Origin of the sequence: Planosporangium thailandense (assembly GCF_011947195.1) — a bacterium.
GTDB classification, from domain to species: Bacteria; Actinomycetota; Actinomycetes; order Mycobacteriales; family Micromonosporaceae; genus Planosporangium; species Planosporangium thailandense.
The window spans coordinates 56,557-114,227 of the sequence record NZ_JAATVY010000002.1; the positions used below are offsets into that span (position 1 = coordinate 56,557).

Below are 57,671 nucleotides of genomic sequence, written 5' to 3' on the forward strand. Positions count from 1 at the left end.
GGCGCCGAGCACCGAGGCCGCGTACGGCGTTCCCGACGCTCCGGACACCCCCACGATCCATGGCCGACGCATGCCGTCCACGCTACTCCCGCGATCTTGGACACCTGTGCCACCTATAGCTCGCACAAGTGTCCAAGATCGTCAAACCCTCAGGCCGCTGCGGATCACCAGGTCGGCCAGGGCGAACACGAACAGCGCGATACCCACGAATCCGTTGGCGTCGAAGAACGCCCGGTTGACCCGGCTCAGGTCGGTGGGTGACACGATCGCGTGCTCGTAGATGAAGACCACGGCGGTGACCAGCAGGCCGATCCACCACAGCCAGCCGAGGCCGACGAGCGCACCGAACCAGACGAAGAGCACAAAAGTCGCCACATGCGCAACCGACGAAGCGTTCAGCGCGAAGCGGATCCCGTACCGGGCCGGCACGCTGTGCACGCCGATCTGCCGGTCGACCTCGACGTCCTGGCAGGCGTAGATCAGGTCGAAGCCGCCGATCCACAGTCCGACGGCCACGCCGAGCACCCAGGCGGGGCCGGAGCCGTGGAACGTGCCGGTCACCGCGAGCCACGCGCCGACCGGCGCGACCATCTGGGCGAGGCCGAGGATCGCGTGCGGCCAGTTGGTGAAGCGTTTCCCGTACGGATAAATGATCAGTGGGATCGCGGCGAGCGGCGACAGCGCCAGGCACAGCGGGTTCAGCAGCGCCGCGGCGGCCACCAGGACGATCAGCGCGACCACCGCGCCGGTCCAGGCGGTCCGCACGCTCACCGCGCCGGTGACCAGTTCACGCATTGCCGTACGCGGGTTGCGGGCGTCGATGTGCCGGTCGAGGATCCGGTTGGCCGCCATCGCGAACGTCCGCGCACCGACCATCGCGATGGTGACCAGCAGCAGGTCCAGCCAGCGCACCCGGCGACCGTGCAGCGTCATGGCCGTCAACGTGGCCAGGTACGCGAATGGCAGCGCGAAGATCGAATGCTCGACCTTGACCAGCCGCAGGAACGATCCCACCCGTCCCGGGCGCGGCTCTACGGCGACCGTCACTTGAACCCGTACTCCTTCCAGCGCTTGTCCACGCGCGCGACGATCTCCGGTGACATCGTCATCTCTTCCGGCCATCCCCGCAGGTAGCCCTCCCCGGGCAGCTTGCGGGTGGCGTCGATCCCGACCTTGCCACCCCAGAACTGCTGGTACGACGCATGGTCGAGGTGGTCGACGGGACCTTGGGTGAGCAGCAGGTCGTGGGCGTAGTCGACGTTGCCGAACGCCCGGAACGCCACCTCGTGGTAATCGTGCACGTCGCAGTCATCATCGACCACGACGATCAGCTTGGTCAGCGAGAGCAGGTGCGCGCCCCAGATGGCGTTCATCACCTTCTGGGCGTGCTTGGGGTACCGCTTGCGGATCGACACGATGACGCAGTTGTGGAAGACACCCGGCTCGGGCATGTCGTAGTCGACGATGTCCGGGATCAGCAGCTTGAGCAGCGGCAGGAAGATACGCTCGGTGGCCTTGCCGATCGGGCCGTCCTCCTGCGGCGGCTTCGAGGTGATGATCGAGTGGTAGATCGGGTTCTTCTGCATGGTCATGCACTCGATGTGCAGCACCGGGAACGGCTCGACCGGCGTGTAGAAGCCGGTGTGGTCGCCGAACGGGCCCTCCGGTAGCCGCTCACCCGGCTCGAGGTAGCCCTCCAGGACGATCTGCGCGTTGGCCGGGACCTGGAGCGGCACGGTCAGGCAGTCGACCATCTCGACCCGCTCGCCGCGTAGAAACCCGGCGAACAGGTACTCGTCGATGTCGCTGGGCAGCGGGGCGGTCGCCGCGTAGCTGACGACCGGGTCGCAGCCGATCGCGATGGCCACCGGCAGCCGCTGGCCGAGCCGCTCGGCGACCGCGTGGTGGGCGGTGGAGTCCTTGTGGATCTGCCAGTGCATCGCGAGCGTGTTGCGGGAGTGCTGCTGCAGCCGGTACAGGCCGAGGTTGCGCTTGCCGCTCTCCGGGTCCTTGGTGTGGGTGAGCCCGAAGTTGTGGTAGATCCCGCCGTCGCCGGGCCAGATCTGCAGACCCGGCAGCCGGTCGAGGTCGACGTCGTCGCCGCGGTAGACGATCTCCTGGCAGGGCGCGTCCTTGACCCGCTTCGGGGGCACCGACTTGAGCTGCATGAGCTTGCCCAGGCCCTCGCGGATACCCGACCAGCCGACCGGTAACTCCGGCTTGACCAGCTCACCGATGCGCTGGCCGACCTCGTCGAGGTGGTCGACGCCGAGGGCCATCGCCATGCGTTTCTGCGTACCGAAGAGGTTGATGGCCACCGGCATCTCGCCGCGTACCGGGTTGTCGAACAGCAGCGCCGGCCCGCCCGCGCGTACGGTCCGGGTGACGATCTCGCTGATCTCCAGCGTCGGGTCGACCGGTGCGCTGACCCGGTGCAGCTCACCGGCGCGATCGAGCGCCTTCAGGAAGTCCTTGAGATCCGGGTACGGGAAGCCACGCGCCATGGCGTCAAGTGTCCCAACCCGCAGGTACGTGCTCACCAGCGCCCTGACGATAACCGATCGTAATCGGACGACGACGACAGCGATCTATGAGCAATGGCAAGTACTTCGATATGCTGCGCCGGCCCAACCCCCCTCCCCTTTGGACAAGGGACGTCAATGAACCGCACTCCTCGTACCTGGGCGGCTCGGATCGGTGTCAGCGCGGCCGCTGCCGTCGCGCTCGGCGCCGCCGCGCTCCCGGCGCACGCCGACGTCACTGAGCCCCCGTCGGCCAGCGCATCACTCGACACGAACCTCACGATCGGTGGCCCCGGTTCGCACGGCAAGGCGGTACCCGTCTATGTGGACGCCACCCGGGCCACCGGCTTGAAGGTCACCTTCGACGTCAGCGGCCTCGCCGGCGTCGCCACCGTCACGTTCCCGGACAACTGCAAGGCCGCCGGCCCGGTGGAGACCTGCACCTTCGCCAACGCGGCGGAGCTGCACGAGATCATGCCGCTGGTCCTGCGCCCCGCGGCGGGCGCCAAGGCCGGTGACAGCGGGAAGATCTCGCTCACCACATCCGCCGACGGCCTCACCGCATACACGTCCACCTCGACCGTCACCCTGGCCGACGGGGTGGACATGGTGATGCTCTCGGGTCGCGTCAAGACCGGAACCGCCAAGCCGCACGACAAGGTCGGTGTACCGGTCTCGTTCATGAACGCCGGCAACCAGCCCGCTGACGGCTACCAGATCACGCTGTTCTTCGACCACGGTCTGGTTCCGGACACCTACACCAACTGCAAGTACGGCGAGGACCACACCACCCACGTCGTGGTCTGCACCTTCACCGACCCCGCCGACGCGATGGCGCCCGGCGACGCCGTGCAGATGGACGACTTCGGCGCGACGGTGTCCGGCGACGCGTTCGGCGCGGAGGCCACCGACTTCCGGGTCGACGGCCTCACCACCGCCAACGCGGCCCGCGCCGGGCTCACGCTGAGCGCGCGGGCGGGTGGGCGGACGCTGCACGTCAAGCGGATCGCCAGCCCCCGGGCCACGGTGAAGGCGGCTGAGATCTACGACAACGACAACTGGGGCTTCGCCGACTGGGATGTGGCCAACACGAACGACGTCGGCGCGATCGGCGCCACGGCGTCCGGACAGGTCGGCGACGTCGTCTCGGTCACCGTCGGGTTGAAGAACAACGGTCCGGGCTCTCTGGACAGCACCCGCGCCGCCGAGCCGGCCCTGGCCTTCGTCTTCGAGGTCCCGCCGGGCACGCAGGTGACCAGCGCGCCGCAGACCTGCGCATCCGTGACCGACGACGCCGGTACTCCGCGGGAGCAGCCCGGCCAGCCCGGCGGGGCGTACTACCGGTGCCGCAGCGGAAACTTCATGGCGGCGGGCGCCACTCTCTCCGCGACGTTCAAGCTGAAGATCACCAAGGTCAGCCCGGACGCGTCCGGCACGGTGGGCCTCGCCAACCCGTACGTCTCGTCGGTGCCCGGCTGGATCCACGATGCCAACCCGGCCAACGACCAGGCCCGCGTGGTCATCAACCCGACCAGCGGTGGCTCGGGTGGCGGCAGCGGCAGCGGCACTCTGCCGATCACCGGCGCCCAGACCGGCCTGCTCGTCGCCGGCGGCGTGGTGCTGCTCGGCGGCGGCGGCGCGATGTACCTGTTCGCCCGGCGGCGCCGGATCGTCCTCGTCGCGGACGGGGACGGCCGCGCCTCCTGATCCCTGCCCGGCACAGCAGCGGCCCCCGGGGAAACCCCGGGGGCCGCTGTCGGTTCAGGACCGGGCGGTCACTTGACGCCGGCGTACGAGTGCATGCCCGTCACCACCAGGTTGATGACGAACAGGTTGACCATCATCGTGCCCCAGCCGACCACGGCGATGCAGGTCGCCACCCACCGCTTGACGCTGGGCGTGGCCCGCGCGTGCAGATAGCCGGCGTAGATCACCCATGAGATGAACGACCAGGTCTCCTTGGGGTCCCAGGTCCAGTACGAGGTCCACGCCTGACGGGCCCAGATCGCGCCGCAGATGATGGCGAACGTCCAGATCGGGAACGCGAACGCGTGTACCCGGAAGGTCAGCCGCTCCAGCGTCTCGGCCGCCGGCAGCCGGTACCCCAGCGAGCACGGGAACGAGCGCTTGCCCTGGTCGTACCCGAGGCGGATCAGCGTCAGCGCGGCGGCGACGAAGCCGACGAGGAGCACCCCGGACGCGGTCACCGCGGCGGTCACGTGAATCTTCAGCCAGTACGAGTTGAGCGCTGGCATCAGCGGACCGGCCGAGGTGTACAGCCGGACCGCGTCGATGAACAGCATGATGATCAGCGCGAGCGTCACGAACACGCCCAGCGGGCGGACGGCGGGGCGGCGGTTCAGCAGCACCAGCCACGCGGTCGCGCCGACGAAGCAGACCGCCAGCACGAACTCGTACATGTTGCCCCAGGGCACGCGGTGGGCGGCCAGTCCCCGGGCGACGATCGTCGCCAGATGCGCGGCGTACCCGACGACCGTCAACGCGACCGCGAACCGGCCGATCAGCGCGGTCCGGCCGGTGGGGCCCTCGGGAGTCGCCGGGGCGGCGGGCGGCGCGGGAGTCGCCGGGTCGCCGCCATCGCCGCCGGCGCCCACGGTCACCAGTACCCGTTCGGGCGTCGGCGCCGCGGTTCGCGTCGCGGCGCGGGCCACCGCTCCCCGGCCGCCGAAGGACAGCTCAGCGGCGTACGCGATCATCGCCACCAGGTATGCCAGGACCGTGACGACAAGGAGATGGTTGGAAAGGGCGCCCATCAGAAAGTCCCTTCTTTTCGTGCCGCCTGCACGATCTCGTCGAACTCGTCGGCGAAACCGGGGTAGTCGGTGCGCGGCAGACCGGCCGCCTCGATGCGGTCGCCGTCGACCCGCAGCCAGATCCGCCGCCGCTTGCCCCACAGCGACAGCAGCAGCCCACCCAGCAGGCACACCGCCGCGACGAGGACGTACATCTCACCTGGGTCGTGGCGGACCGTCATGGTCGCGAACGGCTGGGTGCCGAGAAACTCGACCTTCGACCCGTCCGGTAGGGGCCACGACTGGCCGGGCTTGAGCGCCCTCGTCGTGTCGAACTGCCTGAGCTGGCCGGAGGCGATGCGCGCCTGGTCGAGCGTGTACACCGACTTCGCCAACCCGGCGTCCATGCCCAGGTTGCCCTTGTAGGCGACCAGCATGAGCCGCGGGTTGCGCTCCTGCGGGTGCAGGGACTCCGCGCTGTGCGTGTCCGTCGACGACATGGTCGGCAGGTAGATCCCCTGGAACCCGATCTGGTCGTTCGGGTCCTGCTTGCCGGTCTTCGGGTCGACGTTGGCGTCGGGGAACGCAGCGACGCCCTCGCTGGTCAGCGTGGCCTCGTTGCTCGGGATGAACGGCAGGACCGAGGTCTGCGACCGCCCGAACCGGTCGGTGTACTTGATGATCGGCGCGTACCCGTGTCCCAGCAGGTAGACGCCTGCGCCGTCGACCCGCAGCGGGTGGTTGACCTGGATCTTGGCCGGGTGCTGCACCCCATCGGCGCCCGAGTAGTGCACGTACGCCGTGTACGAGGTCGGCTGGTCCTTGGCGGAGTAGGTCGCGTCGAAGCGGTCGAGCTGCACACAGAACGGCGGCAGGTCGCCGGGGTGCACCCGGGCGCCCAGGCCGTAGTCGTCGTACTGCTGGAGCGTGTTGCAGAAAGCGTTGTCCGGCCCAGCGACGATGTTGCGGCTGCCGTGCCAGCCGTACCACGAGCTGACCGCCACACCGATCAGGATCGCCAGCAGAGCGAAGTGGAAGAGCAGGTTGCCGCTCTCCTTCAGGTAGCCCTTCTCGGCGCTGACCGTCGTGCCGCGCACGGCGACCCGGAAGCGGCGCTTGCGCAACAGCGCGGCGAGCTTCTCAACGTCCCCGCCCTTCCCTGTCGCGTACGCGGGCATCCGTGACAGGCGCGCCGGCGCGTCCGGGGGCTGCCGCAGCAGCGCCGTGATGTGGCTGCGCAGACGGGGCACCAGGCAGCCCACGAGCGAGATGAACAGCAGCAGGTAGATCGCCGAGAACCAGGGCGAGGAGAAGACGTCGAACAGGTAGAACCGGTCGAGCGTGCGGCCCAGGGAGCCGTGCGTGCGCAGGTACGTGTTGACGTCTTCGATCTTGATGCTGCGCTGCGGCAGCAGCGAACCGGGGATCGCCGCGACGGCGAGCAGGAACAGCAGCACCAGCGCGGTACGCATGCTGGTGAGCTGCCGCCAACCCCGGCGGGCGAGCGCGACCACCCAGGGCCCGAAGCCGTTGCCGCGCGGCAGCGGCGCACCGGAGTCGACGCGGTCGGCCGCTGGGGCCTCCACGGTTGCCATCTAGACGCTCACCTCCCCCGCGCCGACCGTAGCGCGCAACCAGTTGACGAAGTCGAGCCAGCCGCCCGTGACGAGGGCCAACCCGACGACGATGAGCAGCACGCCGCCCAGCCGGGTGATCCACATGCTGTTGCGCCGGATCGCCCGGAACACCCCCAACAGCCGGCGGAAGCCGAGCCCGAACGCGATGAACGGCAGCCCGAGCCCGGCGCAGTACGCGGCGGCGAGGACCACCGCCCGGCCCATCGAGCCGCCGACGGCCGACAGCCCGAGCACCACACCGAGCGTCGGCCCGAGGCACGGGCTCCACGACAGCGCGAAGACCGCGCCGAACACCGGGGCGCCGATCAGCCCGGCGTTCGGCAGCCGGTGGATACGCCACTCCCGCTGGAGTCCGGGGATCAGGCCGGCGAACGCCGCCCCGAGCAAGATGATCAACGCACCGATGACGACCTCGACGACGCGCTGATGGCGCAGCAGCGACCGGCCGGCGCTGGCCAGGAGCACGTTGACGACCACGAACACGCTGGCGAACCCGGCGACGAACAGCGACGTGCCGGCCAGTACCCGGCCCCGGCGGGCACCGGAGTCCAGGTCCGCGCCGGCGAGACCGGTCACGTACGACAGGTAGCCGGGCACGAGCGGCAGCACGCACGGCGACAGGAAGCTGACCAGTCCGGCGATGGCCGAGACCACCACCGCCGACAACAGCGGCCCGGACTGTGCGATTCCCGCGAACGTGTTGCCCATCAGGCCCGCTCCGCCGCGACCTTGCTGACCGCCGGTTCCAGCTCCTCGCGTACGAGCGCCTTGGTGTACAGCGCCGCGATCCGGCCCTGGCGGTCGACGATGATCGTGCTGGGAATCGCGGTCGGCGGGACCTTCGCGAAGTCGAGCGCGGTACGTCCGGCCGGGTCGAACAGGCTCGGGTAGGTGATGCCGTGGCTGTCGACGAACGCCTTGGCCTTGTCCCGGTCGTCGCGCACGTCGATGCCGACGAACGAGACCCGCTGGGACTTCGTCGCGTCGGCGACGGCGGCCAGCTCAGCCGCCTCCGCCCGGCACGGCCCGCACCACGACGCCCAGAAGTTGACCACGACGACCTCGCCGCGGTGCTGGGCGAGGTCGAAGGTGCCGCCGTCGAGCAGGTCCCCGGTGAGCTTCGGCGCGGGCTGCCGCTTGCCGGTGTCGAAGAAGGTGCTCTGCCCGCCGCCCGACGCCGAGGCGGTCGACGAGGCGTGCGAGGAGCAGCCGGCGAGCGCCGCGAGCACAGCCAGCACGGAGACGAGCAGCTTCAGGCGGCGCACGATCACGCCCCCTTTGCCGTCCGGGCGCCCGGGGACATGGCGATCAGGTGGGCCGCGGGCTCGGAGTACCCGATGCCGACGATCCGGGTGTCCTCGAAGTGGAAGCTGGTCAGGCTGGCGAGCGCGCACTGGCGGCGGCGCGGGTCGTGCCAGAGCCGCTTGTGCTCGACGAACCGGCGCAGCGTCCAGACCGGCAACTGGTGCGACACGCACACCGCCTCGTGCCCCTCGGCGGCCGCGCGGGCGTCCAGCAGCGCCGCGTACATCCGCTGCGCGATCTTGGTGTACGGCTCGCCCCAGGAGGGGGTGAACGGGTCGCGCATCAGGTACCAGTTGCGCGGCTGGCGCAGCGCGCCGTCGCCGACGGACACCCGCTTGCCCTCGAACAGGTTCTCGCTCTCGATCAGCCGCTCGTCGATCTCGATCGGCAGGCCGAACTGGGCCGCGAACGGCTCGGCGGTCTGCTGCGCGCGCTCGAGCGGGCTGGCGATGACGTGGGTCACGTCGTGGCCGGCCAGCGACTCCGCGGCTGCCTTGGCCATCTGTACGCCCAGCTCGGACAGCCGGTAGCCGGGCAGTCGCCCGTACAGGATCTTCTCGGGGTTGTACACCTCACCGTGGCGGAGCACGTGGACGATCGTCTTCGTGCTCATCCAATAACCTCCGCGGCGGCGCGGGCGGCGTACGGCAGGGCCGACTCGATGATCTCCAACGCCGCGTCGTCGATCGCCGCGGACACGAACCACACCTCGTACGCGCTCGGCGGCAGGTAGACGCCGCGGGCCAGCATCTCCTGGAAGAAGGCGCGGAACGCGTCGACGTTCTGGGTCTGCGCGTCGGCGTAGCTGGCGACGTCGCGGTCGGTGAAGAAGACCGAGAACATGTTTCCCGCGTACGAGACGTGGTGCGGAACGCCGGCCGCGGAGAGCGCGTCGGAGGCGAGCTTGCTCACGACCTCGGCCGTGGTGTTCAGCCGGTCGTAGACCTCGTCGGTGCAGTTGCGCAGGGTGGCGATGCCGGCCGCGCAGGCGAGCGGGTTACCCGACAGCGTGCCGGCCTGGTAGACCGGGCCGGCCGGCGCGAGCCTGTCCATGACCTCGGCGCGGCCGCCGAAGGCCGCGGCCGGCAGGCCGCCGCCCATGACCTTGCCGAAGGTGTACAGGTCGGCGTCGACCGGGTCGAGCCCGGCCCAGCCGGAGCGCGACACCCGGAAACCGGTCATGACCTCGTCGAGGATGAGCAGGGCTCCGTTGCGGTGGGCGAGGTCGGCCAGCTTGGCGTTGAACCCGTCGCGGGGCGCGACGACGCCCATGTTGCCGGCGGCAGCCTCGGTGATGATCGCGGCGATCTGGCCCGGCGCGCTCTCGAAGGCCCGCTCGACCGCGGCGATGTCGTTGTACGGCAGCACGATCGTGTCGGCCGCGGCGGCACCGGTCACCCCGGGGGTGTCGGGCAGGCCGAGCGTCGCCACCCCGGACCCGGCGGACGCGAGCAGCGCGTCGACGTGCCCGTGGTAGCAGCCGGCGAACTTGATGACCTTGGTGCGTCCGGTGTACCCGCGGGCCAGCCGGATGGCGCTCATCGTCGCCTCGGTGCCCGAGTTGACCAGCCGTACGCTCTCGACCGGGGTACGCGCCACGATCTCCTCAGCGAGGTCGACCTCGCCGGGGGTCGGCGTGCCGAAGCTCGTGCCGCGCGCGGCGGCGGCGGTCACGGCCTCGACCACCGCCGGATGCGCGTGGCCGAGGACCAGCGGACCCCAGGAGCAGACGAGGTCGACGTAACGACGGTCGTCGGCGTCGTAGAGCCAGCAGCCGGTACCCCGGACCATGAACCGGGGCGTGCCACCGACCGCGCGGAAGGCACGCACGGGGGAGTTGACCCCACCCGGCACGATGGCGCGGGCGCGGTCGAAAAGGGCCTGGGAAGCCGGCGCGTCGGCCGGGTATGTCTCTGTCACGGCTCCATCATTGTGGCAGCCTGAGGGGGGTTGGATGCCAGTGCCCCCTGTGCGCGACCTGCGAGGTCACGGCCAGCGATCGGTACGCGTCACCGCGCACCGGCCATCACGACGTGATGCCGGCGCCGGACGCGCACGTTAGGCTGGCGGAGTGGAACGTCCTGATCTATCCATCTCGGTCCAGCAGAGCCCGAACGAGGCGCTCGTCACGCTGGCCGGAGAGATCGACATGTCCACCGCCGGCCGACTGTCGGCCGCCGTCAGCGAACTTCTCAACCCCGCACCGCCGCGGGTGGTGCTCGATCTCGGTGGCGTCACGTTCTGCGACTCGCAGGGGCTCGGCACGCTGGTCGTCCTCAGCCGCAAGGCGTCGCTCGCCCAGAGCGTCCTGGTGCTGGTCAACGTGGGCGACTTCCTACTGCGGGTCCTCGACATCACCGGCCTGCGGGACGCGCTCATGATCCAGGAGACGACCTCCTGAGGGCGGCACCGCCCCGAGATCAGTACATCCGCCGCCGCGCCCGCGACAGCACGCTGGCCGCCTTCTCGGCCTGCTCACGGGCGGTCCGATCATCGGGCGCGGCCGTTGCCACGGTCAGCAGTTCCAAGGCCTCGTCGATCGCCGTTCCGGCCCCCCGCAGCGCCGCCTCGCGGCTGCGCGTCACCTCCGCCTGCGCCTGCAACTGCTGCGTCTTCGTCCATAGCTCGACGAAGACGGACACCTTCGCCCGCAGGACCCACGGGTCGAACGGCTTGGACAGGTAGTCCACCGCGCCCACCGCGTACCCACGCAGCGCGAGCTGAGAGTCCCGGTCCGCGGCGGTCAGGAAGATGATCGGAATGTGCCGGGTGCGCTCGCGCCGCTTGATGTGGCGTGCGGTTTCGAAGCCGTCCATCTCCGGCATCTGAGCATCGAGCAGGATGAGCGCGAAATCGTTGACGAGGAGGTGCTTGAGCGCTTCCTCCCCGCTGTTGGCGCTGACCGCCTGCACCGGCAGCCCCTGCAGGATCGCCTCCAGCGCCAGCAGGTTGTCATGCCGGTCATCGACCAGCAGCACCTTCGCCGTCTGGCGCTCGGTGGAGATGGACACTCAACGACTCCTTCGCACGCGGGCGGTCTGAAGCAGTTATACCGCCCGGCCCTCGCCGTGGACCCAGGCCGCCATGACCTCGAGCAGCTCGTCGAGGTCGACCGGCTTGGTGATGTAGTCGCTGGCGCCGGCGGCGAGGCTGGACTCGCGGTCCCCGGGCATCGCCTTCGCCGTCAGGAAGACCACCGGCAGGTCGGCGAAGTGCGGGTTGCGCCGGATCAGCCGGGTCGTCTCGTTGCCGTCCATGTTCGGCATCATCGCGTCCATCAGGACGATGTCCACCCGGCCGTGCTCGCCGAGGATACGCACGCCGTCCGCGCCGTTGTCGGCGTACAGCACGGTCATCCCCTGCAGCTCCAGGGCGCTGGTCAGGGCGAACACGTTGCGTACGTCGTCGTCGATGATCAGCACGGTGGAGCCGTCGAGCTGCCGGGCCGCCGGGCTGGGCCGCCGTTCGGGGGTGCTGAGCGTACGGATCATCGGCGTACCGGAGCGTACGGACGTCGCCGCCACCGCCAAGGCATCGCTGGCGACCACGGGCGTCACCACATTTTCGACCGGCATCGTCTCCGGCAGGTAGAGCGTGAACGTGGAGCCGGTGCCGACCCGCGACGTCACCTCGATCATGCCGCCGAGCAGGCGCGCCAGCTCCCGGCTGATCGACAGGCCCAGACCGGTGCCACCGTACTTGCGGCTGGTCGTGCCGTCGGCCTGCTGGAACGCCTCGAAGATCAGGGTGAGCTTGTCGTCCGAGATGCCGATACCCGTGTCCGCGACGGTGAACGAGATCACACGCGGCGCGTTGTCGAGCGTCGGCACCCGGTACATCTTGCTTTCGGGGGCGAACGCCATCCGGAGCGTGACCGAACCGGTGTCGGTGAACTTCACCGCGTTCGACACCAGGTTGCGCAGGATCTGCTGCAGCCGCTGCGCGTCGGTGACCAGCATCTCCGGCAGGCCGGGCTCGGTCGTCACGACGAAGTCCAGCCCCTTCTCCTCCGCCTGCGGGGCGAAGGCGCTCTCGACGTACGAGCGGATCTCGCTGAACGACACCTCGCCCGGCTCGACGTCCATCCGGCCGGCCTCGATCTTGGACAGGTCGAGGATGTCGTCGATGAGCGCCAGCAGGTCGGAGCCGGCACTGTGGATCGTCCGGGCGAACTCGACCTGCTTGGTCGACAGGTTCTGCTCCGGGTTGTCGGCGAGCAGGCGGGACAGCAGCAGCATCGAGTTGAGCGGGGTCCGCAGCTCGTGGCTCATGTTGGCCAGGAACTCCGACTTGTACTGCGACGCCTGTGCGAGCTGCTGCGCCTTCTCCTCCAGACCGAGCCGGGCCATCTCGATCTCGCGGTTCTGCATCTCGATGTTGCCCTTCTGCTCGGAGAGCAGAGCGGCCTTCTCCTCCAGCTCGGCGTTGGTGCGCTGCAGCTCGGCCGACTGTTCCTGCAGCTCAAGGGCCAGCCGCTGGGACTGCTCCAGCAGCTCCTCGGTGCGGCGGTTGGCGAGGATCGTGTTGAGCGCCAGCCCGATGGTCACCACGAGCCGGTCGAGGAAGGCCAGGTGCAGCTCGGAGAAGCCGGACACGGTGGCGAACTCGATGACGCCGAGCGGCTCGCCCTCGTAGAGCACCGGTAGCACGACCAGGTCGGCCGGCGGCGTGCTGGCGATACCGGAGCGCACCGTGATGCCCCCGGGCTGCGGGGTGGTCACCCGTACCGTGCGGCGGGACAGCGCCGCCTCGCCGACCAGCCCCTCGCCGGGGGCGAAGCTGATGTCGAAGTCGGGGGCGTACCCGTACGACGCCGTCAGCCGCAGCCGCGGCTGCCCGTCCTCCTCCCGGGCCAGGAAGAACGCGCCGAGCTGGGCGTCGACCAGCGGTGTCACTTCGGCCATGATCATGCGGCAGACCTCGTCGAGGTCGCGCTGGCCCTGGAGCAGACCGCCGACCCGGGCCACGTTGGAGTCCAGCCAGCCCTGCTCCGCGTTCTTCTTGGTGGTCTCGCGGAGCGTGACGATCATCTGGTTGATGTTGTCCTTGAGCTCCTCGACCTCGCCCTCGGCGTTGACCGTGATCTGCTGACTGAGGTCACCGAGGGTCACCGCCGTGGACACCTCGGCGATCGCGCGCAGCTGCGTGGTCAGCGTGCCGGCGAGCTGGTTGACGTTCTCAGTCAGGTCCCGCCAGGTACCCGACACGCCCTTGACCTGCGCCTGACCGCCCAGCTTGCCCTCGGTACCCACCTCGCGCGCCACCCGCGTGACCTCGTCGGCGAACGACGACAGCTGGTCGACCATCGTGTTCACGGTGCTCTTCAACTCGAGGATCTCGCCCTCGGCGTCGACAGTGATCTTCTGGGTCAGGTCACCCTTCGCCACCGCCGTCGTGACCTGCGCGATGTTACGTACCTGGCTGGTCAGGTTGGACGCCATGAAGTTCACGTTGTCGGTCAGGTCCCGCCAGGTACCCGACACGCCCCGCACCTGCGCCTGACCGCCCAGCTTGCCCTCGGTACCCACCTCGCGCGCCACCCGGGTCACCTCGTCGGCGAACGACGACAGCTGGTCGACCATCGTGTTCACGGTGCTCTTCAGCTCGAGGATCTCGCCCTCGGCGTCGACAGTGATCTTCTGGGTCAGGTCGCCGCGCGCGACCGCGGCCGAAACCTGCGCGATGTTACGCACCTGGCCGGTCAGGTTGGACGCCATGAAGTTCACGTTGTCGGTCAGGTCCCGCCAGGTACCCGACACGCCCTTGACCTGCGCCTGACCGCCCAGCTTGCCCTCGGTACCCACCTCGCGCGCCACCCGCGTGACCTCGTCGGCGAACGACGACAGCTGGTCGACCATCGTGTTCACGGTGCTCTTCAGCTCGAGGATCTCGCCCCGGGCGTCGACGGTGATCTTCTGGGTCAGGTCACCCTTCGCCACCGCGGTCGTGACCTGCGCGATGTTACGCACCTGACTGGTCAGGTTGCCGGCGAGCTGGTTGACATTCTCGGTCAGGTCCCGCCAGGTACCCGACACGCCCCGCACCTGCGCCTGGCCGCCCAGCTTGCCCTCGGTACCCACCTCGCGCGCCACCCGCGTGACCTCGTCGGCGAACGACGACAACTGGTCGACCATCGTGTTCACGGTGTTCTTCAGGGCCAGGATCTCGCCCCGGGCGTCGACAGTGATCTTCTGGGTCAGGTCACCCTTCGCCACCGCCGTCGTGACCTGCGCGATGTTACGCACCTGACTGGTCAGGTTGCCGGCGAGCTGGTTGACGTTCTCGGTCAGGTCCCGCCAGGTGCCGGACACGCCGGACACCTGCGCCTGGCCGCCCAGCTTGCCCTCGGTACCCACCTCGCGCGCCACCCGCGTGACCTCGTCGGCGAACGACGACAGCTGGTCGACCATCGTGTTCACGGCTTCCTTGAGCTCGAGGATCTCGCCCTGCGCGCTCACGGTGATCTTCTGGGAGAGGTCGCCGCGGGCCACCGCGGTCGTGACCTGGGCGATGTTACGCACCTGGCTGGTCAGGTTGGACGCCATGAAGTTCACGGCGTCGGTGAGGTCCTTCCAGGTACCGGCGACGCCGGGCACCTCGGCCTGGCCGCCGAGCTTGCCCTCGGTACCCACCTCGCGGGCCACCGTGATCACCTGCTGCGCGAAGATCCGCAGCGTGTCGGTAAGGGAGTTGATGGTGTCGGCCAGCTCGGCGACCTCACCCTTCGCCGACACGGTGATCTTCTGCGACAGGTCGCCGTGCGCGATCGCGGTGGTCACCTCGGAGATCGACCGCACCTGGCTGGTCAGGTTGGACGCCATGGTGTTGACCGAGTCCGTCAGGTCACGCCAGGTGCCGGCGACGCCGCGCACGTCCGCCTGACCGCCCAGCTTGCCCTCGGTACCCACCTCACGCGCCACCCGCGTGACCTCGTCGGCGAACGACGACAGCTGGTCGACCATCGTGTTCACGGTGCGGCCGATCCGGAGGAACTCACCCTTGAGGGAGTGACCCTCGATCTCGAGGGCCATCTTCTGCGACAGGTCGCCCTCGGCCACGGCCACGATCACGCGGGCGATCTCGGTGGTCGGGCTCGCCAGATCGTCGATGAGCGAGTTGACCGCGTGTACGCCCTCGGCCCACTCGCCCGCGAACTGCTCCTCGTCGATGCGCTCGGTCAGCTTGCCGTCCCGGCCGACCACGCGCCGGATGCGCAGCAGTTCCCGGTTGCGGTGTTCCTGGATGTCGATCACCCGGTTGAGCTGGTCGCACACCTCGCCAGCCAGGCCGGTCCGCCGGCGCAGCCGGGGCTTGAAGTCACCATCGCCCACCCGCGTCAGGACCTGTGCCAGCTCCTCCAACAGGCCGTTGTCATCCGGGTCGGTGGCGACGTTGGTCACCTCGTCGACGGTGGTCATGACGGTCCTCCCGCGGCGGGTCGATGAGCTGGCCGCACTCTAATGCTCGGATCAACGACACATATGAACGAGTGCCCCGGCTTGGATTGTTACCACCCTTCCGGGGAGACTGCGAGATGTGACTGCTCAAGTGGTACGGCGGATGCGGCTTCCCGCCGACCATAGCTCCCCCGGCGCCGCCCGCGCCGCTGTCCGGTCCGTGCTCGCCGAGGCGGGCCTCACCGATGTTCTCGACGAGGCCCTGCTGCTCACCACGGAGCTGGCGACCAACGCGGTGGTGCATGCGCGTACCTCCTTCGACGTCGAGGTCACCGCCGACGCCGACACGGTCACCGTCACCGTCATGGATTTCCACGCCGGGCCGATCACCCACAACTACTCGAAAAAGAAGCCGAACAGTTCCACCCGTCCGATTGAACAGCTTGAGGAGCGCGGTCGGGGTCTGCTGCTCGTGGATCAGCTCGCCACGTACTGGGGCACCCTGCACTACCCGGACCGCAAGGGGGTGTGGTTCCGGCTGGACCGCGCAGGCGCGGCCGCCGTCACCGCTCCGCCCGCGACGCCGGCGTCACCGCCTGCCGAAACGGCGCCCCCCGTGGCGTCGCCGTCCGCCGTGCTCGGCGACACGGACACCGTCAGCATCGACGCCATGAGGTCGATCATCGAGGGCAGCCGCTCCGGCCAGAGCGGGGACATCGCCGACTTCGGCGAGAAGCTGCTCGGCTGGCTCTGCGCCGTGCTCGGCGCAGAGGGCGGGGCGATCCTCGTGGACCGCGCCGACGGCCGGGGCATGACCACGCTCGCCGACCACGGGGCGCCGGTCCCGGGGCGCGGCGGCCTCCGGGTGCCAATAAATGTCGGCCGCCCCTGGCGCGGCGAGCTGGTGTTCACCCAGCCGGTCGGCAGTTTCGCCGTCGCGCTGCCCGAGATGGCCGCCGACCGCCTCTCGCTCATGCTCGAAAACGACCGGCTCCGGTACACGGACAACCGGCGACGGACCTGGCTGACCTACCTGGCCGAAGTGAGCGAGCTGCTGGCACAGTCCCTCGACACGGAGCTGACGCTCGCCCTGATTCCCCGGCTCGTCGTCCCACGGCTGGGCCGGTGGTGCGCCGTGCACGTCGCCGACGGCGGCGGGCTGCGGCTGGCAGCGACCGCACACACCGACGAGTCGGCGACGCCCGAGCTGCAGGAGCTGCTCGCCGAGGCGTTGCCGCAGCTCGACGACGCGAGGCAGGTGAGCGCGGCCATCCCGTTGCCCACCCCGATCAACGGGCACGCGGTGGCGATGTCCGCGCGCGGCCAGGCGCTGGGGGTACTGTCGGTCGGCCACGACAGCGCGCACCGGTTGGACGCCGAAGAGCTGGCGATCATCGAAGACGTGGCCCGGCGGGCGGCGCTGGCCATCGACAACGCCCGCATCCACGCCGAGCGCCGTCGGGTGGCCGAGGCGCTCCAACGCTCGCTGCTTCCACCGAAGCTGCCGCAGGTCGAGGGCATCGACTTCGGCGCGGAGTACGTGCCGACCGGTGAAGGCGTGGAGGTCGGCGGCGACTTCTACGACGTGATGGGGCTCGACGACGGACGCTGGCTGGTCGTCGTCGGGGACGTCTCCGGCAAGGGGGTGCACGCGGCGACCGTCACGGGCCTGGTCCGTGAGGTCACCCGGACCCTGGTATGCGATGGCCGGCCGCTTCCGGAGGCCCTCGGCCGGCTGAACGAGACCCTGGTCGAGCGGGGCAACGGCCGTTTCTGCACGCTCGCCCTCGCCGCCGTGACTCCCCGTACGGGAGGCCGCCTCGACGTGTCGCTCTACCTGGCCGGGCACGACCGGCCGGTGCTGCTGCACACCGACGGCCGGACCTCGTTGGTCGGCGAGTCGGGCACGGCGCTCGGACTGCTCAAGAAGGTGTCGTTGCCGCAGGCGAAGCTGTCGCTGGCCCGCGGGGAGACGCTCATCTTCTACACCGACGGGGTGACCGAACGCCGGCGCGGGGCCGAGCTGTACGGCGTGGAGCGGCTGCGCCTGGAGGCGTCCTCGCTCGCCGGCTTCCCCGCCGACGTGGTCGCGGCCCGGCTACGGGCGGCCACGCTCAGCTTCTCGCTGGAAACACCGCGCGACGACATCGCGATCTTCGCGGTCCGCAACGACGAGGCGAGCTAGGCAGGGCGGGTGGCCTGCGACCGTAGCCCCTGCAGCACCACGGCGACGTCCTCACAGGGTGCGCTCAGCTCGTACCCGCTGAACAGGTGCAGCGAGTCGCCCGCGTCGATCTCCAGGAGCTGGCTGCGGACGCCGAGGCGGTGCCGCTCGTCCACCCGGATCCGCTCGATGCTCGCCCAGGGCAGGTGGCGGTGGCCGGCGAAGCCGGTGACGACGGTCACACCACCGGCGTCGGCGGCGAGCCGGACGGGCGCCATCAGGTCACGCAGGGCGAAGGCAGCGAGGGCGGCCGCCGCGACCAGTGCGACCACCAGGCCGGCCAGGTCGGCTCCGAACAGCGCGGCCAGCCCGAGGAACACCACCGCAACCGCGATCTTCAGCCCGGTCAGCCGCCCGTTGACCCGCCAGCGCAGCTCTCCCGCCGGTCCGGGCCGGTCGGACCGCCCGCCCGAGTCACCCTCGTCGGGCATCCACGGCGTACGTAACTCCACCGCCCAAGGATGGCACGGGTATGGACCCACGAGGGCCTGGCGGAGGTACGATCGGAAGACCCTACTGAGGAGTAACAAATGCGGGACGCGGTGATCGTCGGGGCCATTCGGACCCCGGTGGGCCGACGCAAGGGCGGCCTGTCACACATCCACCCGGTGGACCTGTCCGGTCATGTCCTGTCCGCCCTCGCCGAGCGCACCGGCTTCGATCCGGCAGACGTCGACGACGTGGTGTGGGGCTGCGTGTCGCAGGTGGGTGAGCAGTCCTGGAACGTGGGCCGCAGCGCCGTGCTCGCCGCCGGGTGGCCCGAGTCGGTGCCCGGCACCACGATCGACCGCCAGTGCGGGTCCAGCCAGCAGGCCGTCCACTTCGCCGCGGGCGCGGTGATCGCCGGCCACGCCGACCTCGTGATCGCCGGTGGTGTCGAGTCGATGACCCGGGTACCGATGGGCTCGTCGGCGGTGGGCGGACAGTCAGGGCCGCCCGGCGAAGCTGCGAGGGCCGGACTGTCCGTAGGTATGCCCTTCGGCGACCGGGTCCGGGCGCGCTACGCCGGCAAGGAGGGGTACGCCGACGGCGAGATCGCCCCATTCAACCAGGGTGTCGGGGCCGAGATGATCGCCGCCCGCTGGGGCTTCTCGCGACAGCAGCTCGACGAGTACGCCCTCGAAAGCCACGCCCGCGCGGCGAAGGCCTCCGATGCCGGCGACTTCGTTCCGGAGATCGCCCCGATCGACGACGTCACCGCCGACGAGGGCATCCGGCGCGACACCTCGCTGGCGGCGCTGGGCTCCCTGAAGACCCCGTTCAAGGCGGACGGCGTCGTCACCGCGGGCTCGGCGTCGCAGATCTCCGACGGCGCCGCCGCGCTCGCGATCACCACCAGCGAATGGGCCGCAGCCCACGGCCTGACCCCGCTCGCGCGCGTCCACACCGCCGTCGTGGCCGGCGACGACCCGGTCATCATGCTGACCGGACCGATCCCGGCCACCGCGAAGGCGCTCAAGCGCGCCGGTCTGTCCATCAACGACATCGGCGCGTACGAGGTGAACGAGGCGTTCGCCCCGGTGCCGCTGGCGTGGCTGGCCGAGACCGGCGCCGACCCGGCCCGGCTCAACCCGCGCGGCGGCGCGATCGCCCTCGGCCACCCGCTCGGCGGTTCGGGCGCCCGGCTGATGACCACGCTGGTGCACCACATGCGCGACAACGGCATCCGGTACGGCCTGCAGACCATGTGCGAGGGCGGCGGGATGGCCAACGCGACCATCCTCGAACTCCTCTAGGGCAGCTCGACCCGGGTGGTCGGCCAGTACACCCGATACCGGCCAACCACCCGGAGCGGCGCGTCCGACCCTTCCTGCGCGCGCAGGTAGGCGCGAAACCGGGTGTCCGGCACCGTACCCGCGACGAACACGTACGCCGGGCGGCTGTCGACGGCCACCGCCACCCGGTAGGGCAGGTACCGGTCGAACCCCGGCCGGAGCGTGTCGTCGAGCACCGCGCAGGTGATCGACTCCCCGGTGTCGAAGCTGACCCGGTTGCAGGTCCAGTAGCCGGCGTAGAGGTGCCGCACGCCGGCGGCCCGCAGCGCCTCGACCAGGTGTCGCTGGTCGCGCCCGTCAGCGCGGGCGTCGGCCACCGCGGACGTCACGACCGCCGTGGTGGTCACCGCCATCGCGACGACGACGAGGGCGAGTGCCGCGCCACCTGTGGCGACCCGTACCCGCACCCGGCCGGCGCCCTGTTCCCACAGCCGCCACAGCGGCCAGAGAATCGCCGGCACCGACACCGGCAGGCAACACAGGTACCGCCCGCTCTCCATCGGGGTGAGCCCCGCCGCCGGACTGCGCGTGTACGCGACGATGCTGAGCAGCGCACCCAACGCCAGCGCGAGCCGGACGAGCTGTCGGGCCCGTTCGGGGTGCGCCGCCGGCTCGGCGGGCCGTCCCCCGGACCGGCGCAGGGCGCGTACGGCCAGCACCGCGCTCGCGACGAGCAACGCCAGGCACACCGGCGCCCAGGCCCGCTGCCAGGGCTGGCACACGCCCGGACCGCACATGCCCGAACTGAGCGGAACCCCCATGAGCGTCCCGCCGCCGAGCCGCTGGAGCAGCGGTACGGCCGGCCCGTCGTTCTGCCGGAGGAAGATCGACAGGGAGTCGTCCCCCGGCGCGGGATGCAGGTTGTACCCGATGAGCGGGCCGGCCCCGACCACGAGCCCCGCGAGCAGCCAGGCGCCCATCCGTCCGGCCAGCTCCCGCCCCGCACAGGCCACGAGGACACCCGCCGCGACCAGCACGTACGGCACGACCACGAGGTGTTCCCAGAGGATCAGGCCGGCGACCAGCCCCCACAGGAAGAAGCCGGCGGCGCGCCGACGGCGCCAGCCCGTCGCGAGCGCGTACGCCAGCAGGAGCAGCACGGCGGCGGCGGGCTTGACCTCCATCGTGCCGCCGTGGGCGATCAACTGGTCCTTCAGCACCCGGTCGGAGCCGAGCGCGAGCACGCCGACGACGAGCACCGCGAACCAGGCGTTGTAGGTCGCCGCGACGAGCCGGTACATCGCGACGAGAAAGCCCACGTAGAGCGCGATCAACGGCAGCCGCAGCAGCAACGTGGACGGCCCGCCGACGGCCAGCAGCGGCGCGGCCAGATACGACTCGATCGTGCCCATGTAGTGCTGGCCGTAGAAGAAGATCGGAAAGTCCCGGCCGGTCGCGATGTGCAGGGCGCCCAGCCCGACGGTCGCCTCGTCGCTGTCCGCGCGCGGGTAGCCCGCCACGATGAGGACCAGGCGGAACGCGACCCCGAGCGCGCCGAGCACGGTGGCGACGATGGCCGGTCGGCGCAGCCAGGGACGACGCCGGGGCGGCGGCGGGTTGAGGTCGACGCGCTCACCCGCGAGGGACGCCGGCGCGTTCTGCAACAGCCCGCTGCTCCTTCCGAAGACGACGGCAACCTCGCGGCCTGTGTGTGGAGCGATCGACGGGAAGCATATGGCAATCGGCGGGCACCGTGTGTCCCTGAGCGCCGTGTCCCTGAGCGCCGTCGGTACGCCAGGCGCGACCGACGGTCGGTTCCCCTCGGGGGACGGAAATCACCGCGCCGACCGGCGCGATGTTTCGCCGACCGCACGCCGGCGAGGACAGTCGATCAGCGTCAGGGTCGCAGCTCGGCGATGCAGCACTTCACGCTGCCGCCGCCCTTCTTCAGCTCCGACAGCTCGACCGGGACGGGCGCGTACCCGGCGGCCCGCAGCTTCGCCGCCAGCCCGCTCGCCGCGCTGTTCAGTACGACGTTGCGTCCGTCGCTGACGAGGTTGAGCCCGAACGCGAGGGCGTCTTCCTCGTCCGCGATCACCGCCGACGGGAACAGTTGGCGCAGGATCGCCTGCGACGCGTCCGAGAACGCCCCGGGGTAGTAGACGATGTTGCCGTCGTCGAGGGCCGCGAGGGCCACGTCGAGGTGGTAGAAGCGGGGGTCGACCAGGCGCAGCGAGATAGCGGGGCGCCCGAGCGCCTCCTGCGCCTCGGCATGTGCCGCCGGAGCGGTACGGAACCCGTAGCCGGCGAGGATCAGGCCTCCGTAGGCGGCCGGCAGGTACGCGAAGTCGCCCTCGCCCTCGTTGATCTCGGCCGGTTCGACGAACCGCCAGGACCGCGCCGCCTCGTAGAACGCGCGGTGGGCGGTCGCCTCCGCGGCCCGCTGCGGGTACCGGAACCGGGCGCCGTAGACCACGCCGTCAACGCTGAACGCGCCGTTGGCCGCGTACACCATGTCCGGCAGCCCGGGCTCCGGCGGGAGCACGTGAACGGCGTGGCCGAGCCGCACCAGCGTCTCGCGCAGCAGTTGCCACTGCTTGAGGGCGAGCTCGGTGTCCACGGGAGCGGACGTGTCCATCCAGGGGTTGATGGCGTACTCCACCGCGAAGTGCTCCGGCGGGCACATCAGATAGATCCGGCTGCGCGCCTTCCGCTCCTGAGGGTTCACGATGATTAAGAGTAGGTACGCTGATCTGACATCAACAGTCGAAGTTGTTGCGTTGCGAGGGCAGTTCGTTGCAGATGGACGCCACAGATCAGCAGATTGTTGCGTCACTCACCAGTGACGCCAGAGCCTCGTACGCCGACATCGGCGCCAAGGTGTCGCTGTCCGCACCGGCCGTGAAGCGGCGCGTCGACCGGTTGCGGGCGGCAGGTGTCATCAGGGGATTCACGGCCGTCATCGACCCGGCCGCGCTGGGCTGGACGACCGAGGCGTTCGTCGAGCTGTTCTGTACCGGCCGGACGACACCGGCTCAGCTCGCCGTGATGGCGCGCAAGGACCCCGCCGTCGTGGGGGCGTACACGGTCTCCGGCGAGGCCGACGCGCTCGTCCACCTGCGCGCGGCCGACATCGCCCACCTCGAGCAGGCGCTCGAACGGCTGCGCGCGGAGCCGTTCGTGACGTCGACCCGAAGCATGATCGTGCTGTCCCGGCTGATCGACCCGGTGCCCGCGTCGCCGCCGACCGGCGACTGACATCTCTGGGATGTTGGACACCTCACGGTGTCATAGGCCCGTCAGGTGTCCAAGATCGCCGAAGGGCTACAGGTACATGCCCGTGTTCTCGGCGTCGCCGCGCCTGATCGCCGGCTTGTCGCCCTCGCCGAAGAACCTCTTGCCGCCGAACTCGCCGTGCAGCCGGTCGTCCAGCTCGTCGGCGAGGCCGGTCATGACCTGGACCGCGAGCATCAGGTGGGTGGGCTGAAAGTCCCGGCCGAACACCGGCACCGACGCCCACACGGTGTCGTTGGTGCAGTACAGCCGGCCGATCGGCATCCGGTTGGTCAGCTCGGACAGCTTGACGTAGAGCCGCTCGGTCGGCTCGACCTCGGTCAGGACCGGGGAGAACACGTCGATCAGCGGCGGGTTGTCGCGTACCCGCACGAAGACCATCGCCGAGCCGGCCCGGATGCCGATGTCGCCGTCGGGGTCCACCGACAGCGCGTCCGGCGTCGTCTTGAGCAGCGTCGCGACCACCGCCGCCACCTGGTCGGCGAGCGGCAGCCGGACCAGGTCCTCGCCGAACCGGGCCAGCGCCCGGTCGGTGGCGGCCTCGTCACTCAGGTCGCCCGGTTCGTCGACGGCCAGCGGCCGCGCGGCGCCCAACGCCGGGACCGGCACGGCCGTACCGTCGGCGTCGCTCGCGGCGTACGTGAGAAACGCCGGATGCGGCGCGCCGTACACGTCACGCAGCGTCCGGGAGACGATGACCGCAAGCCGACCGGAGTCGGAGGCGGGCAGCCGCAGGCCGAAGAAGTCCCGGGAGGCGTCCAGCACCCCGGGAGGCGACCAGCCCAACGCGACCAGGGCGCCGATCGCGGCGCGATCGAGCCGGTACCCCTCGGGCAGCAGGGCGTTGCCTACCGCCGCCGCGGTCAGCGCACCGGACTCGCCGGCGGTGACGCGGACCTCGTACACGGCGTCGCCGGTGCCCGAGGCGGTCGGGTCGAGGGTGATGTCGAGGACCGTGCCGGGCGCCAACTGCGGGAAGGCAATGGCGAGCGCACGGGCGAAGTCCTGCCACGCCTCCCGCACCTTGGCCTTCAGGTCCGCGCCGGCGCTCGTGTCCTCCACATCGAGCAGCAGCCCTTCTGCGGGCAGCGGAGCGGTCGCGTCCGTCGGCTCAGCGGTCATGGTCGCCTCCCTCCCCCAAAGCCCACACCCTATCGAGTGGCGTGCGCCAGCCCTGTGCTCGCTCATCGGCGGTGGGGATGCTCACCTGTTCTCACGGCCGCGCTCACCCTGGGTGGGCGGTCCTGGTCACTCCTCGCCCGCGGGATGCTGCTCGGCCCAGCGGGCGGCGAGCTCGGTGATCGCCGCGGCGGACGCGACCGGGTCGGCGCCACGCCCGACCGCGAGGCCGAACAGGTACGCCGAGACCGGCGCGGCGGGCCGGAGCACCCCGTGGGCGACGTCACGGGCGATGTCGAGGACCAGCTTGTGCTCGTCGGGGTGGGCCGGGGTCAGCTCCAGCGCCGCCCGTACCTGCGCCGTCCAGTCGTCCAGCACGCTCATGTCCACTCCTCGGCCCGTCGGTAGTCGTCTTCGGTGTCGCAGTCGTACCACGGCGGCGGGAAGGCGGTCGCCGGGTGGTCGACCCCACGTACGCGAAGGCCGGACATGAGGGCGCGCATGGACCGGCCGGCAGGTGGGTCGAGTTCGGCGACCCGATCGCGGAGCGCAGCGGTACGCCACACCCCGCACAGCCACTGCTGGCGCCCCTCGGCGTCGACGAGGACGGCGCCGTCGAGCCCGCCGGTCGCCGCCGCCCGGCGCAGCGCGCCGATCTCCGCAGCCGTCAGGAACGGCAGGTCGGCGGCGAGAACCGCGACGAAGCCGGCGACCTCCCCCGATCCGGCAGCCTTCCCCGATCCGGCAGCCTCCCCCGATCCGGCGACCTGCCCCGATCCGGCGACCAGGGTGGCCAGGCCCGCTGCCAGCGCGGCGACCGGGCCGCCGCCCGGCGGGTGTTCCCGTGCCTGGACCACGTCGGCCGGCAGCCCGGATCGGGCCGGGCCCACCACGACCCGGGGCGCGGCGTCGGCGACGGCGTCGAGTACGCGCCGCAGCATCGGTCGGCCGCCGACGGGCAGCCCCGGCTTGTCGCGCCCGCCGAGCCGGCGGCTCTCGCCCCCGGCCAGCACGACCGCCGCGTATCCCTCCGTCACCGGTCCAGTCTGCCGGTCTGATCGCCGCGTCCGCGAACGGGTGTGCGCAGAATGGACCAATGGCACGCCGAAACGTCAGGCACATGGTGACCCGCGTCGACACCGCCGGCACCGTTCCATCGGTCCGCCGGTCCCCCGACAGCGTCGCGGCCGAGGAGCCGCTGGAGATCCGCGTCGGCCCCGCCGGGCCGGGCAAGCGGAGTCCCCTCGCGGTGACCATGCGCACCCCGGGTGACGACCTCGACCTGGCGATCGGATTCCTGCTCACCGAGGGCATCATCGGCGGCGCGGACGACGTGCACACGGCCCAGCTGTGCGCCGGCGACGACACGCCGAACACGTACAACGTGGTCGACGTCGTGCTGTCGCCCGGGGTCGCCGCGCCGCAGACCGATCCGACCCGCAACTTCTACACCACCTCCTCGTGCGGCATCTGCGGCAAGGCCAGCATCGACGCGGTGCGCACCCGCTCCCGCTTCGACGTCACGGCCGACCCGACGGTGGTCCCCGCCGGGTTGCTCGTCGAACTGCCGGACCGGCTCCGGGCGGGACAGGTCGGCTTCGAGCGCACCGGCGGGCTGCACGCGGCCGGCCTGTTCACCGCCGAGGGCAAGCTGGTGTGCCTCCGCGAGGACGTGGGCCGGCACAACGCGGTGGACAAGGTGGTCGGATGGGCGGTCCGGGAGGGGCGCCTGCCTCTCGCCGGACACGTGCTCATGGTCAGCGGGCGGGCCAGCTTCGAGCTGACCCAGAAGGCCACCATGGCCGGCATTCCGATCCTCGCCGCGGTGTCCGCCCCGAGCACCCTTGCGATCGAGCTGGCCAAGGAGGCCGGCCTCGGGCTGGTCGGCTTTCTGCGCGGGACGAGCATGAACGTGTACGCCGGCACACAGCGGATCAGTACCGACTGAGGGTCAGCCGGTCGGTGCGGACCGCCGCCGGTTGCGTCGCCGCCCGCCCCGGTGGGCGGTGCGCTCATCGAGCAGCGACGGCGGGATCGCCCGGTCCAGGGCCTCCCCGAGCAGCTGCGCCAACGAGTACCCGGGGTTGGCCGCCAGCGCGCGCTGCACCGCGACCCAGGCCAGTGCCCCGTTGCCGGATCGCCAGGCCGCGTATCCGAGAAGCGTGGCGGGAGCCGCCACCAGGTCCTCGCGCGCCCGGCGGGTGACGTCGCGCCACAGTTCCAGATGCGCCTGCAGCCGCTCGCCCGCGACAGTGATCCGCGACCAGCACAGGTCGCGCAGGTCGACGTGCACGACGAGCAGGCTCAGGCGGGCGACCTCCTCGTCGGTGAGACGGCCGCCGGCGGCGTACCTGTGCACGCCCAGGGCCAGGGCCCGCACCGCGGCGCGGCGCCGGTCACCGCCGCGCCGCCGCCCGGCGCGCCGGTCCGGCTCCGCACTCCGGTCCGGCTCCGCACTCCGGTCCGGCTCGGCACTCCGGTCCGGCTCGGCGCTCCGGTCCGGCTCGGCGCTCCGGTCCGGCTGGGCGCTCCGGTCCGGCTGGGCGCTCCGGCTCAGCTCGGCGGCGAGGTCCCGGGCCGCCCGCTCCGTGGCGCGTGCCATCGCCTCGCGTTCAGCCCCCTCGACCGGCGTCAGCGCGCGCTCCAGCGCCGCCCGGTCGGGCAGCGCGACGTGGCCGGCGTACGTCGCCGCGGCGGCCACCTCGGTGCCGGCGATGTCGTACGGGGTGCCCTCGGCCGGGCAGCACCGCGCCGAATCGCACAGGTAGGACCAGTAGCGCCCGCCCTCGACGCGCAGCATCTCGCCGATCGACACGCCGTATCCGCGTAACGCGTCGCGCAGCGGGAACACGGTCCTTGTGACGGACGCCGCCGGGCCGTACCCGATGATCAGCGCGGTGTCGACGCGCTGGCCGGCGATCGTCTCGCCGAACTGGTCGGCGAGTGCCACAGCCTGGTCGGGTGGCGCTTCCGGCGGCGGCAGATCGGCACGCGCGGTGAACACCACCCGCGTGCCGGAAAGCCCGACGATCACGACGCTGTCGGTGGGGTGGAAGCCGAGCAGGTAGGGCACGGCCGCCAGCAGGTCGGTCGGCGTGTGCAGGGTGATGCGAGAGGTCAGGAAGCTCATGACCGTCGAGCCTGCCCGCGCCACGCCCGGACGGACATGAGCGGCTTCTTCTGTGGACAACTCGTCCACAGATCGTCGGCCGGTGGTTGAACCCGACCACGCGGCCCGGTAAAGGAGCGCGGTCAGTAGCGGAAGCGAACGCCGTGGAGGTCGATCCCGTCCCGCCACCGGCCGTTGTGGTCGGTCAGATCGAGGGCCAGGGTCACCGTCGCCACCGCGTCGAACCCGGCCCGCTGCAGGCGCTGGATCGCCTCCAGGTTGCGCAGGGCGGGCGAGATGGTCAGCTCCCGCAGATTCCGGCGGCGGGCCTGCTCGGCCACGTACGCGATCAATGCCCGGCCGATGCCCTGACCACGGTGTCCGGCGGTGACCACGACCGGGTCGACGGCACCGGCCCGGCCCTGCAGGATCAGCCCGATGAAGCCGACCACCCCCTGGTCGGCCAGCTGCGCCACCCACATACCGGACAGGTCCAGGCGGGTCAGGTACTCCTCGAAGCCGGCGCCGCTCGTGGCCTCGGCCGGGCCGGCCGGACCGCCGGCCTCGCCCCCCGCCGACGGCGCGGCAGCCGGAACCGGCTCCGCCCCTGGATAGAACCGGTGGTGCTCGGACGTCAACTCGGCCCACAGCCGCCGGCAGGCGCTGTGGTCGGTCGGCCGATATCCCCGGATCACGATCGCGTCCGCTCCTCGCGTAGGCGGAAGAGTCTGCGTCATGCGCTCATAGTGACCCCATCGCAGGGCCTGCGGCACCGTTTCCTGCCCGCCACGTTTCCCGACATCAGGCACTCCGCGCCGGCGGGGTCAGCGGGCAGCGTCAGGACCGTCGGTCACCGTCCACCGCGCAGACCATCCACTCCCAGCAGGTCGCCGAGCCCGCCCACGACGGTTCCCGTGACGCGGCCGGCCGACGTCGGGGCCGAGGCGTCCGTCAGGCTCGGCAGGATGCCGGGGACGGTCGGCAGGGTGCCGGGGATGGTCGGCAGGGTGCCGGTCAGGGTCGGCGTGGGCAGCGGCAACGGCAACGGAGGCGGTGGGAGGGTCGGTAGCGGCAGGGACGGAGCGCCGCCGCCCGAGGAGTTCCCCCCGGAGTGCGACGGAGCGGGCTCCGACTGACCGCCGCTGGAGGTCTGCGCCGGCGTGGACGGCTGCCGCCCGGAGCCGGGATGCTGGCCGAATCCGCCCGTACCCGCCGGGCTTCGGCGAGGTTGCGCGGTGGGCTCCTGCGTCACCGGGCCGGGCGTCGCCGCCGCCTGGGCCGTGGTTTCGGGCATCACGCCGGTGGTCGGGTCGGGTGACGGGCCGGGCGCCGACGCGGCGGACGGCGCGGCCGTGGCGCCGCCGGTACCGGAGACCACGACCGGTACCGGCGACTGGTCGGCCACCATCGGCGACCGTGGCGCGGACGTGGGGTTGAGCTCTGCCGACCCGGCCAACACGGCGGCCAGCATCGGGACGGACGCGAGCCCGACGAGTACCGCGGCGACCATCGGGTAGGGGCGGGCGACGGACGTGACGCGCTGTCGCTTGGCGCGGTGCCGGACCAGGTACCGACCCTTGGCACGGTGCCGGACAATTTGGCGTGGCTCCGTGGCGTACACGGGAGGACTCCTTCGGGGTGCCGGGCGCTCGCCTCGGCGCCCGCGCGGCGGGGGTGCCGCTCCGGCTAACACCGGGAGCGACGAGGCCAGCCCACTATGTTCAACGTGCGTACCGCTTTCACGACTCGGCGCTACCGACGTGACTTTCCGAATGTCCCGAACCACACTGGTTTGTGGGCATCCACGATCACATACAACCCAGAGATCACCGATCCACACTGTGGGGATCGTCACCCCGTCTGCCATGCTGATGGCGACGACACCGGACGGAGCCCGCATACCCTGCGAGCAACGCTCCGGGGCCGTCGCTCCCGGACGCGACGGGTGCCGCGAAGTCCCGCCGCGTCCGAAGCTGCGCACCGCCCCGACCGGGCCGGCCGCGCCAGCTCGCAACCCGCTGGGTCGGCAAGGCCAACCCGTTGCCGACGCGAGACACGACAGGGAGAAACGGATGGCTAAGGGCAACGCAGCCCCGGCCCGGACGAGGGGCGGGGCGAAACCCACGCCCGCGCCGGAGTTCGTGCAGCTGCTCACCCCCGAGGGGGAGAGGGTCGACCACCCCACGTATTCGGTCGACTTCACCGATGCGGAATATCGCGACCTCTACCGCGACCTCGTCATCGTCCGCCGGTTGGACGCCGAGGCGACCGCCCTTCAGCGGCAGGGCGAGCTGGGCCTGTGGGCCAGCTTGCTGGGCCAGGAGGCGGCCCAGGTCGGCTCCGGCCGCGCGCTGCAGCCCCAGGACATGGTGTTCCCCACGTACCGTGAGCACGGCGTGCTCTACTGCCGGGGCATCGACCCGATCATGCCGCTCGGCCTGTTCCGCGGCGTCGACCAGGGCGCGTGGGACCCCAACGAGTTCAAGTTCAACATGTACACGATCGTCATCGGCGCCCAGACGCTGCACGCCACCGGGTACGCCATGGGCGTGGCCAAGGACGGCAAGGTCGGCGGCCCGGACGGGGAAGCCGTCATCGCCTACTTCGGCGACGGCGCGACCAGCCAGGGCGACGTGAACGAGGCGTTCGTCTGGTCGAGCGTGTTCAACGCTCCCATCGTCTTCTTCTGCCAGAACAACCAGTACGCGATCTCGGAGCCCCTTGAGCGCCAGACCCGGGTTCCGCTGTTCCAGCGCGCTGCCGGCTTCGGTTTCCCCGGCGTCCGCGTCGACGGCAACGACGTGCTCGCCGTGTACGCGGTCACCCGCGACGCCCTCGACAACGCACGGCAGGGCCAGGGCCCGACCCTGATCGAGGCGTACACGTACCGCATGGGCGCGCACACCACCTCCGACGACCCGACCCGCTACCGCATCGCCAGCGAGGTCGAGGCCTGGCAGGCCAAGGACCCGATCAAGCGGGTACGCGCCTTCCTGGAAAAGCAGAAGCTGGCGGACGACGCGTTCTTCGACCAGGTCGACGAGGAAGCCCGGGCGCAGTGCATCCACCTGCGCGAGCGGGTGCTCAGCATGCCCAACCCGGCGCCGCTGACCCTGTTCGACCACGTCTACGCCGACGGGTCGCCGCTGCTGGACGCCGAACGTGAGCAGTTCGCGACGTACCTCGCGTCCTTCGAGGGGAGTGAGCACTGATGACCGAGAACCTCACCCTCGGCAAGGCCCTCAACGCCGGCCTGCGGCGCGCCCTCGAGTGCGACGACAAGGTGCTCATCATGGGCGAGGACGTCGGCAAGCTCGGCGGCGTCTTCCGCATCACCGACGGCCTGCAGAAGGACTTCGGCGAAGAACGCGTCATCGACACGCCGCTGGCCGAGTCCGGCATCATCGGCACCGCCGTCGGCCTGGCGATCCGCGGGTACCGGCCGGTCTGCGAGATCCAGTTCGACGGGTTCGTGTACCCCGCGTACGACCAGATCGTGTCCCAGGTCGCGAAGATGCACTACCGGTCACGGGGCAAGGTCAAGATGCCGATCGTGATCCGCATTCCGTTCGGTGGCGGCATCGGCGCGGTCGAGCACCACTCCGAGTCCCCCGAGGCCTACTTCGCCCACACCGCCGGGCTCAAGGTCGTCTCGTGCGCCAGCCCGGCCGACGCGTACTGGATGATCCAGCAGGCCATCGCCTCCGACGACCCGATCGTGTTCCTGGAGCCCAAGCGGCGGTACTGGGAGAAGGGCGAGGTCGACACGGACCGCCCGGCCGCCTCCTTCCCGCTGCACGCCGCGCGGGTCGTACGGCCCGGCACCGACTGCACCGTCGTCGCGTACGGTCCGATGGTGCGCACCGCGCTGGACGCGGCGACCGCCGTCGAGGGCGAACGCTCACTCGAGGTGATCGACCTGCGTTCACTGTCGCCGTTGGACCTGGAGCCGGTCTACGAGTCGGTCCGCAGGACCGGCCGGCTGGTCGTGGTCCACGAGGCACCGTCCAACCTGGGCCTGGGCGCCGAGGTCGCGGCCCGCGTGACCGAGCGCTGCTTCTACTCGCTCGAAGCGCCGGTGCTGCGCGTCACCGGGTTCGACACGCCGTACCCGGCGGCCCGGGTCGAGGACGAGTACCTGCCCGACCTCGACCGCGTGCTCGACGGCGTCGACCGGACGTTCGGGTGGTGACGATGTCGCGCATCAAGGAGTTCCCCCTGCCCGACCTCGGCGAGGGCCTCACCGAGGGCGAGATCCTGAAGTGGCTGGTGAACGTCGGCGACACCATCGAGCTCAACCAGCCGATCGTCGAGGTGGAGACCGCGAAGGCGGCGGTCGAGATCCCGGCGAAGTGGGCCGGCCAGGTCAGCGCCATCTTCCACGCCGAGGGCGAGACGGTCGAGGTCGGCACCCCGATCATCGCGATCGACACCGCTCCGGGGGCGGGCCCGGTGGATGAGCCGGCCGGGCGTCCCGCTCCGTCGGCCGAGTCCCTGGCCGCCGTGACCGTCGCCCCCGCCGAGGGCATGGTCGAGCCCGGTATGACCGGCGGCGGGCGTACCCCGGTGCTCGTCGGGTACGGCCCGCGGACCACGGCCGCCAAGCGGCGCGCGCGCCGGACCGACGGGAGCGAGAGCAAGGCCACGGGCGGGAGCGAGAGCAAGGCCACGGGCGGGAGCGAGAGCAAGGCCACGGGCGGAGCGGCCAACGGGACCGTCACGGTCGACCGGCCGCTCGCCAAGCCGCCGGTACGCAAGCTCGCCAAGGACCTCGGTGTCGACCTGTTCGCCCTGACCGGCACCGGCCCTAACGGTTCGATCACCCGGGAGGACGTGCAGGAGGCCGTGCGGCCCGCGGCCCCGACGGCCGCGCCGGTGGCGGCGACGGCCGCGAGCTTCGGGCCGGATCGGGAGCAGCGCATCCCGGTCAAGGGCGTCCGCAAGCTGACCGCGGAGAACATGGTGGCCAGCGCGTTCACGGCGCCGCACGTCACCGAGTTCCTCACCGTCGACGTGACCCGCTCGATGCGGGCGCTCGACCGACTGCGCGAGATGCCCGACTGGCGCGACGTACGGGTCTCGCCCCTGCTGCTGGTCGCCAAGGCGGTCATGGCCGCCATCAAGCGGTACCCCATGATCAACTCGACCTGGGCAGGCGAGGCGATCGTCGTCAAGGAGTACGTCAACCTCGGCATCGCGGCGGCGACCGAACGAGGCCTGATCGTTCCCAACATCAAGGACGCCGGCCGGCTCACCCTGCGTGAGCTGGCCGACGCCATGACCGCCCTGGTCACCACCGCGAAGGAGGGGCGGACCTCACCGGCCGACATGAGCGGCGGCACGTTCACCATCACCAACGTGGGCGTGTTCGGAGTGGACACCGGAACGCCGATCCTTCCGCCAGGTGAGTCCGCGATCCTGGCCTTCGGCGCGGTCCGCGAGATGCCGTGGGTGCACAAGGGGAAGGTCAAGCCGCGGCAGGTCACCACGCTCGGCCTGTCGTTCGACCACCGGATCATCGACGGGGAGCTGGGTTCGAAGTTCCTCCGTGACGTCGGTGCGTTCCTGACCGACCCGGAAGCGGCCCTGCTCGCCTGGGGCTGACCACCTCACGTCAGCCGCCCGGCTGGCGCCCGCTCGACAACGGCTCCCGTGCCCGGTTCGCAAACCGGACACGGGGGCCGTTTCACTTCTCCGGCACTCTTTAGTAACTGAGGCGATACGGCCAAGCAACCTCAGAATCTTCGGTACGTGCGCGAGATCACCTAATAATCGATGGAATTCGCGCTGCGGATGGGCTGTAATGGAAACACCCCGAACAGTCCGAGCAGGAGCGAACACAATGAGCACCTTGATTGACCGGTACCGCGCCCGGCGCAACACCGCCCGTCGCCGCGAGGCGATCGAGCGTGCCCTTGCCGAAATCAACTCGCGCGCCGTCCGGGCCGAGCTGATGGAGCTCGCCAGCCGCTGACCTCATCCCTCCTGAAGCCGTCGACCCGACCAGGCATCGCCTGTCGGGTCGACGGCTTTTGGGTGCGATAGCGACACCTCCACCCCAGCGGTGGTCGGCCCCAGGTAGGTTGAGCACTGCCGCCTTCCCGACGACGAGGACGCCGTCGCCGACGGGACCCGATCCCCCGGGAGGGCGGTCAGGTACGCGATGGAGGAGGCACGCATGTCGCACGACGCGAGCCCTACCGGCCACGAGCCGGCGGAAGGTTATGCGGGTGCCGGCTCACCGTGGGCGGGCACGCCCGACCAGGATGAGCCCAAGGCCACCGAGGGGGGCGGCACGGCACGTGCCCGCGCGTCGGTACCGCAGGCCAGGGGAAGCGCGTCGGTGCAGTCCTCCATGCCACAGCCCCCCGCGCCGCAGCCACCTATGGCGCAGCCCCCCATGCCACCGGCGGCGGGCGACGAGCACGACGGGTGGCAGGCGCAACAGGGCGAGCAGAACGGCCGGCCCGGCCCGTACCCGCCCGCCGGCCCGCCACCGCAGGGCTACATGCCACCGCCCCCGGCGTCCGGCAGCGCTTCCGTGCCGCCGCGGCCGACCGGATCGGCCCAGGTTCCGGGCATGCCGCCCGCCGGCTACGCACAGGTTCCACCGCCACCGCCACCGACCCCCGTCTCGCCCGGCGCCGGGTACGCCCAGGTACCGCCCCCCGCACCTGTCTCACCCAGCGCCGGGTACGCGCAGGTACCGCCACCCGCCCCCGTCTCGCCAGCCGCCGGACATGCCCAGGTGAGCCCGCCAGCCGGCAGCTTCCCCGGGTTCGCCCCGGCCGGACAGCCGCCACAGGGATACGGACCGTCCGAGCACGAGTACGCCCCGCCGCCCCAGGCGTTCGACCCTGCCCAACCGCCCCAGGCGTTCGACCCTGCCCAACCGCCCCAGGCGTTCGAACCCGGGCAGCCGTACGGCCAGGCGACGCAGGCTTTCAACCCGGAGCAGCCGCCGTTCAACCCTGAGCCGCCTTTCAGCCCGGAGCAGTCGCCTTTCAGCCCGGCCAGTCCGGAGCAGCCGCCATACGGGTCGCCCGCGCAGGCGTACGTCCCCAACCCGCCGACCCAGGCGTTCAACCCGGCGCAGGAGTACGGCCACCAGACCCAGGCGTTCAACGCCCGGGAGTACGGCCACGAGACCCAGGCCATCAACCCGGCGCAGCCGTACGGGTCGCCGGGCGAGACTTACCCCGCGCAGGACCCGGTGGGGTTCCCGGTTCCTCCGTTCGAGCCGCAGCGCGAGATGCCGACCAACGTCTACGGCACGCCGAGCGCCCCGCCGGCGCAGGGCTACGACCAGCAGGGCTACGACCAGCAGGGGTACGACCAGCAGGGGTACAGCCCTCAGGGCTACGAGCAGCAGGGGTACGCCCCTCAGGGCTACGGGCAGCAGGGGTACGGCCCCCAGGGCTACGGGCCTCAGGGGTACGGGCAGCAGGGCTACGGCGACCCAGCGTCGACGGACGACGCCGGTGCTGCGCCGGACGCCGAGCCGGAGGGTGGCAAGAAGCGCCTCCTGCTGATCCTCGCGCTGGTCGCGGCGATCGCCGTGCTCGCCGCGATCGGCACGGCGGTCACGCTGGCGATGCGCGGATCGAGCACAAGCTTCGCGATCAACGACTGCGTGAAGCAGAGCGGCAGCAAGGCGGTCAAGGCGTCCTGCTCGGACAGCGGCGCTTACAAGGTCGTCAACAAGGTCTCGCAGCAGAACCAGTGCCCGGACGCCAACCAGCCCTTCGTCGTCATTTCCCACAACAACGGCAAGGACGATGTCCTCTGCCTGCGGCCGGCCAACCAGAAGTAGGCCGGGACACGGCCTCAGGGAAGATCCACTCCACACAGGCGGTCGTGGACGCGTCAGCGTCCACGACCGCCTGTCGTCTGCATGCCTCGCGGCAGGGAACCACCGTTGTCGTTCGGAACCCACTTGACACGTCGCTATCCTGGCTCAAATACTCGACCCAGAGTATTTGAGCCAGGGTAGTGAAGGGAGGGCGCATCGTGGCGAGCCGTGGCCGGACCAATCCGCTGGCGCTCGCCGTGCTCACACTGCTCTACGAGCGCCCGATGCACCCGTACGAGATGTCCAGCACGCTCCGCGAGCGGGGCAAGGAAGACAGCATCAAGCTCAACTACGGCTCGCTGTACTCAGTGATCGAGTCACTCCGCAAGCGGGGACTCGTCACGACCCAGGAGGTCGTGCGCTCGGGCCGGCGCCCGGAGCGGACGGTCTACGCCCTCACAGCGGCCGGCAAGGCAGAGATGATCGACTGGTTGAGCGATCTGGTCGCCCAGCCGGTCAAGGAGTTCCCCCAGTTCGAGGCCGCGCTCTCCCTGCTGCCCACGCTCCCCCTCGAGGACGCGATCAGGCTGCTGGAATCCCGGCTGCGCCGCCAAACGGACATCATGCAGACCGGGGACGCCATGTTGGCGAACGCCCGCGACCAGGGTTTCCCGCGACTGCTTCTGATCGAATCCGAGTTCAGGCAGGCGCTCCTCAAGGCGGAGATCCGGTACATCCGGACGCTGGTCGACGAGCTCAAATCCGGAGAGTTGACCGGTGTCGACTTCTGGCGCCGCATGGACGAACTCCGAAACTCCGGGCTGCCGCGAGAAGAGGTCGCAGCCCGGGTCGCCGACATGATCAAGGAGGGAACCACCTGGCTCGACGGCCACAGTAACGATTAGGAGCCTCTGGCCACGGTGCGCCAACACCGTGGCCAGAGGCCGGTGACACACCCCGAGTCGCCGGCTGGCAGAGCAGCGGATCCTCGAAGCGCGCCCGCAAACCGCAAGACTAATCCACCGCCCTGCCCGACCGGCTGACTCCTTCCTGCCCGCATATGGAGAAGGAGCACAGCAGTGTCCAGATCACCAGGCGCCGTCGTGACGTCGACGCCTTCCACCACCGGCACCGATCCGGCCATCGAGGCGATCGACCTGGTCAAGACGTACGGCAAGGGCACGAAATCCGTACGCGCCCTGGCCGGCGTGAGCTTCACGGCGACCAGTGGCATCGTCCTGGGCCTGCTCGGCCCGAACGGCGCCGGCAAGTCCACGACCGTCAAGATCCTCAGTACGCTGTCCACCCCCGACTCGGGCAGCGTGACCGTGGCGGGCGTCGACGTACGCCGGCACCCCGATCAGGTGCGCCGCCTCATCGGGTACGTTTCGCAGAAGCCGGCTTTCGACCCGATCGGCACCGGCCGGGAAAACCTCGAACTCCAGGGTCGGATTCACGGCATGTCGGGTCGGAATGCCCGGCGGCGCGCCGATGAGCTGCTCGAACGGTTCGGGCTCGGCGAGGCGGCCAACCGGCTCGCCAGCAAATGGTCGGGCGGCATGCAGCGCAAGCTCGACGTGGCGATGGGGCTGATCCACCGGCCCCGGGTGCTGTTCCTCGACGAGCCGACAACCGGCCTCGACCCGGAGGCGCGGGTCGACATGTGGGCCGAGATCTCCAAGCTCGCGACCGACGACCGGCTGACCGTACTGCTCACCACCCACTACCTCGACGAGGCGGACAGCCTGGCCGCCCGGCTCGTGATCGTCGATCGGGGCAGGGTTGTCGCGACCGGCAGTCCCGACCAGCTCAAGAGCAGCCTGGGCGGGGACAGCGTGCACGCGGAGCTGGCACACGCGGACCGGCACGACCGGGTCCGGCGGGCGGTCGAGGCGGTACCCGGGGTCACCCGCGTCACGGTGGACGGCACCGCGCTCCGTGCCTGGGTACCCGACGGCGCGGCGGCCCTGCCCGGCATGCTCGCCGCGCTGGGCGAAGCCGGCATCGCCCTCGCCTCGGTGAGCGTGGCCAGGCCGTCCCTCGACGACGTCTACCTCCACTACGCCGGCCGCTCCTTTCAGCAGGCCGAGGAGGTCCGGGCATGAGCACCTTCGTCGGCCACTCCCGCCTGCTGACCCTGCGGTCGCTGCGAACGCTGTCCCGGCAACCGGCCTACCTGCTGTTCACCCTGGTACAGCCGATGGTGTGGCTGCTGCTGTTCGGTCAGCTGTTCAGGCGGATCGCCGAACTGCCCGGTTTCGGCGCCGCCTCCTACGTCGAGTACCTGACCCCGGGGCTCGTCGTGATGACCGCGATGATGACGGCCGGTTGGAGCGGCACCTCGTTCATCCAGGACATGGAGCGAGGCGTGATGGACCGCAACCTGACCTCGCCGGTCAGCCGTGCCGCGCTGATCACCGGTTCGCTCGCGCACCAGGCCGTCACGACCGTCGTCCAATCCCTGATCGTGTTCGGGGTCGGCCTGGCCACCGGGGCCCGGTACCGGGGCGGAATCCGGGGCGTCGTGGTCGTCCTGGCCTGCGCCGTGCTGCTCGCGCTCATCTTCGCGGCGCTGTCCGACGCGATCGCCCTGCTGGTACGCCAGCAGGAGGCGCTGATCGGGGTGTCACAGTTCCTGGCGATGCCGCTGGCCTTCCTGTCCTCGGTCATGATGGCGCCCGCACTGATGCCCGGTTGGGTCGGTGACGTCGCGCGATTCAACCCGGTGGACTGGGCGGCGGTCGCCAGCCGCGAAGCCCTCACGTCCACGCCCGACTGGGGGCTCGTCCTCGACCGGGGAGCCCTGCTCCTGGCCCTGGCGATCGTGATGGGCTGGCTGGCCACCCGGGCCTTCCGCGCCTACCAGCGATCCATCTGAGTCTCGGGGAGTTCGACATCACAAGCGATGTCGAACTCCCCGAGATCGCAAAGCGTCGGGGCAGACTTGGTTCATGGCGACTCCCCGCGTGCGTGCTCCGGAGCTTCGAGGTCGCGGCTGGCTGAACACCGGCGGCCGCGACCTGACCCTCGCCGACCTGCGGGGCAAGATCACAATCTTGGACTTCTGGACCTTCTGCTGCATCAACTGTCTGCACGTGCTCGACGAGCTACGTCCGCTGGAGGACAGGTACGCCGACGTGCTCGTCACCATCGGCGTGCACTCGCCGAAGTTCGAACACGAGAAGGACCCGCAGGCCCTCGCCGCGGCCGTGGAACGTTACGGCGTGGACCACCCGGTTCTCGACGACCCCACCCTGCGCATGTGGCAGGAGTACGCGGCGAAGGCCTGGCCGACGCTGACCGTCATCGACCCCGAGGGGTACGTCGTGGCGTCGATGGCCGGCGAGGGGCACGCCGAGGGCCTGACCCGGCTGATCGACGAACTGGTCACCACCCATGAGGCCAAGGGAACGCTGCGCCGGGGCGGCGGCCTGACCGTACCCGCCGACGAGGCGCCCACGACGCTGCGCTTCCCGGGCAAGGCCGCGGTGCTCGAAGGCGGCAGGTTCCTGGTGGCCGACTCGGCGCACCATTCGCTGGTCGAGCTCGCGGCGGACGCGGAGACCGAGATCCGCCGGATCGGCAGCGGCAAGCGGGGGCGTACCGACGGCGAGGCCGAGACGGCGGAGTTCTCGGAGCCCGGCGGGGTGTGTGTGCTGCCGCCCCGGATCGCGGAGCTGGCCGGCTACGACGTGGTCGTGGCCGACACGGTCAACCATCTGCTGCGCGGGGTACGGCTGGACACCGGCGAGGTGCGCACGGTCGCGGGCTCCGGCCGGCAGTGGCGGGGCACGGTCGACTTCGGTACCCACGACGCGCTCGCCGTCGACCTGTCCTCGCCGTGGGACGTGGCGTACTTCGACTCCCGTGTCATCGTCGCGATGGCCGGCATCCACCAGCTGTGGTGGTTCGACCCGGTCACCCGCACGGCGGGGATGTACGCCGGTACCACGGTGGAGGCGCTGCGGGACGGTCCGCTGCACGAGGTGTGGATGGCTCAGCCGTCGGGGCTGTCGACTTCGCCGGACGGTACGAAGCTGTGGATCGCCGACAGCGAGTCGAGCGCGCTGCGCTGGATCGAACAGGGTGAGCTGCACACCGCGGTCGGCCAGGGACTGTTCGACTTCGGCCACGTCGACGGGCCGGCGGCCGAGGCGCTGTTGCAGCACCCGCTCGGGGTACTGGCCCTAGCCGACGGGGCCGTCCTGGTCGCCGACACCTACAACGGCGCGGTCCGCCGCTACGACCCGGCGACCGGCCTGGTCACCACGGTGGCGACCGGACTCGCCGAGCCGAGCGACCTGGTCGCGACGGCGACCGGGGAGGTGTACGTGGTCGAGTCGGCCGCGCACCGGCTGGTCCGGATCGACCCGTCCGCGGTCGTGGTCGAAGGTACGCGGCACCGCACGCAGCGGCCGGTCACCGACCTGGAGCCCGGTGCGGTCGAGCTCGACGTGGTGTTCTCCCCGCCGCCCGGCCAGAAGCTGGACGACTCGTTCGGCCCGCCCACCCGGCTCGTGGTCTCGGCGTCACCGCCCGAGCTGCTCGTCGAGGGCGCGGGTGAGAGCACAGAGCTGCGCCGGCGGTTGGTCGTCTCCGATTCGGTACCCGGAGGCGTGCTCCAGGTCGTGGCGCAGGCGGCCACCTGTGACGCCGACGCCGAGCACGCCGCATGCCACCTGACGCGGCAGGACTGGGGCGTGCCGGTACGGGTGGCGGCGGGTGGGGCGGCCCGGCTGCCGCTGATCCTGCGAGGGCTCGACGCGGGCTGACGGAGGGTGGCTCAGCTCACGGCGACCCGAAAACCTACGGTACCGTAACCTTGAGGCGTGACCACGCAAACCGCACGCCGGCTGCGGCCGGTCGACCTCGGCAAGCCACGAATGCGTGGCTGGCTGCACGCGTACGCCGCCGGCGTCGCCGTCGTCTGCGGCATCGTGCTCTGCTCGCTGGCCGCCACCCGGCCCGGCTGGGCACCCCTGATCAGCTGCCTCATCTACAGCCTGACAGTGTGCGCCCTGTTCACCACGAGCGCCCTGTACCACCGGCGGGTGTGGTCCGAGCGCGGCTATCGGATCATGAGGCGCCTCGACCACTCCATGATCTTCGTCTTCATCGCCGGCACGTACACACCGTTCTCGGTGCTGCTGCTATCGAAGAGGCTGGCGACGGTCATCCTGGCCGTCGTGTGGATCGGCGCGGTGGCCGGCGTGACGATGAAGATGGTCCATCCGAACGGCCGGCGGTGGTTGTCCGCCCCGCTGTACCTGGCGCTCGGGTGGGTCGCGATCGCCGTGCTCCCCGACATCCTGCACCGGGGTGGGGTGGCCGCGCTCGTCCTGCTCATCGCCGGCGGCGTGGCGTACAGCGTCGGCGCGGTCTTCTACGCGTTGCGGCGGCCAAACCCGTGGCCGACGGTGTTCGGCCACCACGAGTTCTTCCACGCCTGCACGTTGGTCGCCGCGATCTGCCACCACATCGCGATCTACTTCGCCCTCTACTCGTAGCGGGCCGGGCACACCAGCGGGCCGGGCAGACCAGCGGGCCAGCCAGGTCAGTACCGGGCCTCGGGCGGCACCTCCGCCCAGTTCTCCTCCTCGACGACCCGACGCTGCGGAGGCATCTGGACGACCTGCCGTCGCTCGACGCGCTGGGCCGTCGTCGGCGTCACGGCGACGACGCGGCGCCGGCGCGAGTTCCATACCCACAACGTGATCAGCAGGGTGGCGAGACCGGCGAGCATGATCACCCAACCGATGACGGTCAGGTCCAGCGGGCCGACGTTCTGGTCGCGTACGCCGAAAGCGATGATCGCGCCAAGGGCGATGAGGAAGATGCTCCCACCGATACCCATTGGTAGCCTCCTTTGTCACCGTTTGATCGGCTGTCGTTCGGTGACTGCCTTGAAGAGGACGTACCCACCATTCACCAACCCCAATCAGACAGGGCTGTGACGATGACCGATCGAACGTTGGTCCTGGTGCGGCATGCCAAGGCGACCCATCCCGAGCGGGTGGCCGACCTCGAACGCCCCCTCGACCCGAGGGGCCACGCGGACGCGGAGGCGGCTGGCGCCTGGCTGACCGCCCAGCGGCTGCTGCCCGACGTCGTGCTCTGCTCACCGGCGCGGCGGGCCCGTCAGACCTGGCACAGCCTGGCCGCCACCCTCGGCGAGGAGGCCACGCACACGACGGTCGGTTACAGCCCGGTCGTGTACCGGGCGAGCAGCGGCGAGGAGTTGCTGGACGCGCTCCGGGCGGCTGAACCTGAGGCGGCGACACTGATGATGGTCGGCCACAACCCGACCCTGTCGATGCTGTCGTCCCTGCTGGACCCGTCGGCCAACGAGGCGCTCCGCACCTGCGGCATCGCCGTGCACCGGGTACCCGGAGCGTGGCGCGACCTGGCGCCCGGCAAGGCGCCGCGGATCGCCGCGCACACCGCCCGGGCCTAGGAGATATCCGGCAAAAACCGAACCGGCCGGCGACGTGGGGGGCGCGGCGCCGGCCGGTGCGGGTGTGGGAACTGCAAAGTCGTAGGTTAGAAGGCCTCTTCAGGCAGGTCCATGAGGTCCAGCGTGGTGCCCTCGATGATCTTCCGGTCGCTGCTCAGCCGCGGCAGCACCTCACGCGCGAAGAACCGTGCCGTGGCGACCTTGCCCTCGTAGAAGGCCTTGTCGGACGCGGAGACGCCCTCGCGGGTCAGGGCGGCCAGGGCCACCGCGGCCTGGCGCTGCAGCAGCCAGCCGACGACGATGTCGCCGAGCGCCAGCAGCAGCCGCCGGCTGCTCAGGCCCACCTTGTACAGCTCGCGGGCCTCACCCGACTGGGCAGCGGTGAGCCAGGTCATCATCGTGCCGAGCATGCCCTGCACGTCCTCGAGCGCGGTGGCCAGCGCCGCCCGCTCCTCCTTGAGCTGGCCGTTGCCGGCGTCGGAGGAGACGAACTCCTGGATCTCGGACGCGACGGTCATCAGCGCCTTGCCCTGATCCTTCACGATCTTGCGGAACACCAGGTCGAGGCTCTGGATAGCGGTCGTACCCTCGTACAGGGTGTCGATCTTCGAGTCCCGCACGTACTGCTCGATCGGGTAGTCCTGCAGGAAGCCGGAGCCACCGAAGGTCTGCAGCGACTCGTGTCCGAGCAGCTCGTAGGCGCGCTCGGAGCCGCAGCCCTTGACCAGCGGCAGCAGCAGGTCGTTGATCCGCTCAGCGAACCGTACGCCCTTCTCGTCGCCGGCCTCCTCGGCGATCCGGGACTTGTCCTGCCAGGACGCGGTGTACATGACCAGCGCACGCAGGCCCTCGGCGTACGCCTTCTGGAGCGCGAGCGAGCGGCGGACGTCCGGGTGGTGCGTGGTCGTCACGCGCGGCGCCGTCTTCGAGTTGTTGATCAGGTCGGCGCCCTGCACCCGGTTCTTGGCGTACTCGAGGGCGTTGAGGTAGCCCGTCGACAGCGTCGCGATCGCCTTGGTGCCGACCATCATCCGGGCGTTCTCGATGATCAGGAACATCTGGCGGATGCCGTCGTGCACGTCGCCGAGCAGCCAGCCCTTGGCCGGGGTGCCGTGCTCGCCGAAGGTCAGCTCGCAGGTGTTGGAGACCTTGATGCCCATCTTGTGCTCGACGTTGGTCACGAACGCGCCGTTGCGCTCGCCGAGCTCGCCGGTCTCGTCGTCGAAGTGGAACTTCGGCACGATGAACATCGACAGGCCCTTGGTACCGGGGCCGCCGGCGCCCTCCACACCGACCGGACGCGCCAGCACGTAGTGGATGATGTTGTCGCTCATATCGTGCTCGGCGCTGGTGATGAAGCGCTTGACACCCTCGATGTGCCACGAGCCGTCCGGCTGCGGGATGGCACGGGTGCGACCGGCGCCGACGTCCGAGCCGGCGTCCGGCTCGGTCAGCACCATCGTGGAGCCCCACTGCTTCTCGACGAAGAGCTTGGCCCACTCCCTCTGCCGCTCGTTGCCCTCGCGGTGCAGCACGTTCGCGAACGACGGCCCGGAGGCGTACATCCAGATCGGAGCGTTGGAACCAAGCACCATCTCGGCGAGCGCCCACCAGACGGTGCGGGGCGCAGGGGTTCCGCCGATCTCTGTGGGCAGGTCGAGGCGCCAGAACTCGGAGTCCATCCACGCCTTGAACGACTTCTTGAAGGACTCAGGCAGCGGCGCGGTGTGCGTCGCCGGGTCGAAGACGGGCGGGTTGCGGTCGGCGTCGGCGTAGCTGGCGCCGAGATCCTCGCGCGCGAGCCGGTCGACTTCCGCCAGGATGCTGCGGGCCGTGTCGACGTCGACGTCTGCGTACGGTCCCGTGCCCAGCACCTTGTCGGCGCCGAAGACCTCGAAAAGGTTGAACTCGAGGTCCCGAAGGTTGCTCTTGTAGTGGCTCATCTCGCCTGGTCTCTCCCGTCTCGCAGCTGCGCGGCGGTCTCGGTCGTGACTGATTCGTTGCTGGAATAAGTTACCAGCGAGTAACTGCCACTATATTACTCGGCAGTAAGGTGAGGCAGGACGACGCCTCGAGTGACCACGATCACAGGATTTGATCGTCCGCGACCTGGGCAATAGCAGAGCGCGGCGCGCGACATGCGGCTTTCGTTCGGATGGGAACCATTTCGTACGGAACGCAAGTCGACACGCCGTTACGCACATCACTCGGTTCACGGGTGGCTCGTTGACCTGGTGACACCGGGAGCAGGGATCGCGGGTGGCCAACGCCCGCACAGAGGAGATCGTCATGCTCGTCAAGTGGATGGACACCCTCGCGCCGAAGACGCTTCGCCCCTACATCTACACCGGACGCCACCGCGCGCCACGCCTCGCACGTCCCGCCCAGATCTACGCGGGGCCGGGTGACCTGCTCGTCAGGTGAGCGCCGGCATCACCGTCAGGTGACCGCCGGCATCATCCTCGGGTGAGCGCCGGCAACATCCTCGGGTAAGCGCCCGCCATCAGGTGAGCGCCGGCGAGCTCGCGCCGCCGATCTCCCACCGGGGTACCGGATCGGTTGCGCCGTGCGCGCCCGCGTACTCCATCAGCACCAGCGCGATGTCGTCATCGAGCTGACCGCGCACCCACTCGACCAGCGCGCTCTCCAACGACGCCAGCCCGTCGGCGACCGTGCCGTGCCCCAGCAGGCGCCACGCCCGCTCGGCCGTCGGGAAGAACTCGCCGTCCCGCCGGGCTTCGGCGAGACCGTCGGTGTAGAAAAGCAGCCGGTCGCCGGGCTCCAGCCGTTCGACCCGCGGCCGGACGACCGGCATGAACCCGAGCGGCGGCGCGGACGCCGGTGGCGTCAGCTCGATCACCTCGCCGCGGCGTAACAGCAGCGGCGGCGGATGCCCACAGTTGACGATGGTCAGCGTGCCGCCGCGCTCCTCGACCAGCGCCGCGGTCACGAAGTCCTCGTCGCCGACGCTGCGGGCCACCGCCCGATCGAGATCCGCCACGATCGCGCGCAGGTCGGCCCGCTCGTACACGACGTGCCGGTACGACCCGAGGACGATGCTGGCCAGGCGGACCGCGTCCAGCCCCTTACCGCGCACGTCGCCGATGATCATTCGCATCCCGTACGGCGTGTCCAGCGCCTCGTACAGGTCTCCGCCGATGTCCGCGGCGGCGCTGGCGGAGATGTAGCGCGCCGCGATCGACAGCTGGCCCAGCTGTGGACCGAGGGGCCGCAGCACGGCGCCCTGCGCCGCCGACGCCAGCTTCGACAGCTCGATGAAACGCTCGGCCTGCCGCTGCCGGTAGGCGCCGACGACCGCGGCCACGCCCGTACCGAGGACGACGAAGGCGATGCTCACGAAGCAGGCCAGCAGCCGCCCGGGGTTCGACGCGTTCGGGATGCAGAAGAGCGCGCCGACCGTGGTGGCGATGACACCGACCCCTAGCACCTGCCGCCAGGAGGCGAGCGCGGCTGCGAGGAGCGGCGCGGCGGTCAGTACGCCGATGTAGCGGCCGTTCGCCCCGTCCACCACCTCCGTGAGCGCGGCCAACGTGATCAGCACGAAGGCCGCGCCGAGCCCGGCGCGGCTTTCGGAGATCATTTCGCGGCTCGTCGGGCGGCGGCCCGGCACGCGCGGCTTTCTCGCCACGGCCATCAGCATGCCATCCGCGCGCCGACCGACCGATCACACGTTCGGCCGGAGTACCGGTCGGTGGTGCGATGAGTAGTAACCGGACGATCAGCCCTGCAGCACCTCAAACTTCACGGTCGCCACTCCGGCACTCGTGCTCGAGATGGTGTTGAACGCGGCGGGCGTGAGGTCCAGGCACCGGTTGGCCACGAACGGGCCGCGATCGTTGATGCGGACCACGACGGACTTGCCGTTGTTGACGTTCGTCACCCGTACCCGCGTGTTGAACGGCAGGGTCTTGTGCGCGGCCGTGAAGGCGCTGGTGTGGAAGGTCTCGCCGTTCGCGGTGCGGCTGCCCTCGTCGGTGTAGAACGACGCCTGGCAGGTGCCGCTGCTGACCACCGTGCCCCCGCCCGACGGTGGGGTGGGCTTCGGTCCGGCGGTCTTCGCCGGAGCCGTCTTCGACGGTGTCGTCGGCGGCGGGGGCGGAGGCGGCGTCGAGGGCGACGGGCTGACCGGCACGGGCGACGGCGAAAGCGCATCAGCGGAAGCCGAGGCCTCCGGTGACGGCGTGGCGCGCTGCTCGCTCCGGTCGGCGCGCTGCTGGGTACGGTCAGCCGCCGCGGCCGCCGCCGCGGAGGCGTCGTCGGCGCGACCGCCGTGCGCGGAGGGGCTCAAGCTCAGCGCTGCGATTGTGGTGCCCGTGAGCACCGCGGCGACGGCGGTGCCGGCGAGGAGAGGAAGAGACTTTCGGGACGGTCGCGACGTACGCACGTGGGCGTGCTTCCCGGCCAAAGTCCTACCTTCCGTTTGACGACAGGGCCCAGCGACCGTATCCAGTCCCTGCCGTGAGGTGTCAATTCTTCGGCCGGTTTCCGGGCGGTTTGTTCTCTAATGTCAGCCCGAACAGAGGACTCCGAGGGCGACGGTTCGCACCCCTTACGCCACCGTGGACGGTCGGCTGCGGAACCCGTCGGATCAGCCGACCGTGAACTCGCCGCGGGGGTGCGCGGGGGCACACAGTGACGGGTCGACGAGTACGAGGTCCCCGGCCCGGGCGAGCGCCAGGGCCTCCGGATCGAGACGGGCGACCGCCAGACCTGGATCGGCTGTGCCGGCGTCGGCGAGGATCGTCCCGTCCGGGTTCCAGACGGCGCTGCCGCCGCAGCCGTGGTACTGCCCACTGGGCCCCGTGTGGTCGGCCATGACGACGTAGCTGGCGTTGTCGAGGGCCCGCGCCGGACAGATGGTGGCGATCCGGTGCGCCCCCCGATCCCGGTTGAACAGGGCGCCGATCAGATACCCGTGGCAGCCGTCGAGAGCGGCGGCCCGGGCGTGCTCCGGAAAGCTCGAGTCCCAGCAGATCGCGAGCCCGAAGCGCCACCCGTCGATGGTCACCGTGCACCCGCCCGCGCCCGGCTCGAACCCGACGGCCCGCTCCGTGGGGTCGATGTGCTGCTTGTCGTACTGTGCGGCGAAACGGCCGGCGCGGTCCAGGACGAGGGCGGAGATGCGCGGCCTGCCGGACCCGGGGTCGAGAGTCGGTGCGCTCACGACCACCGCGGTGCCGGTCCCGGCACAGGCCGCGGCCAGTGGGTCCAACCGGGCGTCCGCCGGACCCAGCGTGTACGTCCGTGGCTCGGCCACGATCGCCGGCAACTCGTAGCCGGTGAGGAAGAGCTCCGGCAGGACCAGCAGCGCGGCTCCCCGGTCGGCCGCCCGGCGGACCAGATCGGCCGCGACGGCGACGTTGGCGCGGATGTCCAGCGCGGCGCAGGTCGCCTGCCCCGCCGCGACGGTGAGCGGGGCGCCGGGAGCGGCGCGGAGATCATCCATGGTGGGCCACGCTACCGGCGCCGCGCCTTCCGAGGTGGCCGGGCGCCGGAGCCGCGCGTTCCGAGGTGGCCACGCTACCGGCGCTGCCGACTCGTCCTGCGCCGTCGACTGGCATGGTGATGCCGTGCTGATCTACAAGATTCTGCTGCCCTCCGAGTGGTCGGAGTTCGAGGCCGCCGGGCGCTTCGACGGCTCGCCGTTCGACCGGAGCTCCGGGTTCATCCACTGCTCGTCGCGCGAGCAGGTCGGCGCCACGGCCCTGCGGGTGTTCGGGGAGGAGCCGGCCCTCGTCGTCGTGTCCCTCGACGCCGGGGTGCTCGACGAATGGCTCCGTTGGGAGCCTGCCCCCAACGGGGGCCTGTTCCCGCACGTGTACGCGTCCCTGCCGCTCAGCGCCGTGGTGGCGGTACACCACATCGCCGGTGCATCGCAGGTGGACTCAGTCCTGCCCGGTGAGTGACCCGCTTCGGGCGTCCGATTCTGTCGCCGGTGGCCGGTAGCCTTCCGGCATGCGCGTATCGAAGTCCGTGGTGACGATCGACGCACCGAGAGAGACAGTCTGGACGGTGCTCACCGAGCCGCGGTACGTCAAGCAGTGGCAGTACGGGAGCGATCTGCAGACGGACTGGTCGGTGGGGTCACCGATCCGCTTCACCACCGAGTGGGAGGGGAACACCTTCGAGCAGCGGGGCCAGGTGCTCGCCGTGGACGCGCCTCGTGAGCTCCGCTACTCGCTGTTCGCGCCGCGTCCCGGCCTGAAAGACAGGCCGGAAAACCGCTTCACGATGGTCTACTCGCTCACTGAGGACGCTGGCCGGACGCGCGTGACTTTCACGCAGGAGGATCCCCGTCCCGGTGCCGGCGGTGAGCAGGATGCGGAGGAAGGCGAGAACCCTGTCCTGGCGGCGCTCAAGAGCCTGTGCGAGTCGCTCGTGGCCTGAGCCATCCAGCGCGTGAGGGGCGGCCGGGGAGCCACCGGTCGGAATACCGGCGGATCCCCGGCCGCCCGCTGCTGCGCCGACGTCAGCCGATCGCCTGAGTCCGGTTGCCCCAGTACGGCCCGTCCCAGCTGAGCACCGGTGCGGAGTAGCCGTTCGCGGCGTCGGGGTTCAAGGTGTACAGCTGGGCGTCGGTGCTCCAGCTGTCGTCCCGGAACAGCACGATGCCGTCTCTACCCGCGCCTGTGAAGCTGCCGGCGACCATGAACTTGTCGTTCTGGGAGGCCGAATTGGCCCAGTCGCCGGCCCACAGCTGTGTCGGCGCGGTGAAGCTACCGTCGCCGCTGCGGCTGGCCACCAGGTTGAACACTCCGATGTTCCAGCGGGTGTAGGTGTAGAAAAGGGCGATGTCGCTCTTGGTGTCGCTGGTGTAATTACCGGCCGCCATCGCGACGGTGCCGCCGCCCCAGCGCGGGGCGTTCCAGCGGAGGACGGGTGCGGACAGGCCGCCACCGCCGCTGGCCGGCAGGGTGAACACCGCGACGTGGCCGCCGCCGTAGTCGTAGAACAGGGCGATGTCGGCCTTGCCGTCACCGTTGAAGTCCCCGGCGGTCATGAGCTTCGTGCCGCCGCCCCAGTACTGCCCGTTCCAGCGCAGGGTCGGCGCGGAGAAGCCGCCACCGCCGCTGGCCGGCAGGGTGAACACCGCGACGTGGCCGCCGCCGTAGTCGTAGAACAGGGCGATGTCGGCCTTGCCGTCACCGTTGAAGTCCCCGGCGGTCATGAGCTTCGTGCCGCCGCCCCAGTACTGCCCGTTCCAGCGCAGGGTCGGCGCGGAGAAGCCGCCACCGCCGCTGGCCGGCAGGGTGAACACCGCGACGTGGCCGCCGCCGTAGTCGTAGAACAGGGCGATGTCGGCCTTGCCGTCACCGTTGAAGTCGCCCACCGTCATGAACCTGGTGCCGGTACCCCAGTTCGGGCCGCTCCAGCGTAATACCGGGGCGTCGAAGTTGCCGCAGCCGTGGTTGCTCATCGTGAACAGACCGACGTGGCCGCCGCCGTAGTCGTAGAACATCGCGACGTCATCGCGGCCGTCGCCGTTGAAGTCCGCCGTGAGCCGCTGCGCACCTGAGCCGGGGACGACCGGGCCGCCGACGCAACCGCTCCAGGACGCGGCGCTGGTCAGCGATGTGCTGTCGGTGACGCTGACGGTCACGTTGGAGACGCCCAACTGGGCGTACTGGTGGGTCACCGTCGGCGTCGATTGCCTGACCGGGGCGCTGCCGTCGCCGAAATCAAACGTGTACGAGGCGATCGGCGCCCATCCTGGGACGGAGCCGGACGCGTCGGCGGTGATGGAGCCGGCGGTCCGATTGAACGTGACGGCCAGTTTCGCCGTCGGCGCGCGGACATCCTCCCAGGAGCCTCGGTCGGCGTAGGCGACCGGACCGGTGCCGGTGTTGTTCACACTCGGGTTGTCCTGGCGGCCGTTGCCCATCCGGTCTGTGCTCTGGTATCCGGGCGCGGCCGAGTTGGCCGAATCGTCGTTGGCGCTCGCCTCATTCGTGTCGAGGTCGTGGTCGGCCTGCTTGGAGGCTGCCCGGAAGTCCGTCAGGCTTTTCGGGGCGCCGTTCCATCCGTACGGGGCCGCGCCTGGCCTCGTCTGGTAGACGGTGTTGTAGTCGACCACCGTGTCGTTGACCGCCGCGTCGTAGATCCCGATGTCCACCGAGTCCGCAGGCGCCTTGCACGTGGTGGAAGGGGACGGGTTGTTCTTACTGATGTTGTTCTGCACCGAAACCCCGGACGACGCACCCGCCACCCGGATCCCCGTCCCGCAGTTGCCCTCCACGGTGTTGTTGGTGATCGCGGTACCGGTGGCGCCGTTGTTGACGATTCCATCGCCCGCGTCACCCACGATGTTGTTGGCGATCACGTTGTTGGCGGCCCCCGGTTCGACCATGATCCCGGCGCCGGTGCCACCGCTGGCGGTGTTGTCGATGACCGTGTTGCCGGAGCCGGCAATGTCGATGGGGCTCTTGCGCTCCAAACGCGAAACCGAGAACTTTCCGGATTTGACGAGTACGCCGGTCGTCGCGGCATCGATGGCCAGCCCGGGAGCCACGGTCCCGTTGGCTCCATCGTGTGTCAGTGATGAGTCCGTGACGGCTGTCAGCTGGACACCCACGACCGGGCCGGTGACGGCGCTCACCGCCTCGTACTGGAGCGTTATCCGGGTCGAATGGCTGACCCCGATGCCGGGGCTCTGGCTGGCGGTCACCCCGATATTGGCGATTGACACGTCGCGCTGACCGTCGATGGTGAACCCGCCGTTCAGGTGCGCAGACGTCACATTTATCAGGCCTTGCAGCGTGATCGGATGGCCGGGCGTACCCGACTTCGTGATCGCCACGTGCTCGGAGTACGTACCGATGACGTTGATCGTCTGTCCAGGAAGGACCGCCGCGACCGCGGCCGAGATCGTGCAGAACGGCTGATCCCAGGTGCCGGTGCCACTGTCCGAACAGTTGTACCCGCTGCCGTTGTTGACATAGAGCGGGGTCGACGCGTCTGCGGCGGCCGGCCCGGCACCGGCGACCAGGGCCCCGCTCGCGGTCAGCGCGGCGCCAACGAGGCCGGCAATGAGACGATTGCGCACGTTCACTCCTTCACGGGGCCCGAAGGGATGGCCCCGCCGACTGTGTGCGCATAGGTGATGAACATCTATGCCCGAGCAGTATCACTCCCCTTGATCACGCTCACAAGGTACGGAGACCATTGCCGGCAACAGCAAGCTTGTTCTTCAGCCGTCCCTTGAAACGCTCGTGTCGTAAGAGATGTGGGTGTACCCCAGGCGTTCGGGCCGTTTGTGCCGGTTCGCTTCTCGCTTGTTGACTACTGTCACGTCGATCAATAAGGTCTCCCGGCCGGGATCGTCCAGCATGGTCACAACCCGGATCCCATCGACTTCAGAGCGTCAGGTCCACGCGCAATACGTTGCGCGCTCCCTGCCTGACACAGCACACGCAAACGAGGTGTGGCAATTGGAGCACATTAGCGGGGGTTCATCCACGGCTGGAGCGCCGCGCAGAATCCTGGCGCGCACCGCGGTCGTACTGAGCGTCGGATTCGTGGCCGCCGGTCTGACCGGTGCCGGCGTCGCCGCCGCCGCTCCGCCCGACGGTGCGATCGTCAACGCCGACGCCGCCGATGCGGTCAAGAACAGCTACATCGTGGAGTTCAAGGCAGGCAGCGCCGAGTCCCGCGCCGTCGACTCCTCGGCCGGCAAGCTCGCCCGCGCGTACGGGGGTTCGGTGCGGCACTCGTACAAGAGCACCGTCAAGGGCTTCTCGGTCACGATGAGCGAGCAGGCCGCCAAGCGGTTGGCCGCCAACCCGGCCGTGGCGCGCGTCGAGCAGAACCGCACGGTCACGGCGACCGACACCCAGACCAACGCCGATTGGAATCTGGACCGCATCGACCATCCCAGTACTTTCGCCACCGACAACCTTCACAACGACTACACGTACCCGAACACTGCCGCCAATGTGCACGCGTACATCATCGACAGCGGCATCCGGACCACCCACCATGACTTCGGTGGCCGGTCTGTCTTCGGGTACAACGCCATCGGCGGTCCGAACGACGACTGCTTCGGCCACGGCAGCCACGTCGCCGGCACCGTCGGCGGCGCCCGGGTCGGCGTGGCCAAGGGCGTGCAACTCGTCTCTGTGAAGGTGTTGGACTGCACCGGCAAGGGCACCGTCGACGCGGTCATCGCGGGCGTGGAGTGGGTGACGGCGCACGCAATCAAACCCGCCGTGGCCAACATGAGCCTGGGTGGCGATCCCGACCCCGCACTCGACAACGCGGTCGCGGCGTCCATCGCGTCCGGCATCACGTACACCGTCGCTGCCGGCAACGACAGCGCCAACGCGTGCAACTACTCACCAGCCCGCGTTCCGGGAGCGATCACCGTCGGTGCCAGCGGGATCGGCGATGGCCGCGCCTCGTTCTCCAACTACGGCACCTGTGTGGATCTCTTCGCCCCGGGCACATACATCAGCTCGGTTTACTACCTTGACGACTGGAGCTTCGTCCAGGACCAGGGCACCTCGATGGCGAGCCCACACGCGGCGGGCGCCGCGGCCATCTACCTGCAGGCCCACCCGACCGCCACGCCCGCGCAGGTGCGCAACTCCCTCATCACCTACGCGTCAGCCGGCGTGATCGGCGACGCGGGGCCCGGCTCGCCCAACAGGCTCCTCAATGTCACCATCAACCAGGGTGCGGGCCCGGTCGGCTCGGGCAACCCGCCCGGCGGAGTTGGCGCCGCACAGATCCCGGGCGTGGAGCCGTCGCGCGTCAAGGCCGACTTCGACGGCGACGGCCGGGACGACGTCGCGCTCTTCTACGACTACGGCAACGGCTACGTCTCGCTGTGGACGCTGACCGCCCTACCAGGCGGTGGGTTTGCCACGCCGGTCCTGCGCTGGTACGACGAGCACTGGGGTCGTGGCACGAAGTTCGTGACTGCCGGTGACTTCAACGGCGACGGCAAGGCGGACCTGGCGCTGTTCTACGACTACGGCAACGGCCACGTCACCCTGTTCACCCTGACCGCAACCGGAAATGGTGACGGTGGCTTCTCCGGTCCCGTACCCCGCTGGGACAAGGCTGTCTGGGGCACCCGTACGAAGTTCGTGACCACCGGCGACTTCAACGGCGACGGCAAGACCGACGTCGGACTCTTCTACGACTACGGCAACGGACACGTCACCCTGTTCACCCTCACCGCCACCAGCAACGGCTTCGGCGATTTCACCTCGGTCACCAGCCGCTGGGACGCCCCCTACTGGGGCACCGGCACCAAGTTCCTGACCACCGGCGACTTCAACGGCGACGGCAAGACCGACGTAGGACTCTTCTACGACTACGGCAACGGACACGTCACCCTGTTCACCCTCACCGCCACCGGCAGCGGGGCCGTCGGTTCCTTCGCCAGCCGCTGGGACGCCCCCTACTGGGGCAGCGGGACGCGCGCCATGTTGTGACCTGTTCCGTGGGCTTGCGGGAAACGACAGCGAGGGGCTGGTCAGGGTATGTGCCCTGACCAGCCCCTTCGATTACGGAACGGACGACGTTGTTCGAGCCCTTCACCGGCGCGCGTCCACAGGCCGGCTGAGGATGCCGTCCGGGTCGTACAGGATCCGGTGCCCGTCGTTCATCACACAGCGCGTCCCCGCGTCGACGGGATCAGTCGCAGCCACGACGGTGGGACCACTCCGACCTCGACGTCAAGGCCTGACGGCAACCGGACCCGCATCGGTATCGGTGAACAAACCGCGGCACTATCTTGACATACAAGGACATCGGTCAACGCGAAAGTCGAACTAGCCGAGGTGCCCATGGTTGACGACGCTGCACAGGGGCCCGCCACCCGGCCCACCGTCAAGACGTGGCCGGGTCAGGCCGAGTACTTCGCGGCCTACGACGCCGTCCTGGCACGGTGGCCGGTTCCGGTCGAGTGTGTCGATCTGCCCTCGCCATACGGCACGACCCACGTCCACGTCTGCGGACCGCGCGACGGCACACCCCTGGTCCTGCTGCACGGCGGCGGAGCCACGTCGACCGTCTGGTTCGCGAACGTGGGCGAACTGAGCCGGACCCATCGGGTGTACGCGGTCGACACGATCGGAGGCGCCGGTCGCAGCGTCAACGACGGCCGCCCCGTCGACAGCCTGGCCGGGTTCATGGAGTGGCTGGACGGTCTGTTCAGCGCACTGGGCCTCGACGGTGCGGCCCTGTGCGGCCACTCGTACGGCAGCTGGCTCGCGCTCAACTATGCCCTGCACGCGCCGCGGCGGGTACGCAGGCTCGCGCTGCTCGACCCGACCGACTGCTTCGCGGGCCTGCGGCCGAGCTACCGCCTGCGCGCCGTGCCGATGTTCGTCAAGCCGAGCGCCGAACGGGTGCGGGCCTTCATCAAGTGGGAGACCGCGGGCATGCCGGTCGATCCCGCGTGGCTGAAGCTGATGTGCCTGGCCAGCGAGTTCCCCGGCGCGAAAATCGTCATCCCGCGCCGTCCCGCCCCCGAGCGGCTGCGGGCCTCGACCGTCCCGACACTGCTGCTGCTGGCGGAGAAGAGCCGGGCGCACGACATCCACAAGGTGTCGGTCAATGCCCGCAGGTTCATGCCCCACATCGTCACCGCGGTCCTGCCCGCCGTCTCGCACCACTCCGTCCCGACCGAGCACCCCGAGCACCTCAATCGCGAACTAGGGGCGTTCCTCAACCCTTCGGCATCGCCTGGTCACAGCTGACCAACACACTGCGACAGGTGGAGGGTCAGGAGTACGGCCTGCTCTGACCGGATCGGGTCGTACCGACATTCGGGGACGACCTTGTGTGAGGCTTCAGCGGTGGTTGACTTCCGTACTCGTCCGGCCAGCCCAACTGACGCCGATTTCCTGGTCGACATGCTCGTGGAGGCCGTCAACTGGCTACCCGAGCGCAACTGGCCCCGCAAACAGATCATGGCGAACCCGGCGCTGGCCCACTATGTCAGCGGCTGGATGCGGCCGGATGACTTCGGCGTCGTTGCGCTGGACCCCACTGACCGGCCGGTCGGCGCGGCGTGGCTCAGATACCTGACCGCTGCCGATCCGGGTTACGGATACGTGAGTGACGACGTCCCCGAACTGTCCATGGGCGTGGTGGAAGCGTGCCGCGGCCGAGGTGTGGGCCGGGTGCTCTTGCGTGCCGCTCTGGACGCCGCACGAGAACGTGGCGTGCCGGCCGTATCGCTCAGCGTCGAACGGGCGAACTTCGCCGCACGGCTGTACCTCTCCGAAGGATTCCGTCCGGTCGAGTCGTTCGAGGACGCCGACACGATGGTCGCTGATATCGGGGCCTAGCCCAGGAGTTTGAGAACGCCCTGCGGGGCCTGGTTGGCCTGGGCGAGCATCGCGGTGCCGGCCTGGCTGATGATCTGTGCCTTGGAGAAGGTGGCCATCTCCTGGGCCATGTCGGTGTCCGTAATGGACGACTTCGACGCTGAAAGGTTCTCCACCGCGACGTTCAGGTTGTTGATGGTGTGCTCGAGCCGGTTCTGGTACGCGCCCAGGGTCGCCCGCACCCTCGATATTTCGTTGATCGAAAAGTCGTAGATCGAGAGCTGGGTAAAGTAGGGGTGGTTGATGTTCTGAAGTCCGGAGGGTGCGTTAACCGCCAGGTTGAGCGCGCTCACCCCCATGAAGCCACTTGTCCAGGTAACGCTACCGCTATTTTTCAGGTCAACGGTCATCGTCGACCCCGGACCGGTGCCGGAGTCCACCTGAAAGACGCCGGCATAAGTACCGTCGAGCAGTTTCTGACCGCCGAACGTGGTCGTCGCCCCGATGTGGTCCAGTTCGTTGCACAACTGCTGGTACTCGGTGTTGATGTCACCCAGTGCGTTCGAGTCCTGGGAGCCCGTGTTGCCGTACGCGATCCAGAGCTCACGCATCCGCTGCAGGATGGAACCGGTTTCTGCCAGCGCTCCGTCAGCCACCTGCACGACGTTGATGCCGTCCTGAGCATTGCGCGCAGCCACCTGCAGGCCACCGATCTGTGACCGGAGGCCTTCGCTGACCGCCAGGCCGGCCGCATCGTCGGCGGCCTTGTTGATTCGAAGACCCGACGACAGCCGCTGAAGCGAGGTCTGCATCGCCTTGTCGGTGGTGGCCAGGTTGCGGTAAGCACCCATCGCCGAGATGTTGGTGTTGATCCGAAGACCCACCGTGGTTCCTCCATGAACAAGCTCTGCCGATCCGTCCATGGCCCGGCAGCCCTATGTATCGGCACCGCGTCGACGCGCTTTAGATCATGGCGCGATGCTCCTCGAGGACGCCGGTTCGAGCTTCTGAATCTGTCCGGTCGGCGGTAGTCGGAGGATGTCGGACGGCACCGGACACCACCGGGCCGTACCGGTCTCGGCTACTGCCGCCCGGGGTCTGACGGCCCCTGTTCGGGCCTCCCGTACCGAAAGGACCCGCCATCCGGACCGGACCTGATTGCACACGTGACAACGGGGCAGTGGTGCCGCGCCCCGGCCGGGGATCCGAACGCCACGCCGAGCCTGCGGATGACCGCACCGCTGTACCTAGCAAGCGGCGCGCGGACCTCCGTGCCTCGGCGGGAACACCCGGCCACACAGCGCGATGCCAGCAACATTCAAGGAGGAGGACGGATGTCTTGGCTATCCGGCCAGGGTCGACGCTTGCGGATGCTCGCTTTCGTGTCAACGGTGGCAAGCACCGGCGCGCTTGGCCTGACCCCGCTGCCCGCTCACGCCGCCGGTCCACGACCGCTGTTCCAACTGCCGTTCCCGTGCGGCGAGCAGTGGTCGGCGACCACGTACTACGGACACAACCCGATTGAAAAGATCGACTTCTTCCCAGTGACGGGCAAGACAGAAGGCCGACCGGTACTGGCGGACGCGGACGGTGTCGCCTACTCCGGCGGCAGCCCTGACTCTCGCGGCGGCTACCAGGTGGCCATCGACCACGGTAACGGCTGGGCCACCCTCTATCTACACCTCCAGGCGGGCAGTTTCAGGGTGCCTAACAACGGGCAACGAGTGCACCAGGGCGAGCAGGTCGCGCGCGTCGGCAACACCGGCACCGACACCTCGGCGCCACACCTGCACTACGAGCAGGTGCGGGACGCGTACGTCAACAGCAGCGGCGAACTGGTGTACGGCACTATCGTCCGGGCCATGTTCGACGGCAAGCTCGCGACCTACACGCCGGAGCACCCGCAGACGCTGACGAGCCACAACTGCGACGACGGCAACTCCTCGGTCTCGGGTGACGGCCGAACCGTGGTGACGGCAAGCAGACCCAGCGGCCAGGTCATCGCCTAGCTGTACCGACCTGCCCCGCGACCTCCTGCGGACGCGCTGCGCCGATCCCGATTCCGGCCGAGGCACACGCCGTACGACGGGGTTCCGTCGGCGGAAGGCACTGTGGACGCCGGACGACGAGCCGGCTTCCGGCCGGACGACGGCTCTCGGCGCAGCGTGTCCAGCGCCGCAGCTCCGTGCGGGCTCCGTTGTCTACCGCTTCTGAGCCCGACACCGCTTGAGGAGAGCGGTGATCTTCTCGTAGTCGGCCTTACCGTTCAGCTCGTCGAGAAGCTCGTCAGGGCAGAGCTCGTAGAGATCTCCCCACCACCGCCGGGCCTTGTTATCCCAGATGCGGTAGCCGCCCGGAACACCTCTGGCTACGTACCGTCTCCTAGCCACAACGCACCCAACCGCAGTCGTCGGCACACCTCAACGCGCCACCCGCCACGATCACGACGCTGAGCGTACGAACGCCCGGCAAGGGTGGCGGTGGTCCCGAAGCCGACCGCTCGGCCCTGGTTGCACGTGGCGCTGCGTACTTAGTTGCCGAACTCTGCAGGCAGGCCGTCCGGGCGATCGGCAATCCAGGTCGGGGCGGCGGGCCGATCGACCGGCCCGCCGCCCCGACACTCACGACAGCTCGTTCTCGTCCTGAAGAACGAACTTGGTCCCGGCGCCCCAGCTGCCGTCGCTTCCCCAGGGCGCGGCGACAACGTGCCCATCCGATCCGATCCCCGTACCGTCGTTGCTGGCCGCCCGCAGCCATCATTCGATCGACGTATCTCAACCTCGCGGGCGGGATCAGCGCCCGCCGACCTTCCGCACCAGGTCGACAATCGCAACCACCATGAGCGCTACCGACACCAGTAGGAACAAGACAGCGACGATGATCTGCGCTGCCGTCGCAAACGTACGGTCCCTCTGAAGATGGTCTGCGCTTCGCAGGGTCCGTCGTAAGTGACTGTCTCGGTAGCCACGGAAGTTCGTCACGATTCCCAGCGGCCACAGCGATATGGCTCCTGCCAGGATGAGCAGGTAGACGCACGTTCGCGTGCTGA

At 70.0% G+C, this 57,671-nt stretch carries 52 protein-coding genes (1 of these 52 running past the window's edge); 24 read left to right on the forward strand and 28 right to left on the reverse strand.

The features are described from left to right. The 3 genes from HC031_RS03045 to HC031_RS03055 form a co-directional block, all read right to left on the reverse strand. A protein-coding gene (locus HC031_RS03045) for a UbiX family flavin prenyltransferase (RefSeq protein WP_167923619.1) crosses the window boundary here: on the reverse strand, positions 1 to 72 show its start. It extends 591 nt beyond the left edge of the window; the window shows 72 of its 663 coding nt (coding positions 1–72); it begins with the start codon at positions 70 to 72; its stop codon lies off the left edge, out of view. Between the two features lie 69 nt (positions 73 to 141). Further along, the gene (mqnP, locus tag HC031_RS03050) at positions 142 to 1,047 is read right to left on the reverse strand and encodes a menaquinone biosynthesis prenyltransferase MqnP (RefSeq protein ID WP_338090457.1); all 906 of its coding nucleotides are present in this window, start codon (positions 1,045 to 1,047) and stop codon (positions 142 to 144) included. Beyond that, the gene (locus HC031_RS03055) at positions 1,044 to 2,504 is read right to left on the reverse strand and encodes a menaquinone biosynthesis decarboxylase (protein WP_167924006.1); all 1,461 of its coding nucleotides are present in this window, start codon (positions 2,502 to 2,504) and stop codon (positions 1,044 to 1,046) included. Before HC031_RS03055 ends, mqnP begins: the two co-directional genes overlap by 4 nt. Before the next feature lie 156 nt (positions 2,505 to 2,660). Between HC031_RS03055 and HC031_RS03060 the strand changes: the two genes are divergently transcribed. Then, positions 2,661 to 4,229 (forward strand): LPXTG cell wall anchor domain-containing protein, encoded by a 1,569-nt coding sequence (locus tag HC031_RS03060; protein ID WP_167923621.1) that lies wholly within the window; start codon positions 2,661 to 2,663, stop codon positions 4,227 to 4,229. 68 nt (positions 4,230 to 4,297) lie between these two features. On the opposite strand, the gene ccsB is transcribed toward HC031_RS03060, so the two are convergent. The 6 genes from ccsB to hemL are packed head-to-tail and all read right to left on the reverse strand — an operon-like array spanning position 4,298 to position 10,137. Then, positions 4,298 to 5,296: a c-type cytochrome biogenesis protein CcsB gene (gene ccsB, locus HC031_RS03065; protein WP_167923622.1), complete on the reverse strand. Its 999-nt coding sequence runs from the start codon at positions 5,294 to 5,296 to the stop codon at positions 4,298 to 4,300. Next, the gene (gene resB, locus HC031_RS03070; protein ID WP_167923623.1) at positions 5,296 to 6,870 is read right to left on the reverse strand and encodes a cytochrome c biogenesis protein ResB; all 1,575 of its coding nucleotides are present in this window, start codon (positions 6,868 to 6,870) and stop codon (positions 5,296 to 5,298) included. The genes ccsB and resB overlap by 1 nt, the downstream gene beginning before the upstream one ends. After that, complete coding sequence (locus HC031_RS03075; protein WP_167923624.1) at positions 6,871 to 7,620, reverse strand: cytochrome c biogenesis CcdA family protein; 750 nt, start codon at positions 7,618 to 7,620, stop codon at positions 6,871 to 6,873. It abuts the gene before it with no gap. Next, positions 7,620 to 8,177 carry a TlpA family protein disulfide reductase gene (locus HC031_RS03080; protein ID WP_338090458.1) on the reverse strand — a complete coding sequence of 186 codons (558 nt, stop codon included), beginning with the start codon at positions 8,175 to 8,177 and terminating at the stop codon, positions 7,620 to 7,622. The genes HC031_RS03075 and HC031_RS03080 overlap by 1 nt, the downstream gene beginning before the upstream one ends. A 2-nt stretch (positions 8,178 to 8,179) precedes the next feature. Beyond that, positions 8,180 to 8,830 (reverse strand): histidine phosphatase family protein, encoded by a 651-nt coding sequence (locus HC031_RS03085; protein WP_167923626.1) that lies wholly within the window; start codon positions 8,828 to 8,830, stop codon positions 8,180 to 8,182. Beyond that, positions 8,827 to 10,137, reverse strand: a complete 1,311-nt coding sequence (hemL, locus tag HC031_RS03090; RefSeq protein WP_167923627.1) for a glutamate-1-semialdehyde 2,1-aminomutase — start codon at positions 10,135 to 10,137, stop codon at positions 8,827 to 8,829. The genes HC031_RS03085 and hemL overlap by 4 nt, the downstream gene beginning before the upstream one ends. 151 nt (positions 10,138 to 10,288) lie before the next feature. Here hemL and HC031_RS03095 point away from each other — a divergent pair, with 151 nt between their 5' ends. After that, the gene (locus tag HC031_RS03095) at positions 10,289 to 10,618 is read left to right on the forward strand and encodes an anti-sigma factor antagonist (protein WP_167923628.1); all 330 of its coding nucleotides are present in this window, start codon (positions 10,289 to 10,291) and stop codon (positions 10,616 to 10,618) included. 19 nt (positions 10,619 to 10,637) lie between these two features. Here the strand turns inward: HC031_RS03095 and HC031_RS03100 are convergent, their stop codons facing one another. Both HC031_RS03100 and HC031_RS03105 read right to left on the reverse strand, forming a co-directional pair. Beyond that, positions 10,638 to 11,222, reverse strand: a complete 585-nt coding sequence (locus HC031_RS03100) for a response regulator (RefSeq protein WP_167924007.1) — start codon at positions 11,220 to 11,222, stop codon at positions 10,638 to 10,640. A gap of 42 nt (positions 11,223 to 11,264) precedes the next feature. After that, the gene (locus HC031_RS03105; RefSeq protein ID WP_167923629.1) at positions 11,265 to 15,635 is read right to left on the reverse strand and encodes a HAMP domain-containing protein; all 4,371 of its coding nucleotides are present in this window, start codon (positions 15,633 to 15,635) and stop codon (positions 11,265 to 11,267) included. A 142-nt stretch (positions 15,636 to 15,777) separates the two neighbouring features. On the opposite strand from HC031_RS03105, the gene HC031_RS03110 reads away from it, so the two are divergent. Continuing rightward, positions 15,778 to 17,799 carry a SpoIIE family protein phosphatase gene (locus tag HC031_RS03110; RefSeq protein WP_167924008.1) on the forward strand — a complete coding sequence of 674 codons (2,022 nt, stop codon included), beginning with the start codon at positions 15,778 to 15,780 and terminating at the stop codon, positions 17,797 to 17,799. Here the strand turns inward: HC031_RS03110 and HC031_RS03115 are convergent. Next, positions 17,796 to 18,269: a PH domain-containing protein gene (locus HC031_RS03115; protein ID WP_167924009.1), complete on the reverse strand. Its 474-nt coding sequence runs from the start codon at positions 18,267 to 18,269 to the stop codon at positions 17,796 to 17,798. The two genes, HC031_RS03110 and HC031_RS03115, sit on opposite strands and share 4 nt — an antisense overlap. Positions 18,270 to 18,368: 99 nt before the next feature. Between HC031_RS03115 and HC031_RS03120 the strand changes: the two genes are divergently transcribed. Further along, on the forward strand, positions 18,369 to 19,574 hold the full coding sequence (locus HC031_RS03120) for a thiolase family protein (RefSeq protein ID WP_167923630.1): 1,206 nt from the start codon (positions 18,369 to 18,371) through the stop codon (positions 19,572 to 19,574). Here the strand turns inward: HC031_RS03120 and HC031_RS03125 are convergent. Together HC031_RS03125 and ddaH are read right to left on the reverse strand one after the other, a co-directional pair. Then, the gene (locus HC031_RS03125; RefSeq protein ID WP_167923631.1) at positions 19,571 to 21,217 is read right to left on the reverse strand and encodes a hypothetical protein; all 1,647 of its coding nucleotides are present in this window, start codon (positions 21,215 to 21,217) and stop codon (positions 19,571 to 19,573) included. The genes HC031_RS03120 and HC031_RS03125 overlap by 4 nt on opposite strands. A gap of 233 nt (positions 21,218 to 21,450) precedes the next feature. Next, positions 21,451 to 22,281 (reverse strand): dimethylargininase, encoded by an 831-nt coding sequence (gene ddaH, locus HC031_RS03130; protein ID WP_338090461.1) that lies wholly within the window; start codon positions 22,279 to 22,281, stop codon positions 21,451 to 21,453. A gap of 68 nt (positions 22,282 to 22,349) precedes the next feature. Between ddaH and HC031_RS03135 the strand changes: the two genes are divergently transcribed. Next, positions 22,350 to 22,811: an Lrp/AsnC family transcriptional regulator gene (locus tag HC031_RS03135; protein ID WP_167923632.1), complete on the forward strand. Its 462-nt coding sequence runs from the start codon at positions 22,350 to 22,352 to the stop codon at positions 22,809 to 22,811. Between the two features lie 66 nt (positions 22,812 to 22,877). Here the strand turns inward: HC031_RS03135 and HC031_RS03140 are convergent, their stop codons facing one another. The 3 genes from HC031_RS03140 to mobA all read right to left on the reverse strand — a co-directional run bounded on the left by HC031_RS03140 (position 22,878) and on the right by mobA (position 25,003). Next, a complete protein-coding gene (locus HC031_RS03140; protein ID WP_167923633.1) occupies positions 22,878 to 23,969 on the reverse strand; it encodes a YbjN domain-containing protein in 1,092 nt (363 codons plus the stop codon). Between the two features lie 126 nt (positions 23,970 to 24,095). Next, complete coding sequence (locus HC031_RS03145; protein WP_167923634.1) at positions 24,096 to 24,350, reverse strand: DUF6457 domain-containing protein; 255 nt, start codon at positions 24,348 to 24,350, stop codon at positions 24,096 to 24,098. Beyond that, entirely contained in the window at positions 24,347 to 25,003 is a 657-nt protein-coding gene (gene mobA, locus HC031_RS03150; RefSeq protein ID WP_338090462.1) for a molybdenum cofactor guanylyltransferase, read from the reverse strand. The genes HC031_RS03145 and mobA overlap by 4 nt, the downstream gene beginning before the upstream one ends. Positions 25,004 to 25,062: 59 nt before the next feature. Between mobA and fdhD the strand changes: the two genes are divergently transcribed. Further along, complete coding sequence (fdhD, locus tag HC031_RS03155; RefSeq protein WP_167923636.1) at positions 25,063 to 25,914, forward strand: formate dehydrogenase accessory sulfurtransferase FdhD; 852 nt, start codon at positions 25,063 to 25,065, stop codon at positions 25,912 to 25,914. A 3-nt stretch (positions 25,915 to 25,917) separates the two neighbouring features. Here fdhD and HC031_RS03160 read toward each other — a convergent pair whose 3' ends face one another. The 3 genes from HC031_RS03160 to HC031_RS03170 form a co-directional block, all read right to left on the reverse strand. Next, positions 25,918 to 27,096: a DUF4192 domain-containing protein gene (locus tag HC031_RS03160; protein WP_167923637.1), complete on the reverse strand. Its 1,179-nt coding sequence runs from the start codon at positions 27,094 to 27,096 to the stop codon at positions 25,918 to 25,920. Positions 27,097 to 27,218: 122 nt separating this feature from the next. Next, positions 27,219 to 27,812 carry a GNAT family N-acetyltransferase gene (locus HC031_RS03165; RefSeq protein WP_205862208.1) on the reverse strand — a complete coding sequence of 198 codons (594 nt, stop codon included), beginning with the start codon at positions 27,810 to 27,812 and terminating at the stop codon, positions 27,219 to 27,221. Positions 27,813 to 27,925: 113 nt separating this feature from the next. After that, positions 27,926 to 28,696 carry a hypothetical protein gene (locus HC031_RS03170; RefSeq protein ID WP_167923638.1) on the reverse strand — a complete coding sequence of 257 codons (771 nt, stop codon included), beginning with the start codon at positions 28,694 to 28,696 and terminating at the stop codon, positions 27,926 to 27,928. A 451-nt stretch (positions 28,697 to 29,147) separates the two neighbouring features. On the opposite strand from HC031_RS03170, the gene pdhA reads away from it, so the two are divergent. The 10 genes from pdhA (at position 29,148) to trhA (ending at position 40,374) form a co-directional block, all read left to right on the forward strand. Beyond that, on the forward strand, positions 29,148 to 30,287 hold the full coding sequence (gene pdhA, locus HC031_RS03175) for a pyruvate dehydrogenase (acetyl-transferring) E1 component subunit alpha (RefSeq protein ID WP_167923639.1): 1,140 nt from the start codon (positions 29,148 to 29,150) through the stop codon (positions 30,285 to 30,287). Beyond that, a complete protein-coding gene (locus HC031_RS03180; RefSeq protein WP_167924012.1) occupies positions 30,284 to 31,267 on the forward strand; it encodes an alpha-ketoacid dehydrogenase subunit beta in 984 nt (327 codons plus the stop codon). Before pdhA ends, HC031_RS03180 begins: the two co-directional genes overlap by 4 nt. Before the next feature lie 2 nt (positions 31,268 to 31,269). After that, complete coding sequence (locus HC031_RS03185) at positions 31,270 to 32,679, forward strand: dihydrolipoamide acetyltransferase family protein (RefSeq protein WP_167923640.1); 1,410 nt, start codon at positions 31,270 to 31,272, stop codon at positions 32,677 to 32,679. A gap of 238 nt (positions 32,680 to 32,917) precedes the next feature. Next, on the forward strand, positions 32,918 to 33,049 hold the full coding sequence (locus HC031_RS33770; RefSeq protein ID WP_277349621.1) for a hypothetical protein: 132 nt from the start codon (positions 32,918 to 32,920) through the stop codon (positions 33,047 to 33,049). Positions 33,050 to 33,460: 411 nt separating this feature from the next. After that, complete coding sequence (locus tag HC031_RS03190; protein WP_167923641.1) at positions 33,461 to 34,888, forward strand: LppU/SCO3897 family protein; 1,428 nt, start codon at positions 33,461 to 33,463, stop codon at positions 34,886 to 34,888. A gap of 197 nt (positions 34,889 to 35,085) precedes the next feature. Beyond that, complete coding sequence (locus tag HC031_RS03195) at positions 35,086 to 35,772, forward strand: helix-turn-helix transcriptional regulator (protein ID WP_167923642.1); 687 nt, start codon at positions 35,086 to 35,088, stop codon at positions 35,770 to 35,772. Between the two features lie 174 nt (positions 35,773 to 35,946). After that, the gene (locus HC031_RS03200) at positions 35,947 to 36,972 is read left to right on the forward strand and encodes an ATP-binding cassette domain-containing protein (RefSeq protein WP_338090463.1); all 1,026 of its coding nucleotides are present in this window, start codon (positions 35,947 to 35,949) and stop codon (positions 36,970 to 36,972) included. Continuing rightward, the gene (locus tag HC031_RS03205; RefSeq protein WP_167923643.1) at positions 36,969 to 37,745 is read left to right on the forward strand and encodes an ABC transporter permease; all 777 of its coding nucleotides are present in this window, start codon (positions 36,969 to 36,971) and stop codon (positions 37,743 to 37,745) included. Before HC031_RS03200 ends, HC031_RS03205 begins: the two co-directional genes overlap by 4 nt. Before the next feature lie 73 nt (positions 37,746 to 37,818). Then, positions 37,819 to 39,639 (forward strand): NHL domain-containing thioredoxin family protein, encoded by a 1,821-nt coding sequence (locus tag HC031_RS03210; RefSeq protein WP_167923644.1) that lies wholly within the window; start codon positions 37,819 to 37,821, stop codon positions 39,637 to 39,639. Positions 39,640 to 39,750: 111 nt separating this feature from the next. Next, positions 39,751 to 40,374, forward strand: a complete 624-nt coding sequence (gene trhA, locus HC031_RS03215; protein WP_167924014.1) for a PAQR family membrane homeostasis protein TrhA — start codon at positions 39,751 to 39,753, stop codon at positions 40,372 to 40,374. Between the two features lie 47 nt (positions 40,375 to 40,421). Here the strand turns inward: trhA and HC031_RS32830 are convergent, their stop codons facing one another. Next, complete coding sequence (locus tag HC031_RS32830; RefSeq protein WP_240942076.1) at positions 40,422 to 40,721, reverse strand: DUF6458 family protein; 300 nt, start codon at positions 40,719 to 40,721, stop codon at positions 40,422 to 40,424. 102 nt (positions 40,722 to 40,823) lie between these two features. Here HC031_RS32830 and HC031_RS03225 point away from each other — a divergent pair, with 102 nt between their 5' ends. After that, positions 40,824 to 41,321, forward strand: coding sequence for a SixA phosphatase family protein (locus HC031_RS03225; RefSeq protein ID WP_167923645.1), 498 nt, complete (start codon positions 40,824 to 40,826; stop codon positions 41,319 to 41,321). Positions 41,322 to 41,407: 86 nt separating this feature from the next. Here HC031_RS03225 and HC031_RS03230 read toward each other — a convergent pair whose 3' ends face one another. Then, positions 41,408 to 43,264 (reverse strand): acyl-CoA dehydrogenase, encoded by a 1,857-nt coding sequence (locus HC031_RS03230; protein WP_167923646.1) that lies wholly within the window; start codon positions 43,262 to 43,264, stop codon positions 41,408 to 41,410. 316 nt (positions 43,265 to 43,580) lie between these two features. Here HC031_RS03230 and HC031_RS03235 point away from each other — a divergent pair, with 316 nt between their 5' ends. Further along, positions 43,581 to 43,745 (forward strand): hypothetical protein, encoded by a 165-nt coding sequence (locus tag HC031_RS03235; protein WP_167923647.1) that lies wholly within the window; start codon positions 43,581 to 43,583, stop codon positions 43,743 to 43,745. Between the two features lie 79 nt (positions 43,746 to 43,824). Here the strand turns inward: HC031_RS03235 and HC031_RS03240 are convergent, their stop codons facing one another. The 3 genes from HC031_RS03240 to HC031_RS03250 form a co-directional block, all read right to left on the reverse strand. Continuing rightward, positions 43,825 to 44,982, reverse strand: coding sequence for a PP2C family protein-serine/threonine phosphatase (locus HC031_RS03240; protein ID WP_167923648.1), 1,158 nt, complete (start codon positions 44,980 to 44,982; stop codon positions 43,825 to 43,827). A gap of 78 nt (positions 44,983 to 45,060) precedes the next feature. Then, positions 45,061 to 45,630, reverse strand: a complete 570-nt coding sequence (locus tag HC031_RS33775) for a septal ring lytic transglycosylase RlpA family protein (RefSeq protein ID WP_277349622.1) — start codon at positions 45,628 to 45,630, stop codon at positions 45,061 to 45,063. 300 nt (positions 45,631 to 45,930) lie between these two features. Next, positions 45,931 to 46,788 (reverse strand): carbon-nitrogen hydrolase family protein, encoded by an 858-nt coding sequence (locus HC031_RS03250; RefSeq protein WP_167923649.1) that lies wholly within the window; start codon positions 46,786 to 46,788, stop codon positions 45,931 to 45,933. Positions 46,789 to 46,912: 124 nt separating this feature from the next. On the opposite strand from HC031_RS03250, the gene HC031_RS03255 reads away from it, so the two are divergent. After that, complete coding sequence (locus HC031_RS03255) at positions 46,913 to 47,248, forward strand: DUF952 domain-containing protein (RefSeq protein ID WP_167923650.1); 336 nt, start codon at positions 46,913 to 46,915, stop codon at positions 47,246 to 47,248. A 49-nt stretch (positions 47,249 to 47,297) separates the two neighbouring features. Next, positions 47,298 to 47,729 carry an SRPBCC family protein gene (locus tag HC031_RS03260; RefSeq protein ID WP_167923651.1) on the forward strand — a complete coding sequence of 144 codons (432 nt, stop codon included), beginning with the start codon at positions 47,298 to 47,300 and terminating at the stop codon, positions 47,727 to 47,729. Positions 47,730 to 47,811: 82 nt separating this feature from the next. On the opposite strand, the gene HC031_RS03265 is transcribed toward HC031_RS03260, so the two are convergent. After that, positions 47,812 to 50,385 (reverse strand): FG-GAP-like repeat-containing protein, encoded by a 2,574-nt coding sequence (locus HC031_RS03265; protein ID WP_167923652.1) that lies wholly within the window; start codon positions 50,383 to 50,385, stop codon positions 47,812 to 47,814. A gap of 144 nt (positions 50,386 to 50,529) precedes the next feature. After that, positions 50,530 to 50,676, reverse strand: coding sequence for a hypothetical protein (locus tag HC031_RS03270; RefSeq protein WP_167923653.1), 147 nt, complete (start codon positions 50,674 to 50,676; stop codon positions 50,530 to 50,532). 181 nt (positions 50,677 to 50,857) lie between these two features. Between HC031_RS03270 and HC031_RS03275 the strand changes: the two genes are divergently transcribed. The 3 genes from HC031_RS03275 to HC031_RS03285 all read left to right on the forward strand — a co-directional run bounded on the left by HC031_RS03275 (position 50,858) and on the right by HC031_RS03285 (position 54,643). Beyond that, entirely contained in the window at positions 50,858 to 52,780 is a 1,923-nt protein-coding gene (locus HC031_RS03275) for a S8 family serine peptidase (protein ID WP_338090464.1), read from the forward strand. 354 nt (positions 52,781 to 53,134) lie between these two features. After that, complete coding sequence (locus HC031_RS03280; protein ID WP_167923655.1) at positions 53,135 to 54,049, forward strand: alpha/beta fold hydrolase; 915 nt, start codon at positions 53,135 to 53,137, stop codon at positions 54,047 to 54,049. Between the two features lie 99 nt (positions 54,050 to 54,148). Then, positions 54,149 to 54,643, forward strand: coding sequence for a GNAT family N-acetyltransferase (locus tag HC031_RS03285; RefSeq protein ID WP_338090465.1), 495 nt, complete (start codon positions 54,149 to 54,151; stop codon positions 54,641 to 54,643). On the opposite strand, the gene HC031_RS03290 is transcribed toward HC031_RS03285, so the two are convergent. After that, positions 54,640 to 55,506 carry a flagellin N-terminal helical domain-containing protein gene (locus HC031_RS03290; protein WP_167923656.1) on the reverse strand — a complete coding sequence of 289 codons (867 nt, stop codon included), beginning with the start codon at positions 55,504 to 55,506 and terminating at the stop codon, positions 54,640 to 54,642. The genes HC031_RS03285 and HC031_RS03290 overlap by 4 nt on opposite strands. Positions 55,507 to 56,004: 498 nt before the next feature. On the opposite strand from HC031_RS03290, the gene HC031_RS03295 reads away from it, so the two are divergent. Further along, positions 56,005 to 56,631 (forward strand): peptidoglycan DD-metalloendopeptidase family protein, encoded by a 627-nt coding sequence (locus HC031_RS03295; protein ID WP_167923657.1) that lies wholly within the window; start codon positions 56,005 to 56,007, stop codon positions 56,629 to 56,631. Positions 56,632 to 57,671 lie beyond the last annotated feature (1,040 nt).

Coding starts and splice junctions, on each gene's coding strand:
- HC031_RS32830 (WP_240942076.1), bottom strand. CDS start 40,721: ATGGGTATCGGTGGGAGCATCTTCCTCATCGCCCTTGGCGCGATCATC.
- HC031_RS03145 (WP_167923634.1), bottom strand. CDS start 24,350: ATGAGCGTGCTGGACGACTGGACGGCGCAGGTACGGGCGGCGCTGGAG.
- HC031_RS33770 (WP_277349621.1), top strand. CDS start 32,918: ATGAGCACCTTGATTGACCGGTACCGCGCCCGGCGCAACACCGCCCGT.
- HC031_RS03165 (WP_205862208.1), bottom strand. CDS start 27,812: ATGACGCAGACTCTTCCGCCTACGCGAGGAGCGGACGCGATCGTGATC.
- HC031_RS03105 (WP_167923629.1), bottom strand. CDS start 15,635: ATGACCACCGTCGACGAGGTGACCAACGTCGCCACCGACCCGGATGAC.
- trhA (WP_167924014.1), top strand. CDS start 39,751: ATGCGTGGCTGGCTGCACGCGTACGCCGCCGGCGTCGCCGTCGTCTGC.
- HC031_RS03210 (WP_167923644.1), top strand. CDS start 37,819: ATGGCGACTCCCCGCGTGCGTGCTCCGGAGCTTCGAGGTCGCGGCTGG.
- HC031_RS03075 (WP_167923624.1), bottom strand. CDS start 7,620: ATGGGCAACACGTTCGCGGGAATCGCACAGTCCGGGCCGCTGTTGTCG.
- HC031_RS03085 (WP_167923626.1), bottom strand. CDS start 8,830: ATGAGCACGAAGACGATCGTCCACGTGCTCCGCCACGGTGAGGTGTAC.
- HC031_RS03115 (WP_167924009.1), bottom strand. CDS start 18,269: ATGCCCGACGAGGGTGACTCGGGCGGGCGGTCCGACCGGCCCGGACCG.
- HC031_RS03120 (WP_167923630.1), top strand. CDS start 18,369: ATGCGGGACGCGGTGATCGTCGGGGCCATTCGGACCCCGGTGGGCCGA.
- HC031_RS03240 (WP_167923648.1), bottom strand. CDS start 44,982: ATGCTGATGGCCGTGGCGAGAAAGCCGCGCGTGCCGGGCCGCCGCCCG.
- HC031_RS03260 (WP_167923651.1), top strand. CDS start 47,298: ATGCGCGTATCGAAGTCCGTGGTGACGATCGACGCACCGAGAGAGACA.
- HC031_RS03055 (WP_167924006.1), bottom strand. CDS start 2,504: ATGGCGCGTGGCTTCCCGTACCCGGATCTCAAGGACTTCCTGAAGGCG.
- HC031_RS03280 (WP_167923655.1), top strand. CDS start 53,135: ATGGTTGACGACGCTGCACAGGGGCCCGCCACCCGGCCCACCGTCAAG.
- HC031_RS03225 (WP_167923645.1), top strand. CDS start 40,824: ATGACCGATCGAACGTTGGTCCTGGTGCGGCATGCCAAGGCGACCCAT.
- fdhD (WP_167923636.1), top strand. CDS start 25,063: ATGGCACGCCGAAACGTCAGGCACATGGTGACCCGCGTCGACACCGCC.
- HC031_RS03160 (WP_167923637.1), bottom strand. CDS start 27,096: ATGAGCTTCCTGACCTCTCGCATCACCCTGCACACGCCGACCGACCTG.
- HC031_RS03060 (WP_167923621.1), top strand. CDS start 2,661: ATGAACCGCACTCCTCGTACCTGGGCGGCTCGGATCGGTGTCAGCGCG.
- HC031_RS03190 (WP_167923641.1), top strand. CDS start 33,461: ATGGCGCAGCCCCCCATGCCACCGGCGGCGGGCGACGAGCACGACGGG.
- HC031_RS03230 (WP_167923646.1), bottom strand. CDS start 43,264: ATGAGCCACTACAAGAGCAACCTTCGGGACCTCGAGTTCAACCTTTTC.
- HC031_RS03185 (WP_167923640.1), top strand. CDS start 31,270: ATGTCGCGCATCAAGGAGTTCCCCCTGCCCGACCTCGGCGAGGGCCTC.
- resB (WP_167923623.1), bottom strand. CDS start 6,870: ATGGCAACCGTGGAGGCCCCAGCGGCCGACCGCGTCGACTCCGGTGCG.
- HC031_RS03110 (WP_167924008.1), top strand. CDS start 15,778: ATGCGGCTTCCCGCCGACCATAGCTCCCCCGGCGCCGCCCGCGCCGCT.
- ccsB (WP_167923622.1), bottom strand. CDS start 5,296: ATGGGCGCCCTTTCCAACCATCTCCTTGTCGTCACGGTCCTGGCATAC.
- HC031_RS03205 (WP_167923643.1), top strand. CDS start 36,969: ATGAGCACCTTCGTCGGCCACTCCCGCCTGCTGACCCTGCGGTCGCTG.
- HC031_RS03140 (WP_167923633.1), bottom strand. CDS start 23,969: ATGACCGCTGAGCCGACGGACGCGACCGCTCCGCTGCCCGCAGAAGGG.
- pdhA (WP_167923639.1), top strand. CDS start 29,148: ATGGCTAAGGGCAACGCAGCCCCGGCCCGGACGAGGGGCGGGGCGAAA.
- HC031_RS03250 (WP_167923649.1), bottom strand. CDS start 46,788: ATGGATGATCTCCGCGCCGCTCCCGGCGCCCCGCTCACCGTCGCGGCG.